The sequence below is a fragment of the Denitrobaculum tricleocarpae genome (genome assembly GCF_007004665.1).
Lineage (GTDB): Bacteria > Pseudomonadota > Alphaproteobacteria > Kiloniellales > Kiloniellaceae > Denitrobaculum > Denitrobaculum tricleocarpae.
The window spans coordinates 1-42,428 of sequence record NZ_ML660071.1 but is presented as its reverse complement, the minus strand read 5'-3'; the positions used below and the strand labels follow the sequence as shown (position 1 = coordinate 42,428).

36 protein-coding genes and 1 tRNA gene are annotated in these 42,428 nt (G+C 58.7%); 26 read left to right on the top strand and 11 right to left on the bottom strand.

The window, feature by feature from the left end; translation table 11 throughout:
* Positions 1-48: 48 nt before the first annotated feature.
* Positions 49-125: transfer RNA gene (locus FKG95_RS28690), tRNA-Met, on the top strand.
* Positions 126-724: 599 nt separating this feature from the next.
* On the opposite strand, the gene FKG95_RS28685 is transcribed toward FKG95_RS28690, so the two are convergent.
* The 5 genes from FKG95_RS28685 to FKG95_RS28665 all read right to left on the bottom strand — a co-directional run bounded on the left by FKG95_RS28685 (position 725) and on the right by FKG95_RS28665 (position 10,927).
* Complete coding sequence (locus FKG95_RS28685) at positions 725-2,407, bottom strand: hypothetical protein (protein ID WP_142899907.1); 1,683 nt, start codon at positions 2,405-2,407, stop codon at positions 725-727.
* Between the two features lie 239 nt (positions 2,408-2,646).
* Positions 2,647-3,762, bottom strand: a complete 1,116-nt coding sequence (locus tag FKG95_RS28680) for a VWA domain-containing protein (protein ID WP_142899906.1) — start codon at positions 3,760-3,762, stop codon at positions 2,647-2,649.
* Positions 3,759-6,161, bottom strand: coding sequence for a DUF5682 family protein (locus FKG95_RS28675; protein WP_142899905.1), 2,403 nt, complete (start codon positions 6,159-6,161; stop codon positions 3,759-3,761). The genes FKG95_RS28680 and FKG95_RS28675 overlap by 4 nt, the downstream gene beginning before the upstream one ends.
* A 42-nt stretch (positions 6,162-6,203) precedes the next feature.
* Positions 6,204-7,292, bottom strand: coding sequence for an ATP-binding protein (locus FKG95_RS28670; RefSeq protein WP_142899904.1), 1,089 nt, complete (start codon positions 7,290-7,292; stop codon positions 6,204-6,206).
* On the bottom strand, positions 7,283-10,927 hold the full coding sequence (locus FKG95_RS28665) for a DUF4132 domain-containing protein (RefSeq protein ID WP_142899903.1): 3,645 nt from the start codon (positions 10,925-10,927) through the stop codon (positions 7,283-7,285). Before FKG95_RS28665 ends, FKG95_RS28670 begins: the two co-directional genes overlap by 10 nt.
* Positions 10,928-11,720: 793 nt before the next feature.
* Here FKG95_RS28665 and FKG95_RS28660 point away from each other — a divergent pair.
* The gene (locus tag FKG95_RS28660) at positions 11,721-12,071 is read left to right on the top strand and encodes a GNAT family N-acetyltransferase (RefSeq protein WP_179954330.1); all 351 of its coding nucleotides are present in this window, start codon (positions 11,721-11,723) and stop codon (positions 12,069-12,071) included.
* A gap of 529 nt (positions 12,072-12,600) precedes the next feature.
* Positions 12,601-13,170, top strand: a complete 570-nt coding sequence (locus FKG95_RS28655; protein ID WP_142899901.1) for an SRPBCC family protein — start codon at positions 12,601-12,603, stop codon at positions 13,168-13,170.
* Between the two features lie 249 nt (positions 13,171-13,419).
* On the opposite strand, the gene FKG95_RS28650 is transcribed toward FKG95_RS28655, so the two are convergent.
* Positions 13,420-14,658, bottom strand: coding sequence for an aminotransferase (locus tag FKG95_RS28650; RefSeq protein ID WP_281281519.1), 1,239 nt, complete (start codon positions 14,656-14,658; stop codon positions 13,420-13,422).
* Between the two features lie 74 nt (positions 14,659-14,732).
* On the opposite strand from FKG95_RS28650, the gene FKG95_RS28645 reads away from it, so the two are divergent.
* The 12 genes from FKG95_RS28645 (at position 14,733) to FKG95_RS28590 (ending at position 24,646) form a co-directional block, all read left to right on the top strand.
* Positions 14,733-15,626 (top strand): LysR family transcriptional regulator, encoded by an 894-nt coding sequence (locus FKG95_RS28645; RefSeq protein ID WP_179954329.1) that lies wholly within the window; start codon positions 14,733-14,735, stop codon positions 15,624-15,626.
* Between the two features lie 118 nt (positions 15,627-15,744).
* Positions 15,745-16,707 carry an agmatinase gene (speB, locus tag FKG95_RS28640; protein WP_142899898.1) on the top strand — a complete coding sequence of 321 codons (963 nt, stop codon included), beginning with the start codon at positions 15,745-15,747 and terminating at the stop codon, positions 16,705-16,707.
* Between the two features lie 36 nt (positions 16,708-16,743).
* Entirely contained in the window at positions 16,744-17,823 is a 1,080-nt protein-coding gene (locus FKG95_RS28635; RefSeq protein WP_142899897.1) for an ABC transporter substrate-binding protein, read from the top strand.
* Positions 17,824-17,910: 87 nt separating this feature from the next.
* The gene (locus FKG95_RS28630; protein WP_246116937.1) at positions 17,911-18,978 is read left to right on the top strand and encodes an ABC transporter ATP-binding protein; all 1,068 of its coding nucleotides are present in this window, start codon (positions 17,911-17,913) and stop codon (positions 18,976-18,978) included.
* Positions 18,975-19,859, top strand: coding sequence for an ABC transporter permease (locus tag FKG95_RS28625; RefSeq protein ID WP_246116936.1), 885 nt, complete (start codon positions 18,975-18,977; stop codon positions 19,857-19,859). Before FKG95_RS28630 ends, FKG95_RS28625 begins: the two co-directional genes overlap by 4 nt.
* On the top strand, positions 19,856-20,653 hold the full coding sequence (locus tag FKG95_RS28620) for an ABC transporter permease (protein WP_142899896.1): 798 nt from the start codon (positions 19,856-19,858) through the stop codon (positions 20,651-20,653). The genes FKG95_RS28625 and FKG95_RS28620 overlap by 4 nt, the downstream gene beginning before the upstream one ends.
* 24 nt (positions 20,654-20,677) lie before the next feature.
* The gene (locus FKG95_RS28615) at positions 20,678-21,463 is read left to right on the top strand and encodes a carbon-nitrogen hydrolase family protein (protein ID WP_179954328.1); all 786 of its coding nucleotides are present in this window, start codon (positions 20,678-20,680) and stop codon (positions 21,461-21,463) included.
* Positions 21,447-22,121, top strand: coding sequence for a nitrile hydratase subunit alpha (gene nthA / locus FKG95_RS28610; protein WP_142899894.1), 675 nt, complete (start codon positions 21,447-21,449; stop codon positions 22,119-22,121). Before FKG95_RS28615 ends, nthA begins: the two co-directional genes overlap by 17 nt.
* Before the next feature lie 7 nt (positions 22,122-22,128).
* Complete coding sequence (nthB, locus tag FKG95_RS28605; RefSeq protein ID WP_142899893.1) at positions 22,129-22,791, top strand: nitrile hydratase subunit beta; 663 nt, start codon at positions 22,129-22,131, stop codon at positions 22,789-22,791.
* Positions 22,778-23,155: a nitrile hydratase accessory protein gene (locus tag FKG95_RS28600; protein ID WP_179954327.1), complete on the top strand. Its 378-nt coding sequence runs from the start codon at positions 22,778-22,780 to the stop codon at positions 23,153-23,155. Before nthB ends, FKG95_RS28600 begins: the two co-directional genes overlap by 14 nt.
* A gap of 213 nt (positions 23,156-23,368) precedes the next feature.
* On the top strand, positions 23,369-24,250 hold the full coding sequence (locus FKG95_RS28595; protein WP_142899891.1) for a LysR family transcriptional regulator: 882 nt from the start codon (positions 23,369-23,371) through the stop codon (positions 24,248-24,250).
* 108 nt (positions 24,251-24,358) lie between these two features.
* Entirely contained in the window at positions 24,359-24,646 is a 288-nt protein-coding gene (locus tag FKG95_RS28590) for a hypothetical protein (RefSeq protein ID WP_142899890.1), read from the top strand.
* A 108-nt stretch (positions 24,647-24,754) separates the two neighbouring features.
* Here the strand turns inward: FKG95_RS28590 and FKG95_RS28585 are convergent, their stop codons facing one another.
* The 3 genes from FKG95_RS28585 to FKG95_RS28575 form a co-directional block, all read right to left on the bottom strand.
* Positions 24,755-25,471, bottom strand: a complete 717-nt coding sequence (locus FKG95_RS28585; protein WP_142899889.1) for an anti-sigma factor — start codon at positions 25,469-25,471, stop codon at positions 24,755-24,757.
* A gap of 260 nt (positions 25,472-25,731) precedes the next feature.
* Positions 25,732-26,571, bottom strand: coding sequence for a hypothetical protein (locus tag FKG95_RS28580; protein ID WP_142899888.1), 840 nt, complete (start codon positions 26,569-26,571; stop codon positions 25,732-25,734).
* A gap of 98 nt (positions 26,572-26,669) precedes the next feature.
* Complete coding sequence (locus tag FKG95_RS28575) at positions 26,670-28,637, bottom strand: hypothetical protein (RefSeq protein ID WP_142899887.1); 1,968 nt, start codon at positions 28,635-28,637, stop codon at positions 26,670-26,672.
* 1,042 nt (positions 28,638-29,679) lie between these two features.
* Here FKG95_RS28575 and FKG95_RS28570 point away from each other — a divergent pair.
* From FKG95_RS28570 to FKG95_RS28545, 6 genes are read left to right on the top strand one after another with little or no spacing between them, the layout of a single operon-like run.
* Positions 29,680-30,408, top strand: coding sequence for a succinate dehydrogenase/fumarate reductase iron-sulfur subunit (locus FKG95_RS28570; RefSeq protein WP_246116935.1), 729 nt, complete (start codon positions 29,680-29,682; stop codon positions 30,406-30,408).
* A gap of 2 nt (positions 30,409-30,410) precedes the next feature.
* Complete coding sequence (locus FKG95_RS28565; RefSeq protein WP_142899885.1) at positions 30,411-30,743, top strand: succinate dehydrogenase; 333 nt, start codon at positions 30,411-30,413, stop codon at positions 30,741-30,743.
* A complete protein-coding gene (locus FKG95_RS28560) occupies positions 30,740-31,081 on the top strand; it encodes a succinate dehydrogenase/fumarate reductase transmembrane subunit (protein ID WP_142899884.1) in 342 nt (113 codons plus the stop codon). Before FKG95_RS28565 ends, FKG95_RS28560 begins: the two co-directional genes overlap by 4 nt.
* 3 nt (positions 31,082-31,084) lie before the next feature.
* A complete protein-coding gene (locus FKG95_RS28555; protein WP_142899883.1) occupies positions 31,085-32,848 on the top strand; it encodes an L-aspartate oxidase in 1,764 nt (587 codons plus the stop codon).
* On the top strand, positions 32,848-33,810 hold the full coding sequence (locus FKG95_RS28550) for a fumarate hydratase (RefSeq protein ID WP_142899882.1): 963 nt from the start codon (positions 32,848-32,850) through the stop codon (positions 33,808-33,810). Before FKG95_RS28555 ends, FKG95_RS28550 begins: the two co-directional genes overlap by 1 nt.
* Positions 33,774-34,454, top strand: a complete 681-nt coding sequence (locus FKG95_RS28545; protein WP_142899881.1) for a fumarate hydratase C-terminal domain-containing protein — start codon at positions 33,774-33,776, stop codon at positions 34,452-34,454. The genes FKG95_RS28550 and FKG95_RS28545 overlap by 37 nt, the downstream gene beginning before the upstream one ends.
* A 26-nt stretch (positions 34,455-34,480) precedes the next feature.
* Here FKG95_RS28545 and FKG95_RS28540 read toward each other — a convergent pair whose 3' ends face one another.
* Positions 34,481-35,227: a sulfite exporter TauE/SafE family protein gene (locus FKG95_RS28540; RefSeq protein WP_142899880.1), complete on the bottom strand. Its 747-nt coding sequence runs from the start codon at positions 35,225-35,227 to the stop codon at positions 34,481-34,483.
* Complete coding sequence (locus FKG95_RS28535) at positions 35,217-36,137, bottom strand: LysR family transcriptional regulator (RefSeq protein WP_142899879.1); 921 nt, start codon at positions 36,135-36,137, stop codon at positions 35,217-35,219. The genes FKG95_RS28540 and FKG95_RS28535 overlap by 11 nt, the downstream gene beginning before the upstream one ends.
* 164 nt (positions 36,138-36,301) lie before the next feature.
* On the opposite strand from FKG95_RS28535, the gene FKG95_RS28530 reads away from it, so the two are divergent.
* From FKG95_RS28530 to FKG95_RS28510, 5 genes are all read left to right on the top strand, one after another.
* Entirely contained in the window at positions 36,302-37,282 is a 981-nt protein-coding gene (locus FKG95_RS28530) for a Bug family tripartite tricarboxylate transporter substrate binding protein (RefSeq protein ID WP_142899878.1), read from the top strand.
* Positions 37,283-37,407: 125 nt separating this feature from the next.
* Complete coding sequence (locus tag FKG95_RS28525) at positions 37,408-37,899, top strand: tripartite tricarboxylate transporter TctB family protein (protein ID WP_142899877.1); 492 nt, start codon at positions 37,408-37,410, stop codon at positions 37,897-37,899.
* Entirely contained in the window at positions 37,896-39,410 is a 1,515-nt protein-coding gene (locus FKG95_RS28520; RefSeq protein ID WP_142899876.1) for a tripartite tricarboxylate transporter permease, read from the top strand. The genes FKG95_RS28525 and FKG95_RS28520 overlap by 4 nt, the downstream gene beginning before the upstream one ends.
* Before the next feature lie 81 nt (positions 39,411-39,491).
* Positions 39,492-41,114, top strand: coding sequence for a thiamine pyrophosphate-binding protein (locus FKG95_RS28515; RefSeq protein ID WP_218940404.1), 1,623 nt, complete (start codon positions 39,492-39,494; stop codon positions 41,112-41,114).
* Between the two features lie 76 nt (positions 41,115-41,190).
* A complete protein-coding gene (locus tag FKG95_RS28510; protein WP_142899875.1) occupies positions 41,191-42,306 on the top strand; it encodes an NAD(P)/FAD-dependent oxidoreductase in 1,116 nt (371 codons plus the stop codon).
* Positions 42,307-42,428 lie beyond the last annotated feature (122 nt).

Below are 42,428 nucleotides of genomic sequence, written 5' to 3'. Positions count from 1 at the left end.
CACAAACACAAACCATCCCAAAATCAACAAACAGCCAACAGAAATTCCCGCGGGGTGGAGCAGCCCGGTAGCTCGTCAGGCTCATAACCTGAAGGTCGCAGGTTCAAATCCTGCCCCCGCAACCAAACACCAAAGCCCCCCTCGCGGGGGCTTTGGTGTTTGGATATCAGACCGGTCTCTCAACCTCCAGACCTCCGCTGGGTTGTGGGCCTCGCTCATAACTTGAAGGCTGAGACCGTCAAGAAAAGGCTCCAGTGGAGCCTTTTTAGGCCGAAGGTTGAGCACGGGCGAACAGCCCGCGCGCAGACTGCGCAAGGGACAAATCCATCAAACAGTCCACTGGACTGTTTGATCCCGCAACCAAATCCTAAACGCAACCAAATACAATGACCCCCTCGCGGGGCCCTATGTATTTGGGTATGAGACAAGCTTTGAACCTGCGACCCTTGGGTATTCGGAGCGACCGTGAGCCCACTGGGCTCGCGTAAGCACGACGAATGGTTCAAATCCTGCCAACGCAACCATTTCGAGGAACCGGGGCGCCAGTGGCGCCGCGTAAGTCCGATGAAATCCCCCGGAGGGACGCCCGCGTCGTGCCGGGTTTTTATTGGTGCAGACTGGGAAAGGGATCAATCATAAACATCGAACCAATAAAAACACACGCTTCACAAACGCAGGTTTTTTGTCCAGGGTGAGTACGCCAGTTCTGATGCGCCCGGAGATTTCAAAGGCTCATCGTGGAAGCTTCGCTACAGAGATACGAAGCCTTTAGAATTCTGTCTGCTCGACGTTCGCGGCATACCTGATGCAGCGCGTCAGAAATCAAAATCAGGTTTTGCGCTTCTGCCCTCTGTGCCAGGATTTCAAGGGCATCGGTTTGTGGTTGGCGGCAATGCTCTGCCAGTCCAGCGAGAGCCAATTGACCGAAACCCGCACCCTGTGTGGTATTCACTGTCTCTGAAATCCGGCGCATTTGCTTTGCAAAGCCAGCACGAGCCTTCGAGAAAATGTTGCCGGCAGGTGCGGTGGTGAAGTGCAGGTCGATTGCCTCGACGCCGTTGCCCTTACGGATCAGGATGGAGACCGGCTCATGGGTCGGACCATCTGCTGTCAGTGTTGTCGTGATCAAGAGTGCCAGTGCGCCAGGAAACTGCTGAGGCAGAGTTTTCAGGCGAGACAGCCGCGAGGGCGGGGCGGAAAGGTGAAGAGTCGCTCCTGCTGCATCCCGCACAGGCCAATGATAGAGCTGGTTTAAGTCATCGAACCTGGCTTCGTCGACCCTTTCTGGTAAGACAAGTGATGGAAGTGGGGAAGCCGTACGCGCCATGCCAGTGCCGGCTCTGGCGCGCAGCGAGCTGTGTAGTTCATCCCAGCGTTGGATCAGATACGGGGAATCCACTACGTCGGACGCCTGGAGATTTCCGCGAACTTCAGCACGTGCTTTGCCGGAAGTCGAGAGTTGGTGATCCACGGACAGGAACGGCTGCGCAAAATGCACCTGGGTACCAGTCAAGGTTTCTACCGAAGGCACGCCCCATATGGGGCCTGCAAAAGCCTCACGGGCGGTAAAGAGAGGATCCTGGCCGGCGCCACGCGCGATCACGGCGCATAAGAATTCGCCGTTCTCAGGGTTCAGCAAATGCAGGGTCAGTCCTCGGGCGCCTGCCGCGGTCGCCCATCTTCCTGCGCCAAGCGCCCATAGGCTGATGGCGGGAGCCGGGTCATAGCTGCGCCGTGCAGTGCCGCATAAGACTGGGTCGTTCGGCCGGACAGTGAGCGCTTTGCTTAGGGCGTAAGCCTGCGAGAGATTAGATAGAAACCGGGAGCCATCGAACCGGATGTCGCCCTTGTCCGCCCAGTCGGCGAAGGCCGATAACGTCATCAATTGCGATGTCAGACGGGGCGCGGATTGCACACGCGCAGAGATGGCGAGATCAAGAAACCGCTCCGAGGCAAGCGAAGCAGAGCCGTGGAATACCTGACCGATTGCAGTTTCGATAGCTTCGCAAATCGCGATCAGCATCTCTGCTTCGGGACCGGTTTCGCTTGGCGCCTTGTCGCTATCAAGCTTTGAGCCTATGCCGGCCTGGAAGCGAACGGCGATCACTGCTGCTGTTATGACCAGCCGTTTGCGCGTACCTGGTCCTTTGTAAAGAGCCGCTTTAAGAGGCTGACCCGCGACAAAAGTCACTTGCGCCTCTGGCGTTGCGAAGCTGACAGCTAGGTTCTCTTCTTCATCGTTCCTCTCGGCCGATCCAGCCAAGACGAGAGCCTGATCATAGTCGGACCCGGCAAACTTGCGCAGTTCAGCCTCGGATATCTCAAGAAGCATCTGCCGCGAGGAGAGCACAGGTGGCGTTGCGCCGGCGCTCCGTGCTTCCGCTGGGAGATCGCGCAGGGTAATCACTGCCATCAGAATGTGGCTGCAGATCCCCGATGCCGGACAGCTACAGTCGGCAGCCTGCGGCCCAGTTATTGGGAGTGTCACCGTTTGACCGCTGGCCTCGACTTCCGCACCTGTTTCATCCAGGCGGATGATCTCTGCTTCACCTTCTTTGCAGGCTTTGTGGGCGCGACGCAGCAGGCCCTTGTTTGCCAAAGCGGCCAAGGCGTTATCGTCAAAGGATGACAGTATGCCGGCCAGCGTCATCGCATCACCTCCGCCAGCCACTGCGCGAGCCGGTCCGGGGTCATCGCGCCGATCTGCATACCCAGCGATGTCAGGCGCCCGGCAATCTGTTCATCGTGATAGGGGGCGCCCAGCTCGTCCAACGCGCTGAGCCCGATCAGGCGCACACGGGCTTCGTTCATCCGTGCGACGGCGCGGAAGAGCCGGCGGGGGCTGGCGCCTTCGGCGAAATCCGAGATCAGGACAAAAACCGTGCGTTCCGGTGTTTCGACGAAGCGCTCGCAGTATTCGACAGCGCGTCCGATATCGGTTCCGCCGCCAAGCTGCACGGACAAGAGCGTTTCCAGTGGGTCGGTCAAACGGTCGGTGACATCGATGATCGATGTATCGAACAACACCATGGAGACGCGTACGCCCGGCAGGCCCGAGAGAATAGCCGCCATCACCGCCGAGTGGATAATGCTGTCTGTCATAGAGCCTGACTGGTCCACGCAGAGCACCACCGACCATGGTAGCCTGCGTCGTTCGCGGGACAAGAAGCGCAGCTCTTCGGCGATGATGCGCCCGGCTTTTGGGTCATAGTGTTTCAGGTTTCGGCGAAGTGTGTTCCGCCAGTCGAAGTTGGCCGCCGAGGCGATGTGCGAGCGCTTGAAGGGATTGCGTCGTCCGGAAAATGCACGCTGCACATCCGACTTCAATCGTCGGAGGACGTCTTGAATGACGGCATCGGCGACCTGCCGCAGTTTATCTTTTATCTCCGGCCTGGCCCGCCCATGGAAGCTTAACAGCGTCTTCAGGAGATCCTGATTGGGCTCAAGGCTGTCGAGAGTCTTGGGATCATCCAGGAGTTCGGAAAGCCCGTATCTATCGAGTGCGTGGTCCTGCAGTACCTGGAAGACCGATTGCGGGAAGAGTTTGCGCGCTTCGCCGAGCCAATCGAGGGCCTTCATTTGAGTAGGATCGAGCGATCCGGGCCCGTCCGGGCGATGCAGTCCGCGTTTGTCGTACTCACGGCCATAAAGGTAGTCGAGCGCACGATCCGCCCGCCCGTCGCCTCCCGTTAACCCGCCGAGCTGCTGTTCTGCGTAGCGGCCGAGCGCGAGACGCCAGCGACGTTTGACCTGTTCGCTCATACCGCACCTTCGTTCTGCGCGAAGATCCAGTCTTCCAGCCCATCCGCCCGAATGCTCGCGCGCAGGGCCGCGTCGATTTCCGCCCCCCGCCGGGCATCTTCGTCAGTGACATCGTAATGATGCGCGGTGAAATCCCCGGCGCTGCCACCATGGCGGTGAACCAAGGCGGCGGCAATGCGGTCCGCCTCACGTGGCGAAAGCGTCGACAGAGCCAGGCGCAGATGGGGTAGCATGGCTAAAAAGGCATCATCGTCCAGTTGGGCAAGAAATTCGTCGACGACTGCGAGCACGTGGTCCGCTGTCCAGAGAAGGTTTGGCGCTACAGCCAGCATGCCGCGCAGGCCGCCCAAGCGAGCGGGAAGATTGAGGGCGGTGCCACTGAACTGGCCGGTCAGCATGTCTGGAAGCGTGGATGCCGGTTTACGCCCGCCTTCGACCGCGATTGCTGTCACTGCGCCGAGGAGTTCCGGTCTTGGATCTGCCTCGGCGATCCGATCGAGAGCTTCATCGAACAAGGCGGTTTCGAAAGAGCCTGCAGCGGGCCCGTGTAGGAGTTCGGTCAGCATGCGCAGGGCATCCAGGCAGGGGGGCAGGGCCTCTTCGCGAATCTTAGGAAGGTCATCGCAGAGATAGATCAGCCTCTCGAAGGCGCCTTGCATGACGCTGCGGATTTCCAATCCTTCGGGTAAAGACAAAGGTCCGCGCGAAGCTTCGATTGCATGGAGCGTAGTGATAGCCCTGGCGGTTTGGGGGAAATCACCGCTTCGACGCAGAGCGTCTTTGACCTCGGTCAGCAACCTGTCCAGGTCTTGCCCCAAACCGGCTAAAAGCCCCTGTTTGAAGAGAGCAAGCAGGGCGTCAAGGTCATCGGAGCGTCCATTCTCTGTTAGCGCGGCGCGGGCTCGCGCAAGCTGTCCCAGACAGGCAGCGGGGATTGTATCGCCAAAGACCGCTGCCTCGATGAGCTGTCCTTCCACCTTCGGAGACCAGGCGTAGTCCCAGTGTTCGAACAGCAAGCCGGTCTGTACGGCATTCAGAAAATCGGGTCCTCCAGAACGGCTGGCAAAATCGGTCTCGAGCAACGTCATGGCGTGGGCAAAGCGCGAGGCGGCGAGATGAGCGGGTTTGCGGCGGATATCGAGGCTGCGCTCTCGCCTTAGACCGTCGGAAACATTAAAGCGCAGGGCTTTGGCCCGGGCGCGCGCATCCGCGACGATCGGTGGCTGCCCCGCCATATCGCTGACCTCGCCGAGCGCGTGGCCGCGCAGAAAGACGACAAAGCGTTCTCTCCAGGCATCCGCGCTACTGGTCTCGCCCTTCACGAGGGCGGAGGTCAGGGCATCGATAAGATCGTGACGCAGAGCGCCCGGACGGTTCCTCAGACGCGCGAGCGTCTCGGCGCTGCGCAGTAGCTCCACCTGCGCCGGCAGAGAAATTCCATAGCCGGCTGTGCGCATTTTACTGGAGAAGCTCTGTATCAGTTCGCGGGCAATCACCTGCCAGTCGGGTGTGCCTTCCTTGGACTGCACATGGTTCCACAGCGCTTCGTAATAGGCTGGCTGCGGCAAACCGGCCCCATAACCCATCAAAGCATCAAGCTCTTTGTAGCCGTAGCGGATCAGATAGGACTGGGCATCCGACTTCCCGCCGGCCGAGGTCTTACCCGCGGTTTTGATCGGGTCGAGGAGTGGTGCGGTATGAAAGCCACCGATCACCACCACCACCGGACCGGAACCCAGGGCATCGCGCAGGCCGGCTGCCATGTGGGTTTCGCGCTCCATGTCGCCCGTGCTTTCGATCTCATCCGCGGGTGTCGAGGCGCGCAGGGCGGTGCAGTAGGCGCCGACGTCGGCGAGGAAGCTGCGCCAGTCCTGGTCACCGATCCGGGTTTCGAAGAGATGGTCCCATAACTCGTAACCATCCTGACACCCGAGACGGCTGCACAGAGCTCTGACGTAGTCGCCCTGATCGAAGGCCTGCTCGCGAACCAGAGGCCTGGGGCCGGTTTCCTGCTGATCGGCGGAGGCGATCTTGGCGTCTGATCCGAGATCGATGAAGCGCAGTTCAGCGCCCACTTTGGCCCCTTCGCGCAGGGCGACCCATTCCGGTGAATGGGCGCAGAAGGGATAGTAAGCGGCCAGCCTGGGCCCGTCCTTGCGATCAAGCAGGCTGGCTGCAGCCACCGGTGGCTCAGTGTCGGCGGCAAGGAGGTGAGGGATCAGATGTTCGAGGTCGTGGGGCGCTTCGATCAGTACTTTGGCGGGGCGGATCTCGCGGATCATCTTCTGCACAGCGCTGGCGCAGGCCGGGGAATGGTGACGTACCGGTGCGATGTAAAGCTGTGCTTCGGGTTGAAACACTCTCTCACGCACGGCGCGAATGAGAGCTTCTCCGGTCATAGCTTTCTCGTGCTTGCTGTCGCCATAAAGCCGAATTGTGGGTCAGTCATCCGACTTTGCGGCTTTATGAAAGGATGCCCAGGCCCGGCTTCTGCGGCCCCTTGCGCGCGCGATCGTGTCCACATAGGCGCGCAGTTTGCGGGCGTCTTCGGCGTCGTCTTTGAAGACAACGCCACCCAGTTGCCGTGCTACATGAGCACCGGTCGGAGATTCCGCCGATAGATACCCTGCATCCAAGAGTGCCGCATGGGCCACGTTCACAGCTTCGGCGGTGGACATGACGCTTTTAGGCTGCGCCACTACCGCGCCGTCCTCGGCGCGGCCCGTTCGCAGGTCGCGAAAAACCGAAACAACCACGTCCAACACCTCCTCGGGCATCTCGGCTTCTATATCGTAATCCTCCATGCGCTCCTTGAGCTGTTTCGCAATCAATTCCTTTTCGAAGGCTGCATCCGCGATCGGCGAGACGGTCTCGAAATTGAAGCGGCGCTTGAGCGCGCTCGACATCTCGTTTACGCCCAGATCGCGCAGGTTGGCGGTGGCGATGACATTGAATCCGCGCGCAGCGCGCAGTTCGCGCTCAGCCCCCAGCTCCGGCATGGCGATGGTCTTTTCCGAAAGCAGGGAAATCATTGCGTCCTGGACCTCTGGTGCACAGCGGGTCAGCTCTTCGATCCGTGCAATCTTCCCGTCTTGCATCGCATTCATAATCGGCGATGGAACCAGCGCCCGTTCGCTCGGGCCTTCGGCCAGCAGCAGGGCGTAGTTCCAACCATAGCGCAGATGGTCCTCGATGACGCCGGCACTCCCCTGCACGACGAGGAGGGAATTGCCACTGATCGCCGCAGCCAGAAGCTCCGACAGCAGCGACTTTGCCGTCCCAGGTTCACCCACCAGCATCAGGCCCTGATGCCCCATCAGCGAGACGATACAACGGTCGACGAGCGGGTCGTCGCCGTAGAACTTCCGGCTGACATCCAATGCGGGATCGCCAAGGATGAAACGCCGCACCGCGCGCGGGGACAGCTGCCAACCTGCCGGCTTTGGCGCCCGGTCTTCGGCCTTCAGTCGAGCCAGCTCCTCGGCGTAGCGGCGTTCGGCCGGCTCTTTCTGGGTGTTTGTTACATCCATGGCATCTTCTTTTCCCAATCGGGATCATGGCTGCCTTTCGCCACCATGTCCCGGTAATCGTTCCAACACTCCGATAAGAGGACCGGCGGCACTTCCGCCAAGGAAACTGCCCGTGAACGTCTGTTATTGTTGAGCAGCTTGACGAACTCCAGATGTATCGCCGCAGCGGGAAGGTTCTCTTCCGGCAGGCAATTGCCCGAGAATTCGATCACGGCGCTGAGGCCGGCACTGCGAAAGTTTTTAATGTATTCGTTGAAGTAACCGGCATCCATGGCCTCGCCACGCTCATAACCCAGACGCGACGCGGCACCGCGCATCGTAAAGGTGTCGGTTGTCCAGCCTTTGCGATCCTCGATCCGGGTCTCCTTGCCCTGTTCCTCGGTCAGAGCCAGAAGGGGCCGGCCGAACTGGGTAAAGAGCGGCTTGACTTCATAGTCGGTCAGATGCTGCACCCAGGCTTCCGCCTGCTCGGCGGCGAGCAAAGCCCCGTGGGCAAGGCGGATAGAGGCGAAAGACTGGGGCTCTACTTCGTTGTCTTCGGCATCTACGTAGTCGCCTTCGGCAGTGGGACGAAATGCGCCGAGGAGCGCGCCCTCGCCATTCTCACCCAACCAGATGACCCGCTCTGTCAGGCGGCCCATAACAGGGTGGTCGCGGAAGTCGCGTATCCAGTCCTGGACGGGCCAACGCCTTTCGGCACAAAGCGCTTCATAAAGACGTTCGCCCTGCAGGGTGATGACTTGCTTCAGTTCCCGTTTCGAAGCCGAGAGCTGCTTTTTGCTGGCTTTGGTCGCATCGTCATCGCCCGCTGGCAGCCCTTTGATTTTCTTTCCGTCCGGATTCAACACGACGAGTTTAAATTCATCGTCCATGCGGGCGGAATAGGGCTTTTCCTCCCGTCCGCAGGGGAGCTCGAGTATGCCCTCATCGTTCAGGCCCGCGGAGGGAACAGTGCGGTCTGCGAGTTCGTCCATCGTCCAGTCGCGGGCATCGGCAACGGCCTCGACCAGTTTGCCTGCGTAGGCCTGAACACCCTTTTGCTTGAGGCGTGTTGCCGCGGAGATGACGATTTGCAGCGACAGGGGATCGCCCTTCGCAGCCAGCAGATCTAAGAGCGAAGAGGCTTGGGAGGTACGGGATCCGTGCGCCTTGAGGTAATTGCGCACCGAAGCCGCTGCATGCGCCGGGTCGGTGTGTTTTGTCAGCGCCAGAACGCCTTTCGTGGCCGCCCCCGAGTTCAGGTATTGGCTCTTGATCCCGTTGTAAAGCTCGCGAAAAGCCTGTTCCCGCGTGTAATCCTTGACCCAGCGCAGCATGCTTTTCCAGTTCTGATCGGCATGCTGTTCCGCATAGGCATTTGCCTCGGCATTGCTGGGACGCTGCGTGTCATAGTTGATCCAGGCATCGAAGATCCAGGTCGAGAGTTCCTTCGCGCTTTCGGGATCCAGTTGGTCGAGATAGATGTCGAAGAGCTTATTCCCACCCGGTTGTTTGAGCTTGTTGGCAAGGAACAACCAAGCCTTGATCACTTCCGACGGTACTTTCTGTCCACTTCTATACTTCATCGTCGGCAGATGGTCGTCGATCAGCCACTCCAGCTTATCGAACTTCGCCTTTTTCAGGGTCTTCTCGGCTTCAGCCAGAAGCGCCTTCGGACCCACATAGTCCGAAAGCTCGACCCCCAATCGTGATAGCGTGGTGAGAATTGCAGCTTGGGCCAGATCCGATTTCTCTTTCTTGAGGCGCGCCTGCAGCGCCTTGGTCGCCTCCTGCAAACCAAGATCCGCAATCCATTCGGCGGCACCCGCCCGCACGTCTTGCCGGGTATCGTCAAGCAGGGCGACGACGCGCTCTGCCAGACCGGGGGCGCCCGTCAGCATCTCCCGCGCTTCAGCCCGGCCGGTCTTGGTCGTTCCTGTGGCGACTTCCAAAAGAGGGCCGTAGTAGCGTTGCGGGGTTTTGGGCAGGAGATGAAGAAAGCGTATCGCGTGAAATCTAGAGGGCTTCAGGTCGTCGGCGCTTCGCAAACCAAAGGCCTGATCGAACACATCGAAGCTCTCGGCCAAAAGCGGCCAGATGGCTTCACGCGGCAAGTCCGCGACCTCGTAGTTGAACCAATCGCGCGACATCTCTTCGCGGATCAAATCCCCGGGACCGGCGTGACGGCTTTTCCGGTCCCCCCAGGATCCATATTGAATTTGGGCGACACCTGTTGCGTTCAGGTCCTCCAGGACACGGTAGTCGGCGCCTTCGCTGTTCACGTAGTACGAAATGTAGGCATCGCCCGCTGTGTAGTCACCTTGATGGAATGCGGCGTCGAAGTCTCGACTCATGCGCAAGGCGAAGCGCAGCGCCCTGTCTTGGGGCATGCGTTTCAAAGTCGGCAGTGTCCAACTGTCCCGCGCCGTATGATAGAGGAACATGCGCATCAGCTGGTTCTTCTCGAGCAGGAACTCTTCAGGCGGTCCGTTGAGCAGCTCGATGATCTGGTTTGCGAAGCCGCTTGAAAGCGAAGGTTCGACGTACTTGCTCAATCCCGTTCTCGTCTTGTTGCGGCGATCGATCTCGGCGTTCTCTTTTTTGATGAGCTCAGAAAGATGCTGCAGGTCTTCCTTGCTGAAGGTTATCTCAGGCGCGGTGCTCGGCATCCGTTTCGGCGGAATTTCGACACGGCTTCCGTCAAGGGCGAGGTAGCTGGTTGCGTCGTCTGCCTCCTCGGTCTCGCGGGTGTTCACTGTCTCAACTGTAAGCGCTGATTCGATGGCCGCTTTAATTCGGGCGGTCTTCTCCGTCTTTTGATGTTCGCGCAGTATATTTAGCGCTTCGGGCGCCTGGAGCCCGGCCAAGAGCGAGACCATGGCGCTGCGGACCGGCGCGCTACCCTCCGACAGATTTTTTTCGGCGACGGGCAGGACCTGCTCGTGCGGCAGGGTCATCATGACCTGGACCGCTTCCTGGCGGACCGATTTGGCGCCATCGGCGGTCATTTCGGTCAGATAGCCGCAAAATGCCGGTTCCGAAAAGAACGACCATTTGCGCATTTGCTTTATCAGGACCACCTTACCGCTGGCGCTAATCCGCCGTCCGGCTGAGAGCAACTCCTCGGGATGGTCGCGAGCCAAAGGTGCAAAGTCGAAGAGCTCCGGCAGTCTTCTGATTTCGGTTTGGGTCTCCCAACGGCCGTCATCCTGGAAAAGAATGTCGAAAAGATCCGTCGCCGAACCGCCTGCTGCCCGGCAAACGGCAAGGCAGAATTCAGGGGTCAGGTTACAGGCTGACCCGTCGATCACAGGACGCGGCCATCTATTCGAAGACTCAACCAGGCCAGTACCTGCAATTGTGAAGAGTGCCCTCAGGGGCAGGGGCGTGTGTTTCGACCCAGAGAGATCGCCCTGCTCCGAGCCAGTGGCCGCGCCCAGAACTTCTGCATATCGTGCGAGTATCTCGGCGTCGTTCGCCTGACGGGCTAGGTAAACGCGTCTTGCATGGTCTGCCTTGTCTTTGGAGTAGCGCGCTGTCAATCCAAGCGTCTCGCGGCAATCCAGAGTTGTCAGAGTGGATAAAACGGTCTCGTTAGTCCCATTGCTGACATAGGCCGCGGCTTTGTCTCCCAATCCGTTCTGCAAACCGTTCAATCGGTGTAAATCTCTGGTAATAGCGTCGGAAATCTTGAGATTCTTAAAAAGACTGGAGATTAGCGACCGCAACTGACTTTCCTCATGAAATTACTTTTGCACGATAGTCACGCTACCGGGACGCATCATTTAAACCAAGTGCTTTTCGTTATCTCTTAAGCTCATGAGCTGGGGCGGCTTTTTGCACACCTCGACACGCAGAAGATCCGAAAAGCCGTAATTTTTGACTTCAAATTGAGACACGATCCAATGTTATCCGGGGTTGCTGGTTGGTAGGCAGGTTTCTGGCTCTTCTGGTATTTTAGCTTCTTTGGTCGCACGAACCCGTTAACCGAGAACACTGCACAGAGTTGGTTGCGTGCTCCCCGCAACCAACCTACGAACTTACGATCCAATACAGTCATTTACCCCATCACGTATAACAGTTGTACTGGATGACTAGCGGGCTTTCGCTGCACTCAGGTCCAAGGTCTGATCAGCGGACGATCCGGATTTTGGGCCGTTCGTTGTCAATTGGTGCTCACGGCCCTTCGCCGACATCCAAAGCGACCCTCAGTTGCTGCGCCTGCATACCCGGTTCCGGGCATTCGCCGCGACCGCAAAGTATTGAGCTGGGCGTTTGTCAGCAGGGTGGACAAAGCTGTCCTTCTTGAGCCAGCTCAAACCAAGATAGACCGTATGATGTCTACGCTTTATTGTCGTTTCCATGACTCCTCACATCCGACCTGGACAACAATCTGACGTCGTAGCCTGCGTCGACATACTGCGCGATTGGGCGGACGAAACACTGTGGATGGCCGAGCTGGACGACCTTCAACCGATGCAGGCTTTTTGGAGGGATCTCTTCGAGACTGATTTGGTGTGGGTTGCGGAGATGGGAGACCGCATTGTGGGTTTTTGTACACGTGATGACGACAATATTGGCGCACTCTACGTGGTAGCCGAAGCGCGTCGCACAGGTATCGGCAAGCGTTTGCTGGACATGGCAAAAGCAGACCGCGACTGGATAACCGTATGGGTGTATGAAAAGAACATACATGCGCTAAGATTCTATAAGCGGGAGGGTCTGCTCGAAGTCTCTCGGGAAATCGAGCACGAATCAAACCTTATGAATATCGAGCATCGCTGGACCAACCCAAACTGACATTCGAATGTCAGTTTGGGTGGTTGCAGACTTGCGGCGTCGCAGAGAGAAAACCGCCTTTACGCCCACCTGAATGTCAGCTTCCGGCGAAGCCTTTTGTCTAGCGCGCACTTATGGCGAACGACCGCAATCCGCCCTCCAGGTAGAGTGCTGCGCTCCGAACCAAGGTCGCAGAATAGGCTTGCAGCTGCTGTTTGCTGTACCGTCAACGAAAGACCGCTTGTCGCGGTTTGAGAACTCTAAGGCCGTTGTTGGAGTGTCAGTGGTGAAGCAGTTCCGCTTCTGCATCACAATGCTTTCCACCGGAAACCATCATCCCCACAACCAAATCAAACATCAGGGCCAAGCGACGTTGCACGGCGAAGAGGCCCTGGGGGGTGTATCCGTTACACAACGGGTTTTTTTATTCGACATGAGACACATATGTGAAGCTGAAGCCGCCGTCGGGTGATGCGCTCGCAGAGCCTGCCAGCGCCCATCTGGCTGGAATGCAAAGGACCGTCATGACGAGAGAGCAAGGAGTGGCGCAATGACGCTGGACACTGGCGGAGATTCGGCCCATTGGGAGATGCAAGCACGTACACGTGTCACTGAAAATCCCAGGCTTGAGGTTATGGCACGGCGGTCTTTTCTCCTCGATTATGCTGTTGAAGAGGTATGGCGGGTGATCCAGGACCCGCTGCATTGGGAAGCCGATGCCTTTCACAACGAGATTGTCGACATGCAGGATGCGGGCGGCGTCGGCACCTATTTCGAGATGCTCCACACCAACAACCCGATTATCCCCTGGCCGATGCCGGACCAGCGCTTCGTGGGAGTGATCATGGACTGGGAGCCGCTCAAACGACAATCCGTCGCGGAGTTGAACATCGATAGCAGCGCCGGTTCGAAACGCACGCCGGATCACCGGCAAATCATTGAGCTAGAGCCGCTTGGACCGGCGCGCACCCGCCTGACCTATTCGGTCGCCACGATCAGGATGGAGGGAATCAGCCCCGTGACACGGTTTTTCTTTCGTCCCTGGGCACGGCTTCAGTTGCGCCGCGCGATCGGCAAGAAGCTCGCCCACATACGCGAGGATCTTGCGCAGGCTGCCTGAAAGCTGCGCGTATTCGATAAAACACCATGAACCACCTGCTTTATGATTCGCTCAAGATTCATGGGCTCTCGAGCAGCCACCCACGATTCACTGAAAGCGCAATTCCTGAAATCTCTCACCGGCGACCTGCCGTCTGTTGACATAATCCGGCCTCCTGCGGCTGGAGATGGGGGGAGACGGCGTCTTTGAGGGGGGCACCCATCGCATCTCTCGGTCTCGTCGAGATAAAGGCTGCGGTCCCGCCCTCTCTTACGCGAGCCGGACGGAGAGTTCTTCCAGCTCGCTACAGCCCGCATTGGCGAAAGCCAGCCGAAGAAACGCGTCCTGTCCCTCACCGAAGAAAGCGCCCGGCAGGCACAGGACACCGCGTTCGGCGGCAAGTCGGGCGGCGACATCGACGGATGCGCTGCCTTCAAAGGGATGTCTGATGTAGCTGAAGTAGGCACCGATGCTCGCGATCTGCCAGTTTGAAAGGCCGGAGACGACTTTTTCGAGGCTGTCACGACGGCGTGCGATTTCCGCGCGGTTGGAGTCCCGCCAGTCACCAAGCTGCGGCATGGCCTTGGCGACGGCACATTGCGGCGGCCTCGGCGCGCAGATCTGAAGGTTGTCCATCACTTTGGCGATCTGCATCACGATATCACGCCCGGCCGTTACCGCGCCCAGTCTATGACCGGGAATGCAAAAGGATTTCGAGAAGCTGTAAAGCCCGATGAGATGATTGCGCCAATTCGGGCGTTGAAAGAGCCTATGCGGTTGCGCTGCGTTCCCGGGCAAAAAGTCGCGATAGGTTTCATCGACGATAAGCCAGATGCCGCGTTCCACGCAGATATCGAACAGCACATCCATCAGATCGGGTGGATAGACCGCGCCGGTCGGATTGTTCGGGGTCACGCAGACGAGCGCTCTTATGTCCGGCGTCACTGCAGCCTTCACCAGGTCAGGGTCAGGCAGAAAACCATCCTCGGCCTTGGCGGCAACAGCCTTGGTTCCGATTCCCAGCATCGAAAGGGTGGATTCATGATTGAAGTAGAAGGGTGTGACGAGAAGCAGTTTTTCGCCCGGACCGGCAACGGTCAGCGCGCTTGCCACAAAGGCCTGGTTGCAGCCAGAGGTGATGTGAACTTCCGCGTCGCTGACATCAGCGTGATAAACCTGTCTCAAGTCTGCCGCGTAAGCGTCACGTAGCGTCGGTTCGCCTTCGATCTTTCCATAACCCAGGAGTTCAGGCTGCCGCGCGCTCTCCTGCAGGTGCGTGAGCAGAAGGGGATGGGCGGGATAGCCAGGTACGGCTTGGGAGAGATCGATCAAAGGCCCGTGATGGCCGTCATAGTTTTGCGCGGATTCCTGGACGGCGGGGATGGGCGGCATACTCAACCGCGTTACGGCACTGTTTAAGGGAGCGGAAGAGATGACGGGGTCTCCAAAATTCTGGGTGATCGGGATAGCCCGACGCCGCGAAGAGACTGAGGCCTCGGATTTGCGCACTTCAGTCTAATCGGCGCTGAAATTCAAGAAATATGCGCTTGCAAATTCTTACATTTGTAACCTTCAATGATTTTATGAAGATATCCGGTTCCGATCTACATCTCCTGACCGTTTTTGATTGCGTGGTCCGCAACGGAGGCTTTTCCGCGGCGCAGGCGGAGCTGGGCTTGAGTCAGCCGACGATCTCCAATCACATCACGGCGTTGGAGGAGCGCTTGGGGATCAGGCTCTGCCAGCGCGGCCGGCGCGGGTTCATGCTGACGGAAAAGGGGCGCATGGTACATGAGGTCAGTCAGGACCTCTTTACCGCGATCGGAGACAGCTCCAGCCGATTGGCGGAACTCAGGGGCAACATGGTGGGTTCGCTCCGGGTTGCGACGGTCGATTGCATATCCACCGACGACGCGATGAAGCTGCCGGACGCCATCAGCTCTTTCATCAATCACGCGCCCATGATCCGCTTCGAGCTCTCGCAGCAACGCCCGCAGGAGATTTTGCGGCAGGTTATGGACGGTGCCCTGCATGTGGGGATAGGCAGCTTCGACAAGGCAATCCACGGGCTGGAGTTCGTCGATCTCTACGCCGAGCGGCATTCCTTCTACTGCGGGGCCAGTCATCCGCTGTTTCATGTGCCGGACGCCGATATCACGGAGCAGATGATCGAAGACAGCGCCCGGATCGACCGCGGCTATTGGAGCCGGCAGCGCCAGCGCGCCCTTAATATCCGCGAGATCGATCTTTCGGTGCACGAGATTGAATCGCAGCTGATGATCGTGCTCAGTGGCCGTTACATCGGCCTGTTGCCGGACCATTTGGCAAGGTCTTACGTGGACGCGAAGCGCCTGCGAAAGTTTGAGCTCGATCAGGACCCCTATATCTGCCAAATGCAGATGGTGACGAAATCTGGCAAAAAGCCTGTTGTCATCAGGGCTTTTTGCGAAACCCTGGTTCAGGCTCACAGAGAGTGATACTGAAGCAATACATTTGTTTTTTCAAATATATCAGTTGACGGGCCTTTATTGAAGCCGTCTGCGCCGCGTCGCTATTCTTACAGCTTGTCATGACAGGAAGGCGCCGGTTGCAGGGATGAATGTAGAAGCGAACGAGGAACTCAATCAGCCGTTGGGCGGGAATCAGATGCCGCGTTTCGGCGGCAACGCAACCATGATGCGTCTGCCCGCACAGGAAACCGCGGCAGGCCTGGATGCCTGTTTCGTTGGCGTGCCCCTGGACATCGGAACTTCGAACCGCTCCGGAACGCGTTTCGGCCCGCGTGCCATGCGGGCCGAAAGTGCGATGCTGCGACCTTTCAATATGGCCACGGGTGCCGCGCCCTTCTCGGAAATGCAGGTCGCGGACATTGGGGACGTCGCCATTAATACCTTCGATCTGAAAAAATCGATCGAACTCATCGCCGAGGCTTACCGCCAGATCCTGAGCCATGGCGTTATCCCGCTGACCCTGGGCGGAGACCATACGCTGACCTACCCCATCCTGAGGGCAGTTGCAGAGCGGCACGGCCCGGTGGCCCTGATACACATCGACGCACACTCGGACACAAACGATGAAATGTTCGGCGAAAAGATCGCCCATGGGACGCCCTTTCGCCGCGCCGTGGAAGACAAGCTGCTGATCAACGACAAGGTCTTTCAGATCGGGCTGCGCGGAACGGGTTATGCCCCGGACGACTTCGAGTGGGGACGCAGCCGGGGCTTTACGGTCGTTCAGGCTCATGAGTGCTGGCACAAATCCTTGTCGCCGCTGATGGCGGATATTAGGGTCAGGATTGGCGACGCGCCGGTCTATCTGACCTTTGACATCGACGGCCTGGATCCGGCCTTCGCACCCGGGACCGGCACTGTCGAGGTCGGGGGGCTGACTTCCATGCAGGGCCTGGAAATCGTGCGCGGCTGCGCTGGCCTCAATCTCGTGGGGGGCGATCTTGTCGAGGTTTCGCCGCCTTATGACACCAGTGGGAATACGGCGTTGCTGGGCGCCAATCTGCTCTATGAAATGCTTTGCGTTTTGCCTCGTAAATCCAAATCGTGATATCCGAGGGATCTGTAGAAAAACAGGGAGAATATCATGCTTAAAAAAGCAACCAGACGACAGTTTCTGAAAACGACAACCGCGGCCGGTGTCGGCATCCTTGCAGCGCCGGCGATCCTGCGTGCTGCTGGTGAGCCGCTGAAAGTGGGCACCTATGGCGGTTACTTTCAGGACTCTTTCGATAAGCACATCTATCCGGAGTTCACCAAGGCGACCGGAATCGAGGTGGAATCCATCAGCGAACCGACCGGATCGGCCTGGCTGGTTCAGCTGCAGGCCGCGGCGCGTGCCGGACAGGCACCGGCAGACGTCTCCATGATGACGCAGACAGCGGCAACGAAAGGGGCGAATGACAAGCTCTGGATGCCGCTGGACAGCAGCAAACTGGAAAATACCACTGCGCTGCCCGAGCACTTTGTGCGTAAATACGACGACGGTTCCATCTACGCGATCGGCGCGCTGTCCTGGTACATTACCCTGGTCACCAACACGGAAGTCTATCCTGAGGCGCCGACCTCCTGGAAAGACATGTGGGATCCCAAATACAAGGACACACTTGGTCTTCTGGCCAAGGTCGATAATTCCTTCCTGCTCGAGGTTACGGCGACCACCTGGTTCGGCGGAACGGAGATCATGGATACCGAGGAAGGTATTCTCAAGGTCATGGACAAGCTTGCCGAGTTGAAGGACAACGTGCGGCTCTGGTACCGCGACGAGGGCCAGTTCCAGCAGGCGCTGGAATCGGGTGAGATCCCGATGGGCCAGTACTACCACGATGTCACCGGGCTCGCCGCGGCGGACGGTCAGCCGGTCCGTTCGACCTTCCCGCAGGAGGGCGGCATCCTCGATTCAGGTTCCTGGTGCCTCATCAAGACCTCCAAAATGAAGGAGCAGGCGGAGACTTTCATCAACTACATGAGCCAGACCGACATTCAGGCCAAGCTTGCCCGAAAGGTCGGAACCGCGCCGACCGTGCCGCGTGAGCTGACGGACCTGACGGATGAGGAATTTGCCGCGGTCTCAAGTGATATCAAGCCGATCATCCCACGTTACGACCTCTACAACAGCAAGGGTGACTGGCTGAACCAGAAATGGGCTGAACTCATTGCCAGCTGATTGAACGGTATGTCACGGGACGGGGGCAGCCCCGTCCCACTTTCCCAGAAGTCTTCCAAACAGCGATTGAATCGGTAAGGCCTTTTCGTGTCAGAGACACCCGGCGGTCTTGAGCTGCAAAACCTCACCATGAACTTCGGTTCCGTCCGCGCGATCGATGGGATCGATCTGACGCTGCCTGAAGGAAAGTTCGTCTGCCTGCTCGGCCCCTCAGGCTGCGGCAAGACAACCCTGCTGCGTCTGATCGCCGGGCTGCAGAACCCGAGCAGCGGCGATATTGTTTTCAATGGAAAGTCGATGACCGGCGTACCGTCTCACAAACGGGATTTCGGGATGGTCTTTCAGTCGCTGGCCTTGTTCCCTCACCTCAACATCGCTCAGAACATCGCTTATTCGCTTCGGATCCGGGGACAGTCCGCGGTGGAGATGAAGACGCGGGTCGAAGAACTCCTGGAAATGGTGCATCTGCCCGGTGTCGGGGACAGGCGCATCACACAGCTTTCCGGTGGACAGCGCCAGCGCGTCGCCATAGCACGGGCGCTCGCTATCCATCCGCGCCTTTTTCTGCTGGATGAGCCCCTGTCCGCCCTCGACGCCAAATTGCGTGAGGCGATGCAGGTCGAGCTCAGGCAACTACAGAAAAGCCTGGGCATTACGACCATCGTCGTTACCCATGATCAGCGCGAGGCCATGACCATGGCGGACCACGTTGTCATCATGAAGGATGGCAAGGTTCAGCAATACGGTCCGCCCTTGGAGATTTACCGCAAGCCGGCGACGGCTTTCGTCGCGGACTTTATCGGCGCCAGCAACCTCATGCCCTGCGCGGTGACGGACAGCGCCGCGGTTGAGCTCTACGGCCGGAAAATCGTAACGCCGGATCTTTCTGATACGCTCCGTCCCGGCCAGGGCGCGATGCTCTCGGTACGGCCCGAGGATATCCACATCTTGCCCGGTGTGGAGCGTGAGACGAACAGTCTGAGCGCCACCGTGACCTTTATTCGTGATCTCGGCGCCCAGGTCGAGATCATGCTTGAGCACGGCGAACAGCACCTCATCGCGACCATGACACCCAAAGACAAACCGGACGTTGCCGTCGGAGACGTGGTGTGTGTTGAGATCCCCACGGAGGCCTGCAGGGTGTTTCCGGCATGAGTGCCATGGAAGATGATGCCTCGGGAACTGAGCGCGGCTTTTCGCTGAAGCTGCTACCGCCCGCCTATGCGTCCGTGATGCTGGGCCTGTTCTTTCTCGTTCCCCTGGGCATCATGCTGGCGGTCAGCTTCTTTCACCGCGTTGAAGGCGCCTTCTACGAGCCGTCCTTCGAGTTGACAAACTACGCGCGTTTCCTGGATGCGTTCTTTATCAGGATTCTGGCTTTTTCGATTGGCCTCTCCATTTCCGCGGCCGTCATCGCCGTTCTGATCGCCTTTCCCTTTACCTACAGCTTGACCCGCGCGCGCCGGGGCACTCAGATTTTTGCGCTTGTCTTCCTCCTGGCGGTTCTGTCGCTGTCGGAGGTGATCATCGGCTTTTCCTGGTCGACACTGCTTTCCCGGACTGCCGGCGTGTCAAACCTGTTTGTTGCCGTGGGCTTGTTTGAACGAAGCGCGGCCTACTATCCGAGCCTTCCCGCACTGCTGCTGGGTCTCGTCTACTTGAGCTTTCCCTACACCGTCCTCGTGCTGTATCCGGCGCTTTCCAGACTGGATCCGGAGTTGTCCGAGGCGGCCCGAATGATGGGGGCTTCGCCGGTCAGAACCTTCTTCACCGTGGTCGTCCCGGTGATGAAACGCACGATCATCAGCACGATTATCCTGGCCTTTGTCTTTACACTCGGCGCCTACATCCTGCCACAGACGCTCGGAAAGCCCCCACATTGGACGCTCTCGGTCCATATCACCGATCAGGCGATTTTCGAGGCGAACCTGCCTTTCGCGGCGGCCATGGCGATCCTTCTGCTGCTTGTGTCCCTGGTGATGGTTGCCATCACGCTCTTGATGGGTAAAGAAGATGCGGCGGGAGGAAAGGCATGAAGGCAATCCGCGTCGTCTTCATGATCGCCGTCTTTTGTCTCATGAGCGCGCCGATTCTCGTGGTCGCCGGCGTATCCGTGAATGAAAAGAAGCGGCTGCTCTTTCCGCCCAAGGGTTTCACGCTGGATTGGTACGGCGAGCTCTTCACGCAGAGCGCCTGGTTCAACGCCCTGCAGAACTCAGTTCTGATCGCACTTTTCGCCAGTCTTCTGGCGGTCTCTGTGGCGCTGCCCGTCGCGCTCTATCTCTGGCAACGCAACTCCCTCTTCGGGCGCCTGCTCTTCAGCATCGGTCTCGCGCCCTTTATGCTGCCGCCGGTGATCACAGCACTTGGCCTGCTGATTTTCTGGGTTTCCGTTGGTGGCTCTGGACATATGGCGGCGACGATTGTCTCTCACGGAGTCTTTCTGGTCACCCTGCCGCTCGTGACAATTTCGCTGGGCCTGGAGTCCATCAACCGTCAACTGGTGGAAGCCGCGCGTACGATGGGCGCGGATGAGAGGACGGTTTTCTTTACCGTCATCCGGCCGCTCATTACACCTTACATCGTCTCGGGCTTTGCCTTCGCGTTTGTGCTCAGTCTCAACGAGTATATCATCGCCTATATGGTGGCAGGTTTTACGGTCGAGACTCTGCCGATTAAGATCTTTAATTCCCTGCGCTACGGCTATACGCCTGTGATGGCAGCTGTTGCCGTCATCTTTGCATTGGTTTCCGTTGTGGTCTTCGGGCTGGTAGCCCGCTACGGCGATCTGCCGCGTCTGCTCGGCGCAGCGGCTAAAGATGCGAAGTAAGGCAATGCGGAGATGGATGCCGGCATGAAACGCGTAGCACTGTCCCAGATGGCCGGCGTTCCCGGCGATATCGAAGCAACCATGGCGCGGGTGCTGTCGGATGTTGAGGCTGCCGCGAGGGAGAAGGCCGACCTCCTGATCTTCCCCGAAGGCATCATGACCGGCTACTACAGCGCCGATCTGACGGCCGCGCGCGTGCCCGATATTTCGGCCTGGCTCCCCGAGCTGCAGCGGCGGGCCAAAAGCTCTCGGCTTGCGATCATCATCGGGGCTTTGGTGGCGGACGGAGAGTCGATCCGAAACTTGGCCCTCGCGATCGATGAAGAAGGCGAGTTGGTCGCGCAGTACTGCAAGCGCGCGCTCTATGGCAAATGGGAGCAGGCCACTTTTACGCCTGGTGAATGCAGCGAAGTGGTGGTTCTGGCCGGGATCAAAACAGGCCTTCTGATCTGCTATGATATCGAGTTCCCGGAACTCACGCGCCAGTTGGCCCAAGCCGGCGCCGAGCTTATCGCGACACCTACGGCTTTGATGGCGCCGAGCACTGAAGTCGCGCAGGTCCTGGTGCCGGCCCGAGCGATCGAAAACCAGATTTTTGTGGCCTACTGCAATCGGGTCGGGCAGGAGGAAGAACTCGACTTTCTCGGCCTTTCCAGCATTGTCGCGCCCGACGGAAAAGTACTGGCCCGGGCCGGGGGAGATCCCGCGCTCATCCTCGCGGACCTGGATCTCTCGGAGGTTGGCAGCAGCCGCAGCAACTCTTGCTATCTCGACGACCTGAAGAGGCTCCAGCGTGGCGAAGAAAACTAGCGGTTCAGATGATGGTCGTGCGCAGGGCCACCACCATGATCAGGGCCACCACCATGATCAGGGCCACCACCATGACCATAAGCATGATCCGCTCGAAGAGGGTGCGGCCCTGCGGGTGCGGGCGCTTGAGGAGATCGTCGTCGCCAAAGGCCTTGTCGATCCCGAGGCGCTCGACAGCATCGTCGAATATTACGAGCGTGAAACCGGACCCAGGAATGGAGCAACCGTTGTTGCGAGAGCCTGGACCGATCCCGAATTCAAAGACTGGCTCCTGAATGATGGCACCGCGGCCATCAGAAGCATGGGCTTTGGCGGTGTTCAGGGCGAGCATATCCGTGTCCTCGAGAATACGGACGAGGTCCATAACGTCGTCGTCTGCACGCTTTGTTCCTGCTATCCCTGGCCAGTGCTGGGGTTGGCGCCCGCCTGGTACAAGAGCCCGGCATATCGCTCCCGCGTGGTTCGGGAACCACGAGCCGTTTTGAAGGAATTCGGATTGGAGATTCCCCGGACTGTGCAGCTGCGGGTTTGGGACAGCACGGCCGAGGTCCGTTACCTGATTATGCCGAAACGCCCGGCCGGCACCGAGAAAATGTCAGCCGAAGAGCTTGCCCAAATGGTGACGCGCGACGGCATGATCGGAACTGCGGCGCTTTAGGAAGATCATGGACGCAATTCACGATATGGGTGGCAAACAGGGTTTTGGAAAAATTCCTCTCGAGGATGACTATGTCTTCCGAGCCGACTGGCAGCGCCGTGCTTTTGCGCTGGTCGAAGCCCTGGCCTGGGCGACGCCCTACAACACCGATCAGCACCGACACGCTGTGGAACGCGTTCCTCCGGAGGAGTACCTGCGCCGCGACTATTTCGAGAACTGGATTATCGCGTCGGAAACACTCCTGCAGGAAGCAGGCCTGGTCGATCAGAGTGAGCTGGAGGCCGGTCTGAAACACTTCGATATCGATCGGACGAAGCACCAGCCGGTCGGCTCAAAAGAGATCGTGGAAGCGACGCGTGCCGGGGCGGCATTACGCTTTCCCGACGATAGCCAAGCGGCGCGCTTTCAGGTTGGTCAGTCTGTGCGGGTGTCGAAGGTTCAGACTGCCCGACACACGCGTGTACCGGGCTATGTCCGTGGCAAGATTGGTGAAATCGTCAGTGACGAAGGCGTCTTCCAATTTGCCGATGCCGTCGCGGCGGGAACGGGGCCAGCGCCGCAGCATTGCTACAACGTCGCCTTTTCGACGAGTACGCTCTGGGGCGAGGACGCGGAGGCTGAAGACAGGATTTCTGTCGATCTCTGGGAGTCCTACCTTGAACCCGTTTGAACAACACCGCGAAGCCCTCGATCTGGCGCAGGCTACTTTACCGGACAGATCCGACAGCGAACCGCTGTTCCGCACGCCGTGGCATGCACGTATCTTCGCGTTGATCGTGGCGCTGGTGAAGAACGAAGAAATTCCCTGGAAAAGCTTTCAGGAAAAACTGGTGTCGACACTCAAACAACATCAGTCGGCGGATGTCCAATTAACCGCTGAGGAAATCGATCTGCAGTACTTTGAATGCTGGCTCCTTGCCGCGGAGGAGACGCTTCTTGAAGCGGGTTTCGTGGAGACAAGCCAGGTTGCACGTCAGATCGAAGCGATCCGCACGTCTGTCGTCCAAACCCGCGCCGATCAGCTGACTTCCTGAGCAGTATACAGCGATGTCCTTTGGCGGGTCTCGTGAGTCCGCTCTGCGTAATTGAAGATGAGCGCACCAACGTGTTTCGACGAAACCACAAAGTGGTTCCGATCAGACATGAACCGGTTTAGGGTCTCCCGATCCTCACAAGACCCCGGAGGCGGTGTTGTTTCGCTGCCTGAGCGACGATCCCCGGGCGGTTGAAAACAGCGAGGGGTTTTGATGGATTGGGATAACTTAAAAATAGCGCTGGCGATCAGCCGGGCGGGTTCTCTGACCCAGGCGGCTCAGGTTCTGGGCATCGATAAATCGACGGCCGGGCGCCGTCTGTCCGCCTTGGAAGCAGACCTGGGAACCGTTCTCTTCGTTCGAACAAAAGCGGGCTTCGCTCTCACCGACGCCGGTGAGGCCGCGATCAATCGCGCTGTCGAAGTGCAGAGCCGGATCGAGCTGCTGATTGACGAAGTGACGCGATCTGACGAAGGCCCTGTGGGAACGGTGCGGCTGCTGGGCAATGCCTGGACGCTCGACCGCCTGACCGATATCGCCGTCCCCGGCTTCCTTAAGGCGCATCCGAGGTTGGATCTGCGCATGATCACGCGTGTACCTTACAGCAGGGTCCGCGGCGAGGCGTCCCTGGCGCTCTGGTTTGAGGTCGAACCGAAGGACGGAGAGTTCACTATAGAGCTTGGACAGGTGCCCTATGCGGTCTATCGGTCAAGCGATACCAAACTGCGCTCGTCCGAGTGGGTGTCCTTCTTCGATGAAGACGAGTCCCGCCCGATCATTGCGCAAGCCTACAGGCAATCCAGGCAGCAACGGGAGTCCGTGCGTTTGACGGCCACCGACGCCGCCATTCTTTTCACCGCGGTGAAACGCGGTGCAGGGAAAGGTCTCCTACCCATGTGCCTTGCGGAGGCGGATGAGGGGCTTGTGCGCGTAAACGATGGCGAGCCGGAATTGATTCGAACGCTTCATCTCCATGCGAATCACGACACAGTGCAGACGCTGCGTATTCAGTCGACGATCCGGTGGCTGCGCGAGACTTTTACGCCTGCATTTCAGCCGCCACGCTGGTCACCCTCTCCCCGCAATGGTTCTTAGACACACTCTGATTGAGTGATAGGGATGTAATTTTGAACCGCATCAGGTTTTCAAGGACTAAGAGATGTAACCTTCTCTTCGTCTTACGACCTCGTCTGGCGGTTCAAAGTGGCTATAAACAATAACGAAATCAGGGTGGATGATGCTTCGGACGTTTTGTTGTCCGAGCTTGTCGAAAGAGGCTGCCTTCTTCATTTGGTGTGTCCCAACTGCGGTAAGAGTTCGACGACCGAGGGCCGTTTCTTCGGCCGCCGCTACGAGGATGTCACCTTTGGAGAATTTCTGGATGCGCTCACCTGCCGCCGGGGCGGCGGCTGTGGAAACAAGGGCTTCGTGGGAGAGATCAGGCCGCGTCCGGTTTTACCGCGAGAAGACTACGCCGCGATCAGGTTTTAGCTCCAAACGCGGCGGACTCTGTTGGGGGGTTAACGATCGTTCAGGTCGGGTCAGGTGCGCCGGCGCGTTAACACGGACCATCGGCTACGGCAGGGAGCGGCGCAGCGTTTACCCGGCTTCTGCTGACTCAATGATATCGCTGCGCAGGCGGAGTTCTCGCAGGGTCTCTTCCAAGTTTTTGCTGTCCGCGCTCGAGCCGGGGGTTAAATGGTAGACGCCCAAGGCAGATGGGCCCGCGGTAATCGTGAGATCGGTTTCCAGAAGGAGTGAGCGAATGGCTTCTTCTGTAATCTGCGGTTTGAAAGTCACTTGCAGGACCGTTCCGCTTTCACCGCTTGCGAGTTGAGGGGAACCGTCGTTGCCGAATTGAGTGCTGAGAGTCACGCTGCTGATCACCGCCAGCGCCAGACAGGCCGCAACGGCCAGACTGCGCCACCACGCGGGAACCGGCTTTCTGCCCGCGCTTTCCTGAGCTTTCTGTGCGCTGTCGCTGAACCTTTGCCCGCGAAGGGCCGCGGGGTCCGCAGACCTCTCAGAGGCAGCAGCGGGAACCGCCTCGGTTTCGGAACCTTCGGGAGGTTCCTGCATGCGTTTGATCTCTCGCTGCAGCCGTTTCAAGCCAAGTTCACCGGGCGAGGTCGCTTCAGGCTGTGCTTTCAGGGACTTTCGGAGTTGCTTGAGATAGTCGACTTCTTTCCGCGCCTCTTCCGAGCGGGCCAGATAGTTTTCGACTGAAGCCCGCTCAAGTGGGTCGAGGGTCAGGTTGACATAAAACGGCAGTAGCTTCATGAGCTCGTGGTCGCTCAGACTTTTCTGCTCTGTCACGTGACGTCTCCAATTCAGGCGCGCGCATCGAGTGCGGTTTGCCCGGACAAATCAGCGGGGTGGGCCGGCAGGCCACAACCACCGCTGTCTGTCCTAGCAGAATTTTCTCAGATCGCAAGAGTGAGAAAGAGGTGTCGTGCGGGCTCGCGCTTTTGATATCGAGAGATTTTTCGGCAATTCTCACTGTCCAATGCGGCGTCCCACTCACTTTTGGGACACTCAAATTCTCTATCGGCGAGGACTGGGCTGCTCCGATTCCGCTAGGTCGGCTCCGTGCTCTCGAGTTCCGGCACAATGGTGTAGTCCCGGAATTCCTCCAGTTTCTCATCCATGTGTTCCGGGTTGTAGTAGCTCGGCGCCAGTTCTCTGGACTCTTTGATCAGTCCTTCGGCCCTTTTCAGGAATTGCTTCAGTTTCGCGTCGTGCGGTGGAACGCCGTTCTCGATGCGTTTTTGCGCCAATCCCAGATAGTACAGAGCATGCTGCTGCTGCTCCGCGCCGGGCTGGATCTCCAGCAATTGCTGCTTTGCGACCACGTATTCTTCGGCATGGGGCTCGAAACGCTCCAATGCTTCTTGAAGTGGATAATTGGCGTCATGCTCTTGGACTCGGGCGACGTTACGGGCGGTATCCCATATCATCAGCAGGCGTGCTTCCTCGCTCATACTTTCGCTGGCGCCGGTTTCCGCTGACGCTTCCAGGTCTTCGAGATTCTCGTATAGCCGGCGCACAAACTGCTGCGCCGGGCTCGCGACTTCTTTTTCTTTGTTGGCGAAGAAGACTCTGACCGACTGATAACGCTCTTTCAGGTCTTCAAACGTGGCGTGCGTGTCCTCGGGCATCTTATCCGGATCGAGGTTGCGCAGCTTCACGCGCACGAACTTCAGCTGTTTCGGAACGACGGTCCGGGCGACGCCGCCCAATGGCACGTTGGGCAAGGCTTCCTGCTGAATTTCTTCGAGAGCCGCCAACGATTTTTCCATGGATGTAATCGTCTCTTCGAGTCGCTGCTGGTAGCGGAACTTGTTTTTCCACTGGGTCTGTTTATCTGCCGCCACCGCGAGTTCGACGTTCAAAAACATCGTGAGCGCGGCCAGCAACAGGACGGAAATGCGATATGCGGTTTTCATGAAACGATCACCCGAAAAAGCGGAACAGGGGCGGTCTTGCGCCCCTGCTCCAGTTGTTGCCATGAGAGTTACAGGTACTGTTCCACCGCTTTGCAGTGGACTGTGTGATCAGGCTCCTTGCGGTCCAGCGAGAGACCGCCGGCGTATCCCGTGCCATCGAAGACCTGCTTCATCCACTGGACATAGACAGTGCAGCTGTTGTCCGCGTGCTTTTGCGCGACCGTCGTGGCGATGACCTTTTTCAGGGGAATGCCCAGGATGTTCTTCACCACGGTCATTTCCTTGCTGGTGACGTGTAGTACGTCGTATGCGATTTCGCTGCGCGCCATGGCCCGCGCGGCATTGCTGGCAAAGGCGTCATGCAACGGCCCCGGAGGGGTAACGCCGACCAGACCCTGGAGCAGATAGGTTTGTGCTGCATCGGTTGAGGCATCGAGTTTCAGGCTGCCCTTGGCGATCAGCGGACCGTCTTTCAAAGACTCGTCCACCCTATCGTCTCGGTTGAAAGCGTAGAGTTCAATGTCGAGAACCGCTTGTTCCTTGCCTGCGTCCATCATCGCGAAAAATACATCGCGCAGGTTCCAGTGATAGGCGCTATTCGTCGAAGGCGGGTAGGTCGTGATCAGCTCCGCCTCGATGTTCTGGGTGGTCTCGGAATGCTTCGGATAAAATGCGAAGAGTTCCTCGCCGTCGAGCTTGTAAACAGCTTTCACCGTAATGCCGTTGGGCACGCCGAGGGTGAGCTCATGATCGCGCGCCACGATGTAGGCATTGGCGGGAATGTCTTCGAAACCGGCCCGCATATAAAGCTTGTCGCCGATGATGTACTCAGTGATGAAGCTGGAAGGATCACACTCGAAGGTGAGATGGTCGCTACCAAAAACAACCTTGCCGGCGATGGCCGCCTGGCAGGAGGTATCGATTTTGTCGTAGGCGACGAGTTCGTGGCGGCTCGCTGCTTCAAGGGCTTGATGAATGTTCCCGAGCTCTGCTTCGAAGACCTGGGTGTTGTAGTAGGTAATGGTTTGTGCTTCCTGCTGGAGAAGCGGGATGTTTTTCTCCACCGCCGCAATCAATTCCATTAAGGTCGCGTTATCGGCTTTCGCCCGCTCGATTCTAACTTCGTTGAGTGTGAACTCAGCCATCCGGCCATCGATTAATAGTCGGAAATTGTCATAATGCATTCCAAGCACGTTTGCGTTGGTAATGGCTTGCGCGATCTCTTGCTGGGTTTTATAGCCATCCATATGCTCAAGAAGCTGGCCGGTCCCCTCAACGAAATTGCGCGCGTAAGGGTCGAATCTCTCCAGCAACTGGGTGAAGTCGTACTCCGGATCCAGGTTCATCGCCTCTGTCAAGTGCCGGGCGACTGTCTGTTCCTTAAATTCCCCTTCCGAGACGAACTCGTTGACTGGGGAGGGATTGAAGGTTCGGACGGCCCCGCCCTCGGCGTCTCTCTCCAAGAACTTCAAATCGAAAACCATGCTGCGGATCGACTGGGCCGCCGGGCTCTCCGTTTCCGCGGCCTTGTTCTCGAAGAAGGCCTTCAGAGGTTCGTAGCGTTCGTTGATTTCGGTCAGATCGTATTCCGGGTCGGCTTTCGCCAGGTTCTTAAGAGCGCGGTCCGCGCCCTTTATGGCTGAACTCACTTGCCTGCTGACCGGGCTCGTGAAGGACACCAGCGGGATCGATTCATCGACCGCACCCTCGAGCTTTGAGAGATTCTTTTCGATGTCCTTCAGGGCTTTTTCGACTTTCTTCTCCGCAGCGGCCTTTTTCTTGGCGGCTCTTTCCTCAGCCTTGAGGCGCTTTTTTTCCGCTCTCTTCTCGGCCTTGATACGTTTTTCTTCTTCTTTAATCCGCTTTTTTTCCGCGCGTTCCTTTGCTTTCTCTTCGGCTGTCGCGGCAAGCTGCACGCTGCCGGGGGCAAGCCCCGTGTCCGCCGACGTCGCGTAAGCCGCTGTCGCCGCACCGGAGGCGCTGCCGATCATCAGCGAGACGGCAAGAAAACAAGAGATCTGACCAAAGTTTCTCATTGGATGTTCCATTGCAGTTGGAAGGTATGGAAAGGGCTGCAGTTGCATGGCTCAGGGCTACGCGGCGCGGCGGTCCTGCTTGTTCGAAAAGTCCTGCCTCCGTACCGTGCTTGCCTTAAACCTTTGGTGTGCACTCAATCGCGCTCATGCCTCTAATTTGATGTATTAAACTTGCCATTCTATGTATTAAAAAAGCTTTGATTTATTAATTTTTTGGAAAGATGCAAGATTTTAATTGAAGTAGATAAATTATTTAATAATATCAGTAACTTAAAATAAAATTATCTTTGAAAAAATTCATCACACCTCCCTGTTTTCCGTCTTGTGAGCTTCAAGGTTTGGTTGTCGAAAATCAAAAATAATATATAATAAACAGTGATTTGATGCAAATTCTTTTGCGCTGAATGGTCTGGCGTGTTGATGTGAGCTAAGCGGCAAGCGGTAAGAATTATTTCTGATTTTTATTTTATATATTGAAATAAAAATTATATAATTTCTTAATTTTTGATTTAGTTTATTGATTTGATGAGAGCGTCTTTATTGCAGTTTTGGCGATCATGCGCTCAGCTTTTCTGAGAGTTCTGCGGTTTCCAAAGCGTTGTCCGCGGCGTTTTCGGTATTCCTGTACGATCCTAGTCAGATGGTCAGATTGAATATCGACTTGAAGATGAGTTTTAGTAATAAAGGTTCTGCATTTCACATTTAGGTGATTTGTATAAATACAAAAAATGGTATTAGTAATGGAGATTTTTAATAATTTCATTTGTAAACAAAAAACGTGTAAAATAATGATTTATAATTTTATGATTTTGGGTATAAGACTTATTATTATTTATAATTGAGATGTTGATTTTGTCGGACTCTGAGTTGTTTAAATTCAAAGGCTTTCAGATTGTCCTGGAGGTCAAAACTTTGGTTGACACTGCAGAATTCTAATTGAAAATTTTTCTTACATTATTGGTTAGAATTTATTCATTTTTGTTAGAAAAGTTCATAATTATACTCGCGCTTCATGTTTTGTCATGGAGACTGGAGCACCGGTTTGTCTCTGGAGAGGGAAGAGCTAGAGGTTGCGATCTGGCGCGGCGACGCGACCGGCGGCGGATTTGAGGCCTTCAGGGTGCCCGCGCAGGACAGCCAGACTGTCCTGGATGTTGTCGCGTGGGTTCAGCAGAACGAAGACCCAACCCTTTCCTACCGCTTTGCCTGCCGTGTCGGGATGTGCGGCTCCTGCGCGATGATGGTCAACGGCGTGCCGCGCTGGACCTGCCGGACGCATGTAAAAAAGGTCCTGAAGGATAAGAAGGTTACGGTGGCGCCGCTGCGTAATCTGCCCGTAATCAAGGATCTCGCCACCGACATGGATCCTTTCTTCGACAAGTGGATCAAGGCTGCCGGCGTGCACCATCCCTCCAAAACACGCGACGATCCGATTGAGCCGGTCGATCCCTCAAGCGCGACGCGGCTCGAGGCCGACACCGGGATCGAATGCATCAACTGTTCGGTCTGCTATGCGGCCTGCGATACCGTGACCGGCAACGCGGAGTATCTGGGACCCGCGGCGCTGCAGCGGGCCTGGACGCTCTACAACGACGCGAAGGATGCCGGACAACAGACGATCCTGGATGCGGTCGCGGGGAACGGCGGCTGCCACAACTGCCACAGCCAGGGAAGCTGCACGCTCCACTGTCCCAACGAGCTCAATCCCATGAAAGCCATTGCGGGCTTGAAGCGCGCCACCGCCGCGTCTTTCTTCAAGAAGCGGAAGTAGCCATGCTCGACATGCGACTCTACATGTTGCAGCGGATCACGGCCTTGATTATGGCTCCCCTGACACTGGGCCATATCGCGGTGATGATCTATGCTATTCAGGACGGCCTGACCGCGGCAGAAATCCTGGGGCGCACGCAGGGCAGTCTCGCATGGTTTCTCTTTTACGGCCTCTTCGTCGTTGCCGTTTCCATTCATGCCGCCATCGGCCTGCGGGTCATCCTGCATGAGACCTTGGGCGTCAAGGGAGCGGCGCTGCGTCTCTTCACCTGGGGGGTGGGTTTAGTTCTTCTGGCGATGGGAGGGCGGGCCGTCTGGGCCGTGACGGTTCTATGATCCGCCCGCACCGCAGTCACCCGCTCTGGTTTGCCTTCGCGTTACACCGTGTCTCCGGGCTCGGGCTTGCGCTCTTCCTCCCTGCGCATTTTTACCTGCTGTCCCTCGCACTCACCGACCCCGTAAGTCTGGACAGCTATCTGGCGCTGGCGGAAAATCCGCTGGTCAAGGTTGCCGAGTTCGGCCTGGTGTTTTTGCTGGCGGTACACTTTTTCGGTGGGCTGCGGCTGATCGCGCTGGAATGGCTGCCCTGGTCCGGGCGCCAGAAAAGCCTGGCCGCCGGCGCGGTCGCGGCGGCTTTCTTCGTCTCGGGCACTTTTTTTCTGCAGGCGGTGTAAAGCATGTCTTCGAACCACGGCATAGAGCGCCATGACACCGATATTCTGATCCTGGGCACGGGCGGCGCCGGCCTCTTTGCGGCCTTGCATGCACAGCAGTCCGCGCCTGCGGGCACCAGGATCACCATCGCGGTCAAGGGCTTGATTGGCAAGTGCGGCTGCACGCGGATGGTCCAAGGCGGTTACAACGTCGCCCTGGGCGGCGGCGATACCGTCGAGCGGCATTTCATGGATACCATCGTCGGCGGCAAGTGGCTGCCGGATCAGGATATGGCCTGGAAACTCTGCGAGCAGGCCGTGGTGCGGGTCCGCGAGCTGGAGAATGAAGTGGGCTGCTTCTTCGATCGCAATGCCGACGGCACGCTGCATCAAAAAGCCTTTGCAGGACAGACCGCGGACCGCACGGTGCATAAGGGCGACCTGACCGGGATCGAGATCATCAACCGCCTGATGGAACAGATCCTCTCGCGCCCCCTCGAGAAGCTGCAGGAACATCGCGCGATCGGGCTGATCCCGACCCGCGACGGCGCTTCGCTGGCGGGCGTTCTCTTCATCGATATGCGTAGCGGCCGCTTCCGCTTCGTGCGGGCGAAGACCGTTCTGATGGCCACGGGTGGCGGGCCCACCATGTACAAGTTCCACACGCCGTCGGGCGACAAGACCATGGATGGCCTGGCCATGGCGTTGCGCGCCGGCCTGTCCCTGCGCGATATGGAAATGGTGCAGTTCCATCCGACCGGGCTTCTGGCGGGTGAGCATACCAAGATGACCGGGACGGTGCTTGAGGAGGGCCTGCGGGGTGCGGGCGGTCAGTTGCTCAATGGCGCCGATCAGCGTTTCATGTTCGATTACGATGCGCAGGGCGAGCGTGCCACGCGCGATGTGGTCAGCCGCAGCATTTACGCGGAAATGCGCAAGAGCAACGTCACCGAAAACGGCGGTGTCTTCATTTCTATGAGCCATCTGGGCCCCGAGAATGTGCGGCGAAAGTTCCCCGGCATGGTCAAGCGCTGCGCGGATAGCGGGTTCGATCTGGCAGCGGGCAAGGTCGAGGTCGTGCCAACGGCTCACTACTTCATGGGTGGCGTTGTCGTGGACCCCGATACCCGCACGGAGATGGAAGGCCTCTACGTTGCCGGCGAGGATGCAGGCGGCGCTCATGGCTCAAACCGTCTTGGCGGTAACGGTGTGGCGAACTCCACCGTTTATGGCGGTGTTGCCGGTGATGTGATGGGGGCGGACATCCGCAAGATGGGCGCGCTGCGGGATCCCGATGAAACGGTGCTCAACCGCGAGGTCGAACGTGCCTGTCATCCGCTGTCAAGAAAACCGGCGAGGATCCAGGAACTCCGCAAGACACTGCAGGATGTCATGTGGGAAGATGTCGGCGTGATGCGGACGGCGCCGGGCATGGAGCGCGGCGTGCGGCGCGTTGGCGAAATCAGTTCTGAGCTGATGGAGTTGGGGGTTGATGGAAGCAACCTGGCATTCAATCTAACCTGGCACGACTGGCTGAACCTCAGATCCCTTTGCGATGTGTCTGAAGTCGTCGCCAAGGCGGGATTGGCGCGGGAGAACTCCCGTGGCGCGCATTTTCGCGAGGACTTCCCCGAGGCGGGCGCGATGGAAGACTCCTACTTCACGGTCGCCCGCAAGCGCGGGAATGATGTCGAGGTCGGCCGTGAAGATGTCCGCTTTACGATCGTACGGCCGGGCGAGACGATTTTGCCTGAGGGCGAGCCCGAAACACTGGTGGAGGCAGGATAATGATCTCCCTTGATTTGATTGAAAAGACCGCCGAGGTCCTGATGGCGAAGGCGGCCATCGAAATTCCGGACGATTATCTGCAGGGGCTGCAGGCCGCCGCCGAGGTCGAGGATGGCGACCTTTCTTCCTTTGTTCTCCATGCGATGCTGGAGAACTATAAGGCCGCAAAGGAGGATGGCCGCGCCATGTGCGGCGATACGGGAACCCCGCGCTGGTATGTGAAGATGGGTAACGAGACCCAGGTTGAGGGCGGCCCCATTGCTTTGGAAGCGGCCCTCAGGCGCGCAACCGCCAAGGCGACCAACGGTGTGCCGCTGCGGCCGAACCGGGTCCATCCGCTCTGGCGGACCGATCACAACAACAACGTCGGAATCGGCGCACCCGAGATCGAATACGGCTACGAGCCGGGCGGAGAATGGATCGATCTGATCACGGTACACAAGGGCGGACTTTTCGGCACGGACTACCGGATGCTGTTTCCGTCCGACGGTATCCAGGGCATCAAGCGCTTTTATCTGGACAGTCTCGTCGCCTTTGGCAAACGCGGCCTAGCCTGCCAGCCAGCCATCATCGGCATCGGCCTGGGCGGCTGCAAGGACACCTGCATGGTTCTGGGCAAGCGCGCCGCCTGTCTGAGGGTCGTCGGGTCCAGAAACCCCGATCCCAGGATTGCCGAGCTTGAGCTGGAACTAAAGGAGCTGGGTAACTCCATCGGTATGGGCGCGATGGGTTTTGTCGGCAAGTCCATGGTGATCGACGCCAACATCGAGGTGGGCTATTGCCATACCGGCGGCATGCAGATGTCGGTCCATGCCTTCTGCCTTTCCTCGCGCCGGGCCGTGGCGCGGGTCTATCCCGACGGGCGTGTGGAGCACCGCACCGACCCGGACTGGTTCACTGACTATCAACGCCGGGAGACTGTGGAATGGGAACCCCCTCAAAGCCACGAGAAATCCGCTTAAGCACGACGCCCACGCCGGAAGCGCTGGCCGAATTGAAACTGGGTGACATCGTCTATCTCGACGGCCTGATCTATACCGCGCGCGAAGGTGTCTACATGCGCGCGCTGGAGCAGAACGCGAACATCCCCATGGAGTTACCTGCGGAGAGCGCCGCGAACTTCCACTGCTCGCCCGCTGCCGCCATCAATCCGGACGGCAGCTACAACATGGGCGCGGTGACGGCCACGGCCTCCTTCCGTTTCTCCAAGTGGATCGGCGCGTGGATGGCCAAATCGGGCGCGAAGCTGATCATCGGCAAGGGCGGAATGAGCGCGCAGGACTACAAGGACCACTTCGTGCCCAATGGCGCGATCTATCTGACCACGGTCGGCTACGGCACCGGCGCCCTGCTGGGCCGCGGTGTGAAGCGGGTGAAGACCGTCCACTGGAACGAGGAGCTCGGTCTTGCGCAGGCCATGTGGGTGCTGGAAGCCGAGAAGATGGGCCCCTTCATCGTGGAGAGCGACCTCGCGGGGAATTCTCTCTTCGAGCGTGAAAATGCAAAGATTTCGGCCAATCTGGCCAAGGTCTACGAAGGAACCAAACCTGCCGTGCTGAAACGCTTCGGTGAGACCGACGACCGGAGCGATGAACTGATCGGCTGATCTGAAATGCGCGAGAGTGAGCCCGTTTAGCCCAGCGTCTCGCGGATCAGCAGCACGATGCCCGACAGAAACATCATCGCGATGATGAGGCGGCGGAACTGGTCATCGGTGAGTTTCTTGAAAACAAAAATGCCGATCTGCGCCGCGATCATGGTTGAGGGCAGGGCGATGGCGATCAGCTTCAACGTCTCCCAGCCATAGGCGCCCTGCAGCGCGAAAAGGAGGGCCGTGAGCCCCAGCACCACGACATTGTAAGGTTGCAGTGTCGCACGGGTTTCCGCCTTCGGCCAGGGCCGCATAGAACACCATATGGTCGGTAGGGCACCGGAGAGAGAGGCCGCGCCGCCGAGAACACCCCCGGCAAATCCGACGGTACTGTCAATGACGGGCGTGGGGCGGGTGAACTTCGGCAGGTTGCGCCGGGCGGTGAAGAAGCCGCCGTAGATAATCAGCAGGGCCGCGATCACCAGTTTCAGGACCGTAGGATCCAGAACCGCCAACGCCGCCACGCCACAAGGCGCCCCCACCAGCGCCGGCAGCAGAAACCGCAGCAGCCTTCTGGGCTGCGCCATCATGCTGTGGCGGACCAGCCAGACACCCTGAACGCCGCTGAACACCGACATCACGACGGCGATGGAAACCGCCTGGACCGGCGGCATGATCTGCAGCCAGAAGCCAAGAGCGAAAAGGGCCGTGCCGAAACCTGCCAGCCCGTTGATAAATCCGCCCGCGGCCGCGCCGAGAAGCAAGTAGAGCGTGAATTCAATCGTCACCGCTGGCGGCGCTCCTCAGTTTGCCTGGCGAGAACTGGCCGATCTCGACGGCCTCGCGAAGTTTCAGGCAAACTTCATCGATGACGCGCGCTTTCGCGTTGTCCTGACGGCTGATCAATCCCAGTTGGCGGACAGGTGCATCCGGGCCCAGAGAGATGCGTTTGAGGGGCAGCGGGTTCATCACCTGCACGCAGCGGCGCGGCACGATCGAGACCCCCATGTTGCAGAGCACCATACTGGAAATGGCCTCCAGTCCTTCCAGTTCCATCGAATCCGCCACCTCGATCTTTTTCTTCTGAAGCCAGTTTTCGATCATCATCCCCACCACGGCGTTGCGTGAAAAGCGGATGAAGGGATTGTTCTTGAGCAGAAAGACCGGATCGTCACTTTCGGTTTCCTGCGCGGCGAGCAGTTGCAGTGCTTCGGATGCAATATCGTGCCACGCGAGACCCCGGGGAATCACACCGGGCTTCGAAATGATGGCCGCATCCACGTTTCCGCGCTCGACCTGGTACAGCAAATCTGTCGTGAGGCCGGGTTGAACCCCGACATGAAGGTCGGGGTAGGGAGCCTTGAGCAGGGAGACCGCGAGCGGAACCAGGCCCGTCAAAGTAGTGGGCACGGCCCCCAGCATCAACTCGCCGGCCAGACCGTCATCGCCCAGGACAGAGGGGACGATATTCTCGTAAGCCTTTACGATCTCGCGTGATTTCGCCACCAGAGCCCGGCCAATCGGCGTGAGTTCAGGCGTGCGCCGCGAGCGGTCGAAGATGGTGACGCCCCACTCCGCCTCCAGGGCTTTCATCTGCTGGCTGACGGCGGCGTGGGTGACGAAAACCGCGTCGGCGGCCGCGCTGAAAGTGCCGTTTTCCTCGACGGCAATCAGCGTTTTCAGCATCCGAATCGACATTCCAGGTAACCCTAAATGTAAGAAAATCTTACAAGCAATGTAATCTATTGTGGCTTTTTACAAAATTGCCTTAACATTATAATTTGTCAAGAAACCGTATCTTCCGGGTTGGTCATTTGACTGTTCCAGATTGAATTCGGGCTTGTTTTGCAAGGGAGGAAAAAATGAAAAAGCTTAAACTGGGAATGCTGGGGGCCGCGGTCCTTGGCTTCACGGCAACGACGGCGCTGGCCGACGACTATCCGGAACGTCCGATCAACATGGTCATCCCCTATGGTGCCGGTGGCGCGACCGATATATCGGCGCGGACCATTGCTGAGCCGCTCGGGAACGCCGTGGGCAAGCCGCTCATCATGGCGAACGTGACGGGTGCAGGCGGCGCGACCGGCTCGGTCGCGGTTCAGAACGCAAAGGGCGACGGTTACACCATGCTGTTTGCACGGGTCGGTTCGCACTCCGTGAATCCCGCGATGAAGGCGACACTGCCTTACACCCTCGACGATTTCCGCTTTGTCACGGTCTATGAGATCAACCCGGTGGCCTGTGCCGTGCGGGTCGATAGCGGGATCGACTCCATGGAGGATCTCGTCGCCAAAGTGAATGAAGGCGGTGTGTCCTACAGCTCTTCCGGCGTCGGCTCGCTGCTGCATCTGGCAGCCGTTATGGTGTTGAAGGAATTCGGTGTCGAAAATCCGCTGGAGAAGGCAACACACATTCCGCAAAAGGGTGGTGGCGCGGCTGCAACGGCGGTCCTGAACGGCACGGCGGCATTCCTCTGCACCAACTCCTCGGCGATCGCCAGCTTCATCTCGAATGGCCAGTTGAAGCCGATCCTGGTTACCACTGCCGAGCCGGTTGCCGGCTTTGACGCGCCGACCGCGGCCGATCTGGGCAAGCCTGCGCTGCATCAGCTTGTCGGTTGGACGGGCATTGCCGGTCCGGACGATCTGCCCGACGAGGTTGCGAAAAAGTGGGGCGACTGGATGGCCACAGCCACCCAGGACGAAAAATTCCGCAGCACCATGGAAGCCCGAGGCTCTATCATTGAGCTCATGAACCCGGAAGATGCGAACGTCTTCATCCAGGGTCAGTACAACACCTTCCGCAAGTTGGTTGACGAGCTGGGCATGCGGATCGAAGGTTAAAAGAACGGCAAAAGTCGTCGAGGTGACAGGCGCCGGGCCCGGAATGTGCCCGGCGCAACCGTCTGGAGTCCGGTCGTCTTACTGCGCGGGAAGCAGAGGCGGGCGCGCACCCGGGGGGAGGGGCAATGCATAATCGTACGATTCAGATACAGCTGGGTGTTGGCGCACTCCTCGCTTCAGGTTTTCTGTTGCTGGTCGCGATTCCGAATTGGGTTTCATCCCCCAGCAACGTGCCGAACATTATCCTCTCGCCGCTCTTCTGGCCCAATACACTGGCGGGCCTGACCGGCCTCGTGGGCCTTGGGTTGCTGCTGACCTCGATCCGGAGTCCAAAGCTGAACACTGCGGCTGTTCCGGACGTCGATGATCGGGCGGCGGCCTACGTCCGTCTGTTTGCGATGGCCGTGATCATGGGGCTGACCATGTTTGCGCTGCCACGGCTCGGAATGGTCTGGACCTCCATGCTGGCCTTTGCATCGGTCGCCTTTCTGATCCGCACCAGTCACCCGGTCGCCGCCTTGATTTCGGCGGTCGTCATGCCGCTGGTTCTCTACATCTTCTTCGCGCATGTGGCCGGGGTCGCTATCCCGCAAGGCGTCTTTGTGAGGTTGCCGTGAGTTTTATCGACAGCCTGCTGGCCGGTCTCTCGCTGGTCGGAAACCTGGAGAGTTTTCTGGCGCTTGCCATCGGCGTCGCGATCGGGGTGATCGGTGGGGCCATCCCCGGTCTGTCCGCGACCATGGCGGTTGCTCTGACGCTGCCCTTTACCTTCACCATGCAGCCGATCACCGGCATTCTGTTGCTTCTGGGTGTTTACAAGGGCGGTATCTTCGGCGGGTCCATTCCCGCGATCCTCATCAAGACGCCTGGCACGCCGGCTTCCTCCGCGACGGTTTTGGATGGCTACCCCCTTGCGGAGAAGGGACAGGCCGGTAAGGCGCTGGGCATGGCGTTGTGGGCCTCCTGTACCGCCGACGTTATTTCCAACCTGTCGCTGATCCTCTTCGCTGGTTGGCTGGCGTCTTTTGCCCTGAGTTTCGGTCCGCCCGAGTTTTTCACCCTGATTCTCTTTTCCCTGACCATTATCGCCGGTGTCTCGGGCGAGAGCCTGCTGCGCGGCGCGCTGTCGGCCATGCTGGGACTCTTGCTGGCGACGATCGGTCTGGATCTGGTCTACGGCACCAACCGCTTCACTTTCGGCGATCCCAACATGATGGGCGGCCTGAACTTCATTGCCGTCCTGATCGGTCTTTTCGCGATCCCTGAAATTCTCGCCATGGTCTGGAACCCGCGTTCTCACGAGGGAACGACGCGTATCATCGGGAAAAACTGGGTCACCTTCAGCGAGTATAAAAGGAGCTTCAAGTCCATCGTGCGCGGCAGTTTTATCGGCGTCTTCCTGGGCTCTATTCCCGGGATCGGCGCGGCACCTTCTGCCTTTCTGTCCTATTCCGAGGCACGGCGGACATCGGCCAACAAGGAAAACTTCGGCAAAGGCGAGATTGAAGGCGTCGCTGCCGCCGAAGCCGGCAACAATGGTGTTGCCGGCGCCACGCTCATTCCGCTTCTGGCTCTTGGCGTTCCCGGCGATGTGATCACGGCGATTATTATCGGTGCCTTCATGATCCACGGGTTGCAGCCCGGACCCATGATGTTCATCCTCAATGTCGATATTATCTACGGGCTTTTCATCGGTCTGATCGTCAGTTCGGTCTTTCTGTTCCTGCTGGGCTCGGTCGCGATCCGTGGCTTTAAATACGTCGCCGATATTCCACGGGGTGTTCTGTTCCCAGCCGTCCTGATCCTCTGTGTCTATGGCGTCTTCGCGGTGAACAACAACATCTTCGATGTCGGCGTGATGTTTGCGATGGGCTGGGTCGGGTTCCTGATGTTGCGCTACCGGATTCCGGCGGCACCCTTTTTGATCGCCTTTATCCTCGGCCCCCTCCTGGAGGATAATTTCCGCCAGGCCATGCTGATGAGCGGGAGCTCCCCAGCCATTCTATTCCGCGGGCCGATCACCTGGTTCTTCTGGGCAGTGACCGCGATCACCGTCGTCGCCATTGTCCACACCGGTATCCGGGCGACGCGCAAAGGTCTTGATCAGCACAAGGAAAACGAAGAGTGAGAGAAGGATGCGTCCAGTGGCTTCACCAGGCACCTGGTGTTTCACCAGTTTTAGTTTCCGGACCATGGGCACAACACTGATATGACAAAGATGCGCGGCGCCGACCTTCTGGCGCAGACACTCGCGGCCGCTGGTGTCACAAAGATCTTCTCGCTCTCCGGCAATCAGATCATGCCGGTCTACGATGCCTGCATCGATGCGAAAATCGAGATCATTCATACCCGGCACGAAGCTGCCGCCGTCTTCATGGCTGACGCCTATGCCCAGCTGACGGGAGAGATCGGGGTCTGCATGGTCACAGCCGCGCCCGGCGCCGCGAACGCCTTAGGGCCGCTCTTCACCGCCCGGCATTCGGAGAGCCCGGTGTTGTTCCTGACCGGAGACAGTCCACTCTCTCTCGATGGTAGAGGGGCCTTCCAGGAGCTCGACCAGGTGCCCATGACCGCCGCGCTGACGAAACTTTCCTTCCGCGCGCAGTCGGCGGCCGGCCTGGGCACGGACATGGCGCGGGCGATCCGCATGGCGTTGTCGGGGCGTCCAGGGCCGGTCCATGTTGCCTTGCCCTTCGACGTCGTGGAAGGCGACGCCGATTCAAGTGCAGTTCCCGCTGCAGGGGCGCTGAAGCGCGAAGAGATGGCAATTCGAAGCGAGGAAGCGGCGATTGTGACGCAGGCCTTGGCGGATGCGAAGCGGCCGCTCGTCCTGACGGGGCCCGTTATGAACACAACCCGCCAGAGCTCGGCCGTAGACGCTTTGGCGGCGGCTGTGGATGCGCCCGTTGTCGCCATGGAGAGCCCACGCGGCCTGAAGGATCCTTCTTTGGGCGATTTTGCCAAGGCTCTGGCAAAAGCCGATCTGTTGCTTTGCCTCGGCAAGCCGGTCAACTTCACCCTCGGCTTCGGTGGAACCAAGGTCTGTGCCGGCGACTGCAAATGGATCGTGATCGACCCCGAAGCGCAGGAGCGTGATCGCGCTCACCTGAATCTTGGCGATCGCTTGAAGCTTGCGGTGGCGGCGGATCCGCGGGATGCGGCCGTGGCCCTCACGAACGCCGGTGACGGCAAGGGAGCACGCGCCGCGTGGCGGGCAGAGGTCGATGACTTAATCGCTGCGCGTCACTTCAGTGCTCAGGACCCGGCCCCCGATGGGAAGATCACGCCTGCCGCGCTCTCTGCGGCGGTTCAAAGACAGATCGATGCGGCTGGCGAGGCGGTGGTTATCTGTGACGGCGGCGAGTTCGGCCAATGGGCGCAAGCGGGCACAAGCGCTTCCAATCGCCTGATCAACGGGCCGTCGGGCGCTATCGGAGGCGGGCTTTGCTATGCTATCGCCGCAAAGAAGGCCAGGCCCGACGCTGCGGTCTTTGCGTTGATGGGGGACGGCACTGTGGGCTTTCACTTTGCCGAGTTCGAGACGGCGGCGCGGGAGAATACACCCTTTGTCGTGGTGATCGGCAATGACGAATGCTGGAACGCAGAGCATCAGATTCAGATGCGCGCGTACGGCCCGGATCGCCTCATCGGTTGCCAGCTGAGTGGTGCGCGCTACGACGAGGCGGTCAGGGGGCTGGGCGGGCATGGCGAATACGTGACCGATCTGGCCGATCTTGACGCCGCGCTCACACGCGCTGTGCAAAGCGGCAAAGCCGCCTGCGTGAACGTCGTGATTGCCGGGTTACCCGCGCCGAGCGGGGCTGGACACTGACGGGCTTGCGTCCTCGGCCTCCTGCGGCGAAGCTGCATCCTTGCCGACGATGTTGAGGGCTTAGCAAGAGGCAGGCGTGCGACCGGAGTACCATGTTCAGAGCGTTGTCGTCGGCAGCGGGGTGATCGGCCTCGCCATTGCGCGTAAATTGGCGCGCGCAGGCCGGGAGGTCCTGATCCTCGAAGCGGAGGACTCCTGGGGGCATCACACCAGTGCCCGCAATTCTCAGGTCATTCACGCCGGCATGTACTATGCGCCGGGGTCTTTGAAAGCGCGTTTTTGTGTCGAGGGTAAAAAACGACTCTACGATTTCTGCCGGACCCGCCATATCGACCACGACCGCATTGAGAAACTGATTGTGGCGACCGCGCCGGATCAGGTTGCGGCTCTGAAAGCCATCCACGACCGGGGCCACGCGAACGGCGTTACCGACCTGACGCTTGTCACTGCCGAGGATGCCATGAAGTGTGAGCCGGAACTGGCCTGCTGTGCTGCCATCCTGTCTCCCTCGACCGGTATCATAGATGCCCCCTCTTACATGAACGCCCTTTTGGGGGAGGCCGAGGCGGCAGGAGCTTTTATTGCCTATCATTCACCGCTGGAGGACGTCGTTGTCACCGACAAGGGATTCGAGCTTTCGGTCGGGGACGCCAACAATACCCGGATGTCCTGCGATCATCTGATAAATGCTGCCGGCCTCGGTGGCTGGGATGTCGCGCGCCGGACAGCCGGGTTCGACCCTACGCTGATTCCGCCCCAATGTCTGACCAAGGGCTGCTACGTCTCGCTCTCCGCTGGGAAGGCGCCGTTCCAGCGATTGATCTATCCCATGCCCGATGGCGCGTCACTTGGCGTCCATTACATCCGCGATATCGCGGGGCGGGTCACTTTCGGTCCGGATGTCAGGGTGATGGACGGCCTGGATCTGGACTACAGCAACGACGGTGCAAACATCGCCGCTTTCGAGCGGGCGGTGCGGACCTACTGGCCCGGTCTCCCTGATGACGCGCTGCAACCCGATACCTGCGGCATCCGTCCCCGCATCACACCGCCGGGCGCGCCGCTCGCGGATTTCATGATCTTGGGGCCCGACTCTCATGGTGTCACGGGCCTGGTCCAGCTTTTCGGAATTGAGTCTCCAGGCCTGACCTCCTCCCTCGCCATCGCGGAATACGTTGCCGAGCTGATCTAGGGTCTGTACTCAATTGGTGCTTTTCGTGACATTGGAACTGTGATTCAAGCTTTCTGATGATAGGAGGTTTGGATGGGCAGAAAGTTATTTTATCTAAGCGACGAAGAGTGGTCTCGGATCGA

Bases quoted from the DNA above. Each gene is read 5' to 3' on its own strand.
- FKG95_RS28645 (WP_179954329.1), top strand. From the start codon at position 14,733: ATGAAGATATCCGGTTCCGATCTACATCTCCTGACCGTTTTTGATTGC.
- FKG95_RS28565 (WP_142899885.1), top strand. From the start codon at position 30,411: ATGCTCGACATGCGACTCTACATGTTGCAGCGGATCACGGCCTTGATT.
- FKG95_RS28620 (WP_142899896.1), top strand. From the start codon at position 19,856: ATGAAGGCAATCCGCGTCGTCTTCATGATCGCCGTCTTTTGTCTCATG.
- FKG95_RS28530 (WP_142899878.1), top strand. From the start codon at position 36,302: ATGAAAAAGCTTAAACTGGGAATGCTGGGGGCCGCGGTCCTTGGCTTC.
- FKG95_RS28545 (WP_142899881.1), top strand. From the start codon at position 33,774: ATGGGAACCCCCTCAAAGCCACGAGAAATCCGCTTAAGCACGACGCCC.
- FKG95_RS28635 (WP_142899897.1), top strand. From the start codon at position 16,744: ATGCTTAAAAAAGCAACCAGACGACAGTTTCTGAAAACGACAACCGCG.
- FKG95_RS28625 (WP_246116936.1), top strand. From the start codon at position 18,975: ATGAGTGCCATGGAAGATGATGCCTCGGGAACTGAGCGCGGCTTTTCG.
- speB (WP_142899898.1), top strand. From the start codon at position 15,745: ATGAATGTAGAAGCGAACGAGGAACTCAATCAGCCGTTGGGCGGGAAT.
- FKG95_RS28555 (WP_142899883.1), top strand. From the start codon at position 31,085: ATGTCTTCGAACCACGGCATAGAGCGCCATGACACCGATATTCTGATC.
- FKG95_RS28675 (WP_142899905.1), bottom strand. From the start codon at position 6,161: ATGACCGGAGAAGCTCTCATTCGCGCCGTGCGTGAGAGAGTGTTTCAA.
- FKG95_RS28655 (WP_142899901.1), top strand. From the start codon at position 12,601: ATGACGCTGGACACTGGCGGAGATTCGGCCCATTGGGAGATGCAAGCA.
- FKG95_RS28680 (WP_142899906.1), bottom strand. From the start codon at position 3,762: ATGAGCGAACAGGTCAAACGTCGCTGGCGTCTCGCGCTCGGCCGCTAC.
- FKG95_RS28560 (WP_142899884.1), top strand. From the start codon at position 30,740: ATGATCCGCCCGCACCGCAGTCACCCGCTCTGGTTTGCCTTCGCGTTA.
- FKG95_RS28525 (WP_142899877.1), top strand. From the start codon at position 37,408: ATGCATAATCGTACGATTCAGATACAGCTGGGTGTTGGCGCACTCCTC.
- nthB (WP_142899893.1), top strand. From the start codon at position 22,129: ATGGACGCAATTCACGATATGGGTGGCAAACAGGGTTTTGGAAAAATT.
- FKG95_RS28550 (WP_142899882.1), top strand. From the start codon at position 32,848: ATGATCTCCCTTGATTTGATTGAAAAGACCGCCGAGGTCCTGATGGCG.
- FKG95_RS28670 (WP_142899904.1), bottom strand. From the start codon at position 7,292: ATGGATGTAACAAACACCCAGAAAGAGCCGGCCGAACGCCGCTACGCC.
- FKG95_RS28595 (WP_142899891.1), top strand. From the start codon at position 23,369: ATGGATTGGGATAACTTAAAAATAGCGCTGGCGATCAGCCGGGCGGGT.
- FKG95_RS28615 (WP_179954328.1), top strand. From the start codon at position 20,678: ATGAAACGCGTAGCACTGTCCCAGATGGCCGGCGTTCCCGGCGATATC.
- FKG95_RS28660 (WP_179954330.1), top strand. From the start codon at position 11,721: ATGGCCGAGCTGGACGACCTTCAACCGATGCAGGCTTTTTGGAGGGAT.
- FKG95_RS28535 (WP_142899879.1), bottom strand. From the start codon at position 36,137: ATGTCGATTCGGATGCTGAAAACGCTGATTGCCGTCGAGGAAAACGGC.
- FKG95_RS28515 (WP_218940404.1), top strand. From the start codon at position 39,492: ATGACAAAGATGCGCGGCGCCGACCTTCTGGCGCAGACACTCGCGGCC.
- FKG95_RS28575 (WP_142899887.1), bottom strand. From the start codon at position 28,637: ATGAGAAACTTTGGTCAGATCTCTTGTTTTCTTGCCGTCTCGCTGATG.